46 protein-coding genes and 4 tRNA genes (2 of these 50 cut by a window edge) are annotated in these 57,671 nt (G+C 67.9%); 35 read left to right on the forward strand and 15 right to left on the reverse strand.

Going from position 1 to position 57,671, the window contains the following annotated elements; translation table 11 throughout:
- Together ABH936_RS06915 and pepN are read left to right on the forward strand one after the other, a co-directional pair.
- Window positions 1-856, forward strand: partial view of an NADH-quinone oxidoreductase subunit N gene (locus ABH936_RS06915; protein WP_083607224.1) — the 3' portion only. It extends 662 nt beyond the left edge of the window; the window shows 856 of its 1,518 coding nt (coding positions 663-1,518); its start codon lies off the left edge, out of view; it ends in the stop codon at window positions 854-856.
- A gap of 62 nt (window positions 857-918) precedes the next feature.
- Window positions 919-3,702, forward strand: coding sequence for an aminopeptidase N (pepN, locus tag ABH936_RS06920; RefSeq protein WP_404602922.1), 2,784 nt, complete (start codon window positions 919-921; stop codon window positions 3,700-3,702).
- A gap of 24 nt (window positions 3,703-3,726) precedes the next feature.
- Here pepN and ABH936_RS06925 read toward each other — a convergent pair whose 3' ends face one another.
- From ABH936_RS06925 to ABH936_RS06945, 5 genes are all read right to left on the reverse strand, one after another.
- Window positions 3,727-5,034, reverse strand: a complete 1,308-nt coding sequence (locus tag ABH936_RS06925) for an ISL3 family transposase (protein WP_144708528.1) — start codon at window positions 5,032-5,034, stop codon at window positions 3,727-3,729.
- A gap of 759 nt (window positions 5,035-5,793) precedes the next feature.
- Window positions 5,794-6,246 carry a MaoC family dehydratase gene (locus tag ABH936_RS06930; RefSeq protein ID WP_144707931.1) on the reverse strand — a complete coding sequence of 151 codons (453 nt, stop codon included), beginning with the start codon at window positions 6,244-6,246 and terminating at the stop codon, window positions 5,794-5,796.
- Window positions 6,247-6,266: 20 nt separating this feature from the next.
- Complete coding sequence (gene fabG, locus ABH936_RS06935) at window positions 6,267-7,019, reverse strand: 3-oxoacyl-ACP reductase FabG (protein WP_006946283.1); 753 nt, start codon at window positions 7,017-7,019, stop codon at window positions 6,267-6,269.
- 122 nt (window positions 7,020-7,141) lie between these two features.
- Entirely contained in the window at window positions 7,142-7,903 is a 762-nt protein-coding gene (locus ABH936_RS06940; protein ID WP_006946150.1) for an SDR family oxidoreductase, read from the reverse strand.
- 54 nt (window positions 7,904-7,957) lie between these two features.
- Entirely contained in the window at window positions 7,958-9,487 is a 1,530-nt protein-coding gene (locus ABH936_RS06945; protein WP_404602923.1) for an AMP-binding protein, read from the reverse strand.
- Between the two features lie 258 nt (window positions 9,488-9,745).
- On the opposite strand from ABH936_RS06945, the gene ABH936_RS06950 reads away from it, so the two are divergent.
- Window positions 9,746-10,279, forward strand: a complete 534-nt coding sequence (locus ABH936_RS06950) for an isochorismatase family protein (RefSeq protein WP_404602924.1) — start codon at window positions 9,746-9,748, stop codon at window positions 10,277-10,279.
- A gap of 154 nt (window positions 10,280-10,433) precedes the next feature.
- Here the strand turns inward: ABH936_RS06950 and ABH936_RS06955 are convergent, their stop codons facing one another.
- A complete protein-coding gene (locus tag ABH936_RS06955; protein WP_144707935.1) occupies window positions 10,434-11,588 on the reverse strand; it encodes an acyl-CoA dehydrogenase family protein in 1,155 nt (384 codons plus the stop codon).
- Between the two features lie 239 nt (window positions 11,589-11,827).
- Here ABH936_RS06955 and ABH936_RS06960 point away from each other — a divergent pair, with 239 nt between their 5' ends.
- Together ABH936_RS06960 and ABH936_RS06965 are read left to right on the forward strand one after the other, a co-directional pair.
- Complete coding sequence (locus ABH936_RS06960) at window positions 11,828-12,877, forward strand: hypothetical protein (protein ID WP_062258582.1); 1,050 nt, start codon at window positions 11,828-11,830, stop codon at window positions 12,875-12,877.
- Between the two features lie 99 nt (window positions 12,878-12,976).
- A complete protein-coding gene (locus tag ABH936_RS06965) occupies window positions 12,977-14,665 on the forward strand; it encodes a TIGR03767 family metallophosphoesterase (RefSeq protein WP_144707936.1) in 1,689 nt (562 codons plus the stop codon).
- A gap of 81 nt (window positions 14,666-14,746) precedes the next feature.
- Here ABH936_RS06965 and ABH936_RS06970 read toward each other — a convergent pair whose 3' ends face one another.
- On the reverse strand, window positions 14,747-15,247 hold the full coding sequence (locus ABH936_RS06970; RefSeq protein ID WP_062258586.1) for a YajQ family cyclic di-GMP-binding protein: 501 nt from the start codon (window positions 15,245-15,247) through the stop codon (window positions 14,747-14,749).
- 222 nt (window positions 15,248-15,469) lie between these two features.
- On the opposite strand from ABH936_RS06970, the gene ABH936_RS06975 reads away from it, so the two are divergent.
- A tRNA-Tyr gene (locus tag ABH936_RS06975) sits at window positions 15,470-15,553 on the forward strand.
- Window positions 15,554-15,631: 78 nt separating this feature from the next.
- On the opposite strand, the gene ABH936_RS06980 is transcribed toward ABH936_RS06975, so the two are convergent.
- Window positions 15,632-15,985 (reverse strand): DUF952 domain-containing protein, encoded by a 354-nt coding sequence (locus ABH936_RS06980; RefSeq protein ID WP_131940612.1) that lies wholly within the window; start codon window positions 15,983-15,985, stop codon window positions 15,632-15,634.
- Window positions 15,986-16,016: 31 nt separating this feature from the next.
- On the opposite strand from ABH936_RS06980, the gene ABH936_RS06985 reads away from it, so the two are divergent.
- Window positions 16,017-16,901, forward strand: a complete 885-nt coding sequence (locus ABH936_RS06985) for an SDR family oxidoreductase (protein WP_404602925.1) — start codon at window positions 16,017-16,019, stop codon at window positions 16,899-16,901.
- Between the two features lie 160 nt (window positions 16,902-17,061).
- Here ABH936_RS06985 and ABH936_RS06990 read toward each other — a convergent pair whose 3' ends face one another.
- Together ABH936_RS06990 and ABH936_RS06995 are read right to left on the reverse strand one after the other, a co-directional pair.
- A complete protein-coding gene (locus tag ABH936_RS06990) occupies window positions 17,062-19,098 on the reverse strand; it encodes an acyl-CoA dehydrogenase (RefSeq protein WP_062258663.1) in 2,037 nt (678 codons plus the stop codon).
- Window positions 19,099-19,169: 71 nt separating this feature from the next.
- Window positions 19,170-20,018, reverse strand: coding sequence for a TetR/AcrR family transcriptional regulator (locus ABH936_RS06995; RefSeq protein ID WP_144707939.1), 849 nt, complete (start codon window positions 20,016-20,018; stop codon window positions 19,170-19,172).
- A gap of 130 nt (window positions 20,019-20,148) precedes the next feature.
- On the opposite strand from ABH936_RS06995, the gene ABH936_RS07000 reads away from it, so the two are divergent.
- The 9 genes from ABH936_RS07000 to ABH936_RS07040 all read left to right on the forward strand — a co-directional run bounded on the left by ABH936_RS07000 (window position 20,149) and on the right by ABH936_RS07040 (window position 26,588).
- On the forward strand, window positions 20,149-21,429 hold the full coding sequence (locus ABH936_RS07000; protein ID WP_062258594.1) for an acetyl-CoA C-acetyltransferase: 1,281 nt from the start codon (window positions 20,149-20,151) through the stop codon (window positions 21,427-21,429).
- Window positions 21,429-22,793 (forward strand): 3-oxoacyl-ACP reductase, encoded by a 1,365-nt coding sequence (locus ABH936_RS07005; RefSeq protein ID WP_186316779.1) that lies wholly within the window; start codon window positions 21,429-21,431, stop codon window positions 22,791-22,793. The genes ABH936_RS07000 and ABH936_RS07005 overlap by 1 nt, the downstream gene beginning before the upstream one ends.
- 1 nt (window position 22,794) lies before the next feature.
- Entirely contained in the window at window positions 22,795-23,655 is an 861-nt protein-coding gene (locus ABH936_RS07010) for a MaoC/PaaZ C-terminal domain-containing protein (RefSeq protein WP_404602926.1), read from the forward strand.
- A 262-nt stretch (window positions 23,656-23,917) separates the two neighbouring features.
- Window positions 23,918-23,990, forward strand: a tRNA-Thr gene (locus ABH936_RS07015).
- Between the two features lie 32 nt (window positions 23,991-24,022).
- Window positions 24,023-24,099: transfer RNA gene (locus tag ABH936_RS07020), tRNA-Met, on the forward strand.
- A gap of 61 nt (window positions 24,100-24,160) precedes the next feature.
- Window positions 24,161-24,331 (forward strand): 50S ribosomal protein L33, encoded by a 171-nt coding sequence (gene rpmG / locus ABH936_RS07025; protein ID WP_006946127.1) that lies wholly within the window; start codon window positions 24,161-24,163, stop codon window positions 24,329-24,331.
- Between the two features lie 246 nt (window positions 24,332-24,577).
- Window positions 24,578-25,033, forward strand: coding sequence for a MaoC family dehydratase N-terminal domain-containing protein (locus ABH936_RS07030; protein ID WP_074040615.1), 456 nt, complete (start codon window positions 24,578-24,580; stop codon window positions 25,031-25,033).
- On the forward strand, window positions 25,030-25,464 hold the full coding sequence (locus ABH936_RS07035) for a MaoC/PaaZ C-terminal domain-containing protein (protein WP_006946241.1): 435 nt from the start codon (window positions 25,030-25,032) through the stop codon (window positions 25,462-25,464). The genes ABH936_RS07030 and ABH936_RS07035 overlap by 4 nt, the downstream gene beginning before the upstream one ends.
- A gap of 11 nt (window positions 25,465-25,475) precedes the next feature.
- Window positions 25,476-26,588 (forward strand): UDP-N-acetylmuramate dehydrogenase, encoded by a 1,113-nt coding sequence (locus ABH936_RS07040; RefSeq protein WP_006946263.1) that lies wholly within the window; start codon window positions 25,476-25,478, stop codon window positions 26,586-26,588.
- A 77-nt stretch (window positions 26,589-26,665) separates the two neighbouring features.
- On the opposite strand, the gene ABH936_RS07045 is transcribed toward ABH936_RS07040, so the two are convergent.
- A complete protein-coding gene (locus tag ABH936_RS07045) occupies window positions 26,666-27,718 on the reverse strand; it encodes an adenosine deaminase (protein WP_006946103.1) in 1,053 nt (350 codons plus the stop codon).
- 145 nt (window positions 27,719-27,863) lie between these two features.
- On the opposite strand from ABH936_RS07045, the gene ABH936_RS07050 reads away from it, so the two are divergent.
- The 5 genes from ABH936_RS07050 to rplA all read left to right on the forward strand — a co-directional run bounded on the left by ABH936_RS07050 (window position 27,864) and on the right by rplA (window position 30,913).
- A tRNA-Trp gene (locus ABH936_RS07050) sits at window positions 27,864-27,936 on the forward strand.
- 30 nt (window positions 27,937-27,966) lie between these two features.
- Complete coding sequence (gene secE, locus ABH936_RS07055; RefSeq protein WP_006946054.1) at window positions 27,967-28,218, forward strand: preprotein translocase subunit SecE; 252 nt, start codon at window positions 27,967-27,969, stop codon at window positions 28,216-28,218.
- A gap of 112 nt (window positions 28,219-28,330) precedes the next feature.
- Window positions 28,331-29,164 (forward strand): transcription termination/antitermination protein NusG, encoded by an 834-nt coding sequence (gene nusG / locus ABH936_RS07060; protein WP_006946230.1) that lies wholly within the window; start codon window positions 28,331-28,333, stop codon window positions 29,162-29,164.
- Between the two features lie 126 nt (window positions 29,165-29,290).
- Window positions 29,291-29,719, forward strand: a complete 429-nt coding sequence (gene rplK, locus ABH936_RS07065; protein WP_006946271.1) for a 50S ribosomal protein L11 — start codon at window positions 29,291-29,293, stop codon at window positions 29,717-29,719.
- A 474-nt stretch (window positions 29,720-30,193) separates the two neighbouring features.
- Window positions 30,194-30,913: a 50S ribosomal protein L1 gene (gene rplA / locus ABH936_RS07070; RefSeq protein ID WP_006946194.1), complete on the forward strand. Its 720-nt coding sequence runs from the start codon at window positions 30,194-30,196 to the stop codon at window positions 30,911-30,913.
- Window positions 30,914-31,043: 130 nt separating this feature from the next.
- Here the strand turns inward: rplA and ABH936_RS07075 are convergent, their stop codons facing one another.
- The 3 genes from ABH936_RS07075 to ABH936_RS07085 form a co-directional block, all read right to left on the reverse strand.
- Window positions 31,044-33,446 carry a lamin tail domain-containing protein gene (locus ABH936_RS07075; protein ID WP_074045780.1) on the reverse strand — a complete coding sequence of 801 codons (2,403 nt, stop codon included), beginning with the start codon at window positions 33,444-33,446 and terminating at the stop codon, window positions 31,044-31,046.
- A 223-nt stretch (window positions 33,447-33,669) separates the two neighbouring features.
- Complete coding sequence (locus ABH936_RS07080; RefSeq protein ID WP_170957223.1) at window positions 33,670-34,446, reverse strand: hypothetical protein; 777 nt, start codon at window positions 34,444-34,446, stop codon at window positions 33,670-33,672.
- Window positions 34,447-34,615: 169 nt separating this feature from the next.
- Window positions 34,616-35,383: a DUF6318 family protein gene (locus ABH936_RS07085; RefSeq protein WP_404602927.1), complete on the reverse strand. Its 768-nt coding sequence runs from the start codon at window positions 35,381-35,383 to the stop codon at window positions 34,616-34,618.
- Between the two features lie 398 nt (window positions 35,384-35,781).
- On the opposite strand from ABH936_RS07085, the gene rplJ reads away from it, so the two are divergent.
- The 9 genes from rplJ (at window position 35,782) to tuf (ending at window position 53,234) form a co-directional block, all read left to right on the forward strand.
- The gene (rplJ, locus tag ABH936_RS07090; protein WP_131940625.1) at window positions 35,782-36,372 is read left to right on the forward strand and encodes a 50S ribosomal protein L10; all 591 of its coding nucleotides are present in this window, start codon (window positions 35,782-35,784) and stop codon (window positions 36,370-36,372) included.
- Window positions 36,373-36,477: 105 nt separating this feature from the next.
- Window positions 36,478-36,864, forward strand: a complete 387-nt coding sequence (rplL, locus tag ABH936_RS07095) for a 50S ribosomal protein L7/L12 (RefSeq protein WP_006946083.1) — start codon at window positions 36,478-36,480, stop codon at window positions 36,862-36,864.
- Window positions 36,865-37,062: 198 nt separating this feature from the next.
- The gene (locus ABH936_RS07100) at window positions 37,063-40,533 is read left to right on the forward strand and encodes an ATP-binding cassette domain-containing protein (protein WP_404602928.1); all 3,471 of its coding nucleotides are present in this window, start codon (window positions 37,063-37,065) and stop codon (window positions 40,531-40,533) included.
- A 394-nt stretch (window positions 40,534-40,927) separates the two neighbouring features.
- Window positions 40,928-44,413, forward strand: a complete 3,486-nt coding sequence (gene rpoB / locus ABH936_RS07105; RefSeq protein WP_006946069.1) for a DNA-directed RNA polymerase subunit beta — start codon at window positions 40,928-40,930, stop codon at window positions 44,411-44,413.
- 165 nt (window positions 44,414-44,578) lie between these two features.
- Window positions 44,579-48,475, forward strand: coding sequence for a DNA-directed RNA polymerase subunit beta' (locus tag ABH936_RS07110; protein ID WP_115296518.1), 3,897 nt, complete (start codon window positions 44,579-44,581; stop codon window positions 48,473-48,475).
- 382 nt (window positions 48,476-48,857) lie between these two features.
- The gene (gene rpsL, locus ABH936_RS07115) at window positions 48,858-49,232 is read left to right on the forward strand and encodes a 30S ribosomal protein S12 (protein ID WP_006946105.1); all 375 of its coding nucleotides are present in this window, start codon (window positions 48,858-48,860) and stop codon (window positions 49,230-49,232) included.
- Window positions 49,232-49,702 (forward strand): 30S ribosomal protein S7, encoded by a 471-nt coding sequence (rpsG, locus tag ABH936_RS07120; RefSeq protein WP_006946238.1) that lies wholly within the window; start codon window positions 49,232-49,234, stop codon window positions 49,700-49,702. Before rpsL ends, rpsG begins: the two co-directional genes overlap by 1 nt.
- A gap of 103 nt (window positions 49,703-49,805) precedes the next feature.
- Complete coding sequence (gene fusA, locus ABH936_RS07125; RefSeq protein ID WP_144693487.1) at window positions 49,806-51,920, forward strand: elongation factor G; 2,115 nt, start codon at window positions 49,806-49,808, stop codon at window positions 51,918-51,920.
- A 117-nt stretch (window positions 51,921-52,037) separates the two neighbouring features.
- Window positions 52,038-53,234 carry an elongation factor Tu gene (tuf, locus tag ABH936_RS07130; RefSeq protein ID WP_006946303.1) on the forward strand — a complete coding sequence of 399 codons (1,197 nt, stop codon included), beginning with the start codon at window positions 52,038-52,040 and terminating at the stop codon, window positions 53,232-53,234.
- Window positions 53,235-53,332: 98 nt separating this feature from the next.
- On the opposite strand, the gene ABH936_RS07135 is transcribed toward tuf, so the two are convergent.
- A complete protein-coding gene (locus tag ABH936_RS07135; protein ID WP_404602929.1) occupies window positions 53,333-54,187 on the reverse strand; it encodes a hypothetical protein in 855 nt (284 codons plus the stop codon).
- Between the two features lie 208 nt (window positions 54,188-54,395).
- Between ABH936_RS07135 and ABH936_RS07140 the strand changes: the two genes are divergently transcribed.
- From ABH936_RS07140 to rplW, 5 genes are all read left to right on the forward strand, one after another.
- Entirely contained in the window at window positions 54,396-55,664 is a 1,269-nt protein-coding gene (locus ABH936_RS07140) for an aminotransferase (protein ID WP_404602930.1), read from the forward strand.
- 337 nt (window positions 55,665-56,001) lie between these two features.
- Window positions 56,002-56,310 (forward strand): 30S ribosomal protein S10, encoded by a 309-nt coding sequence (gene rpsJ, locus ABH936_RS07145; protein ID WP_006946210.1) that lies wholly within the window; start codon window positions 56,002-56,004, stop codon window positions 56,308-56,310.
- A 15-nt stretch (window positions 56,311-56,325) separates the two neighbouring features.
- The gene (rplC, locus tag ABH936_RS07150) at window positions 56,326-56,982 is read left to right on the forward strand and encodes a 50S ribosomal protein L3 (RefSeq protein WP_038567101.1); all 657 of its coding nucleotides are present in this window, start codon (window positions 56,326-56,328) and stop codon (window positions 56,980-56,982) included.
- A gap of 2 nt (window positions 56,983-56,984) precedes the next feature.
- Window positions 56,985-57,629 (forward strand): 50S ribosomal protein L4, encoded by a 645-nt coding sequence (gene rplD / locus ABH936_RS07155; protein WP_006946139.1) that lies wholly within the window; start codon window positions 56,985-56,987, stop codon window positions 57,627-57,629.
- Window positions 57,626-57,671, forward strand: the beginning of a protein-coding gene (gene rplW / locus ABH936_RS07160; RefSeq protein WP_006946188.1) for a 50S ribosomal protein L23. Its footprint extends 254 nt past the window's final position; the window shows 46 of its 300 coding nt (coding positions 1-46); its start codon is at window positions 57,626-57,628; the stop codon falls past the right edge of the window. Before rplD ends, rplW begins: the two co-directional genes overlap by 4 nt.

Consider the following 57,671-nt stretch of genomic DNA (forward strand, 5'->3'; position numbering starts at 1 on the left):
GGGTTTCAAGCTGTCGCTCGCGCCGTTCCACGCTTGGACGCCGGAGGCGTTCGCGGGGTCCGGCACGTGGGTCGCGGCGTTCCTCGCGACGACGTCCAAGGTGGGCGCGCTCGGCGCGATGCTCGTCGTCGTGTCGGCGGCGTCCGCGCTCGGTTCGCCGGCGCAGACGGCCCTCGGCATCATCGCGGCGTTGTCGATGACGCTCGGCAACGTCATGGCGCTGCGTCAGGTCGATCTGCTGCGTCTCATGGCGTGGTCGACGGTTGCGCAGGCCGGTTGGGTGCTGCTGCCGCTCACGAGCGTCTCGGCCGGTTCGACGCATGCAGCCGCACAGTATCTTGCGCTCTACACGCTGGGCACGGCCGCGGTGTTCGTCGTCCTCGCCGCGTTCGAGCGGCCCGGCCGGGCAGTGCAGATCGACTCGCTGCGCGGCATGTTCCGCTCGCATCCGCTGAGTGCGGCGACGATGGCGCTCGGCCTGCTCGCGCTCGCCGGGTTGCCGCCGAGCATCGTCGGTGTCGTCGCGAAGGTCGTCGCGATGAAACCCGTCGCCGTCGACCACTCGTGGTGGCTGCTCGGGTTCGCGGTGCTCAACACGCTGCTCGGCGTGGCGGTGTACCTGCGCTGGATCGTCGCGATGTTCGTGCCGATCGGTGACGCGACGGGCGACGCATCCGATGCGCCGGCCGCTGACTCCGTCGAGGGGGCGGGCGCGACCGTCGTGGGTACGTCCGCAGGCGCGGCGGCCTCGCCGTTGGTCGTCACGACGCGCGGCCACCGCGTCGTCATCGCGCTGATGGCGCTCGTGCTCGTCGCGACGAGCATCCTGCCGTCGTTGCTGCTGCGCTTCTTCTGAGGCCCGCGCCGTCGGTAACCGCGTTCCACCTGCGGCACACCCTGGGCTGGCAGGATGGCAGCATGACTCTGACGCGTGACGAAGCGCAAGCACGAGCCGCGATCGTGCATCCGACGGCCTACCGCATCGACCTCGATCTCGACGCGGGGCCCCGCACGTTCGGTTCGACGACGACGCTGACGTTCGACGCGCAGGCCGGAGCGTCGACGTTCGTCGACCTCGACCCCGACGAGCTGCTGTCAGCGTCGCTCAACGGGCGTGACCTCGACGTCACCACGGCCCTCGACGGTCGTCGCCTGCGCCTCGACGATCTCGCCGAGCGCAACGAACTCGTCGTCACCGCGCGCATGACGTACGGGCGCGACGGGCAGGGCCTGCACCGGGCCACCGACCCCGCCGACAGCAACGACTACGTCTACGGCCACCTGTTCATGGACGCGGCATCGCGCGTCTACGCCTGCTTCGACCAGCCCGACCTCAAGGCGCCGTACGACGTCACCGTGCGCGCCCCGCAGGGGTGGACGGTCGTCGCCAACGGCGCCATGCGCGAGGTCGAGCCGCAGCTCTGGCGCGCTGCGACGACGAAACCGCTCGCGACGTATTTCGTCACCGTCTGCGCCGGCCCCTTCGCCACCGTCACGGCTGAGCACGACGGCATTCCCCTCGCGCTGCACGCGCGCGCCTCGTTGCGCGACCGGCTCGAGGCGCAGGCCGACGAGATGCTCACCGTGACGCGCGAGTCGTTCGACTACTACCACCAGCTGTTCGGCATCCGATACCCGTTCGGCGAGTACCACCAGGTGTTCGTTCCTGAGTTCAACGCGGGCGCGATGGAGAACCCGGGGTGCGTGACGTTCCGCGACCAGCTCGTCTTCACCGGCGCCGCGAGCCGCACCGAGCACCTGTCGCGCGCCAACACGATCAGCCACGAGATGGCGCACATGTGGTTCGGCGACCTCGTGACGATGCAGTGGTGGGACGACCTGTGGCTCAACGAGTCGTTCGCCGAGTACATGGCCAACCGCACGCTCGTCGCGGCCACCGAGTTCGACGACGCGTGGGTCGACGTCGCCGCCGGCCGCAAGGCATGGGGTTACGCGGCGGAGCGGTCGCCGTCGACGCACCCCGTCGCGGGCGCGCCCGCGCCCGACACCGACACGGCGCTGCAGAACTTCGACGGCATCTCCTACGCCAAGGGTTCGGCGGTGCTGCGTCAGCTCATCCACCACATCGGTGACGACGCGTTCATCGCAGGCGTTCGACTGCACCTGCAGCGGCACGCGTTCGCCAACGCGACGCTCGCCGACTTCCTCGCCTCCCTCGAAGAGGCCTCCGGCACCGACCTGACGCGATGGGCCGCCGCGTGGCTCGAGACGGCCGGCATGGACACCCTCCGCGTCGACGGGTTCGTCGGCGCGGCCCGCGGTGTGGTGACCGAGGGTGCCGATGACGCAGCACGTACCACCCGCACGCTCGACGACGCCCGCGACCCGGCTGCGTCCGCTCCCTCGGATCACGATGCCTCCGCCGCGGCTGACACGACGAGCGCGCCCCACCTCGTCATCGAGGCCAACACGCAGTGGCCTGCCGAGCGCACGCACACCCTCCGCGTGAGCGCCCATTCAGCCGACGGCGCCCTCGTCGCCGTCGACGACCTGACGGGCGCTGCGGGCCGCGTCGACCTTCCCGAGGTGAGCGGAGCGATGGCGCGCGGTGAGCAGGTCGCCGCCATCATCCCGAACGCCGGTGATCTGACGTGGGCGGGCGTCGAGTTCGACGCCGCGACCCTCGCTGCGCTGCCGACCGCACTGCCCGGCATCGCCGACGCAACCACGCGCGGCATGATCTGGACGGCACTCGCCCACGGCCTCGCGACGGCTGTCGTCTCCCCGCAGCAGGTGCTCGCCATCGCCGAGGGCGCGCTGCCGGCCGAGACGCAGATGCCCGTGCTCGACGTCGCCGTCGGCGTGGCCCTGGGGCAGGTCGTCGGACGCTTCATGCCGTGGTCCGAGCGTTCGGACGCTGCGGCACGTCTCGCCGCGGTGGGGGAGCAGCTCATGGCTGCGGCATCGGATTCTTCGACGAGCGCCATGTCAGCGGCGTCCTCGACGAGCACTGCCAGCCCGTCGTCGAGCGCTGCCGGCGCATCTTCGCTGAGCCCTGCCGGCGCACCGTCATCGACTTCGGCCGGTGCGTCCTCGGGCGCACGGGTCGATGCCGTCGACGATCCCCGCCTCCTCGCGGGGGCGCGTCTCGTCGCCTCGACGGGCGACGCCGAGCGTCTGCGTCCGTGGTTCGCGGGGGAGGGCCTGCCGGCGGGGCTCGACGGTGACGCACCGTTCCGGTGGCGCGTGGCGCGTCGCCTCGCACAGCTCGACGCGGTGACGATCGCCGAGCTCGGCGACGCCCTCGCGGCTGACGAGACGATGTCGGGTCAGCTCGGCTATCTCACGGCACGGGCGTCGTTCCCGACCGCGGAGGCGAAGGAATGGGCGTGGGAGGAGCTGACGGCCGCTCCCACCGATGACACGCCGGCGCACAGCAACTACGAGATGAACGCGCTCGCCACGGGTTTTTGGTCGGCCGACGACGAGGCCACCCTTGCGCCGTACATCGAGCGCTACGTCAGCGACGTTCCCGCGATGCGCGCGTGGGTGGGCGAGGACGCGCTCGCCCGCGTCGCGTCGCTTGCGTTCCCGACGGCCCTCGCGAGCGAGGAACTCGACGTCGAAGCCCGCCGCATGCTCGAGCGCGACCTGCCCGCATCGGTGCGCCGTGCCGTCGTCGATCAGCAGGCCCTCGTGCGTGAGGTCCTCGCCTCGCGCGCCGCGTTCGTCGAGGGCTGACCGGGCTGTCACCAAAGCGGCTCTTCACGAACGAGGGTGTAGCGCGGGTCTGAACCCTCCGGCTTCGAGCAGCGACCGAGCGATGTAGTGGGTGAGGTTGCGGAAGCCGAGGGCGGAGCCGCGGAGGTGTTCGAGTCGCCCGTTGATGGCCTCGGTCGGGCCGTTGCTGGTGCCGGGGCGGTCGAAGAACGCGAGGACGTCGCCCGCCCGCTGCTTCATGGTCCGGCCGAGTTTGCGGACCTCGACGAGCGCCGCGGGAACGCCGCTGCTGATCGCAGCGATCACCTCCTGCATCATCGCCTTCGCTTTCTTCTTGTCGGGCTCCCGGTAGGCCGCGACGATGCGCTGGTAGATGCCCCAGGTCGCCTCAACCTCGACGTGCTCCTCGCTCGCGAACACTGCGTCCAGGCGTGCCCGCTGCCGGTCGGTGAGCAGGCTCGCCCCGGTGTGCAGGGTGCGGCGGGCTTTGTAGAGCGGGTCGCCCTTGAGCCCGCGGTGACCGGTGGTGTCTTGCTGGACCCGACGCCGGCAAACATCCAGCGCGTCGCCGGCGAGGCGGACCACGTGGAAGGGGTCCATGACGGGGACGGCGTCGGGGAGTTCCTCGGCGGCAGCGGTCTTGAACCCGGCGAAGCCGTCCATCGCGACCACCTCGATCCGCTTCGCCCAGTCCGCAGGGCGGGCGGCGAGCCACTGCTTGAACACCGTCTTGGAGCGGCCCTCGACCATGTCCAGCAGCCTCGCCGGCCCGGTCTTGTTCCTCGCGGGCGTGAGGTCGATGATCACGGTGACGTACTTGTCGCCCAGCCTCATGTGTCGCCAGACGTGCTCGTCGACACCGATCGTGGTGACCCCGTCGAACCGGGCGGGGTCGTCGATCAGGCGCCGCTTGCCTTCCGCGAGGACGGCGGCGTTCGCGGCACTCCAGGACACCCCGAGACCTGCGGCGACGCGGGTGACGGTGAGGTGGTCGATGACGATGCCCCGCAGCGCCCACTCCAGGCCGCCGCGGGAGATCTTCGCACGCGGCGCCGCTGCCCGCGTCATGTCCTGCCGCCACGTGCGCCGGCAGTGTCCGCACCGGTACCGGCGCACCCGCACCAGCAGGGTCGTCGGCCGGTGCCCGAACGGCTCGTGCGCCAGTCGACGCGTGACCGTGTCCCGCGGCACGCCCTCGACACCGCACTTCCGACACCACGGGTCGTCCTCGACGACGCGGCATTCGATCGTGGCCCGATCCGGCTCGATCAGCTGGCCGACGGCGACGAGGCCGAGCTCGTCGAGGCGGCAGAACGTGGTCAGGTCAGGGGTCGCGAAAGTAGGGTGGAGCACGTCGAGGTCTTTCGGGATGGCGAGCGTGAAGAACTTCCATCATCCGGGAGACCTCGACCCCTACCCGGCCACTGACGCGCTCAACCGACTACGCCCTCGTTCGTGAAGAGCCGCGAAAGTAGGGTGGAGCACGTCGAGGTCTTTCGGGATGGCGAGCGTGAAGAACTTCCATCATCCGGGAGACCTCGACCCCTACCCGGCCACTGACGCGCTCAACCGACTACACCCTCGTTCGTGAAGAGCCACCAAAGCCCGATCTCGAGACGGGGTTCGTGCCCGATCCGTGTCTCGACCCGTTTCGCGATCGCGCGGCGCGTGCCACGTTGCCCGATGGTCGCTCAGGAGTTCTGTACGTCGAATCGGTTCGCCTCGCCACGCTCGAGAGTGGTCATCTGTGGTGGCGATGCTGGTCGGCACCCTACGAGAACGCGATTCTGTGGCTCGACCTGCCGGACGGAGTGTGCACAGACATCTGGCTGAGTGACGGCGCGGCAATCGAGGCCGAGACCGAACAGTGGGCTCGACGAGAGTGGACAGGGGTCAGGCAGGGCGGTCGCCCCGCCCCGATTCATGCGCTCGAGTGGTTGGGGGACGAGGAGTCCCGCAGAATAGGGGCCGCGTTCATCGACCCAGGGACCGACGAATCGCAGGCCTGACGCATGATGGCGGGTAACTCACTGGTTGGTTCGAAACTGCCCTCCACCTCGTGAGTCACCCGCCATCGTGCGCGCTCGAACACGAGCGCAGCGGCGCCGATCGTCAGGGCACGATGACGCTCAGCGTCTGCGCGACGCACGCGGGTCGCTCTTGACCCTCGATCTCGACGGTCAGCGTCATGGCGACCTGGGCGCCCTTGGGGCTCTCGTCGACGCTGTCGAGCACGATGCTGCCGCGCACCCGCGACCCCACGGGCACGGGCTGCGTGAAGCGCACCTTGTTCGAGCCGTAGTTGACGGCCATCGTGATGCCTTCGATCGTCCAGATCTCCGACGACAGCATCGGCGCGAGCGACAACGTCAGGTAGCCGTGCGCGATGGTCGTGCCGAACGGGCCGCTCTTGGCGCGTTCGGGGTCGACGTGGATCCACTGGTGGTCGCCGGTGCCGTCCGCGAACTGGTCGACCATCTTCTGCGTGATCTCGTGCCACTCGCTCGTGCCGAGATGCTCGCCGACAGCCGTCTTGAGTTCGTCGAGTCCGTTGAACGTTCGCATGGTGTTCTCCTCGTCCCGGTTCAGCAGAGCGGTCCGCCGGCGACGTACAGCACCTGCCCGGAGACGTACCCGGAGCGCTCGTCGCAGAAGAACGACGCCGCGTTGGCGATGTCGTCGGGCTGGCCGGCCTTCTTGACGGCCGTCATCTCGGCGGCGCCCTTGATGAAGTCCTCGAACGGCACGCCGACGCGCTCGGCCGTCGCCGCCGTCATGTCCGTCTCGATGAAGCCCGGGGCGATGGCATTCGCCGTCACGCCGAACTTACCGAGCTCGATGGCGAGCGTCTTCGTGAAGCCCTGCAGCCCCGCCTTCGCGGCCGAGTAGTTCGCCTGGCCGCGGTTGCCGAGCGCGGAGCTCGACGACAGGTTGACGATGCGGCCGAAACCCTCCTTCGTCATGTGCGCCTGGCACTCGCGCGACATGAGGAACGAGCCGCGCAGGTGCACGTTCATCACCATGTCCCAGTCGTCGGCCGACATCTTGAACAGCAGGTTGTCGCGCAGGATGCCGGCGTTGTTGACGAGGACGGTCGGCGCGCCGAGCTCGTCGGCAACGCGGGCGACGGCGCCCTTGACGCTCTCCTCATCGGCGACATCGCAGCCGACGGCCAGGGCGTCGCCGCCGGCGGTCTTGATGGCCTCGACCGTTGCCGCGCAAGCGGATTCGTCGAGGTCGAGGACGGCGACCTTCATGCCGTCCGCAGCGAGGCGCTTGGCGACGGCGGCGCCGATGCCGCGCGCGGCTCCGGTGACGATGGCGGTTCGCTGGGTCATGGGGAAGTCCTTTCGTGGAGCGGGGGGTCGTTCAGGTTTCGTGGCTCATCTACTCGCGTGCACGTGCACCCGGGTGCACGTGCACCCAAACAGTGATGGCCGGTAGTTGCCGGCAGCAGGTCTCAGACGAGCCCGCCGGTGACGGTGATGCCGCCGTCGACGACGAGCGTCTGGCCCGTCATCCACGCGGCGTCGTCGGAGGCGAGGAACGCGACGGGCCCCGCGATGTCCTCCGGCGCGCCGAGGCGCTTGAGCGGGTAGGGCTTGGCGACGGATTCCTCGCGTCCCTCGTACAGGGCCTTCGCGAAGTCGGTCTTGACGACGGCGGGGGCGACGGCGTTGACGCGCACCTTCGGGCCGAGTTCGGCGGCGAGCTCCTCCGTCATGTGGATGACGCCGGCCTTCGTCACGCCGTAGAACGCGATGCCGGGTGCGGCGCGCAGCCCGGCGATGCTCGCGAGGTTGACGACCGAGCCGCCGTTGTCCTTCATCCACGCGTTCCAGACGGCGCGCGTCCACGACAGCGTCGCGAGCAGGTTGACGTCGGCGATCTTGCGCGCCGCGTCGTCGTCGAGGTCCATGAGGCCGCCGTAGACGGGGTTGATGCCCGTGTTGTTGACGAGCACGTCGATGCGGCCCCAGCGCTCCATCGCGGTGCGCACGACCTCGTCCTGGTGCGCCTTGTCCTGCGCTTTGCCGGCGACGGCGACGGCCGCGTCGCCGAGCTGCGCGACGGCCGCATCGAGCGTCTCCTGGCCGCGCGCGGTGATGATGACGTTCGCGCCCTCGTCGACGAAGCGCTGGGCGATGGCGAGGCCGATCCCGCGGCTCGCGCCGGTGACGATCGCGACCTTGCCAGTGAAGCGGCTGGCCTGTGCAGTCATGAAGCATTCCTCTCGAAAGACGCACGCAACGCTATTGAGCGTTGCTCAACAACACTATGCCCCTTCGGCGTACCTCGTGCGAAGTTCGCGCTTGAGCACCTTCATGCTCGGCCCGAGCGGCAGCGCCTCGACGATGTCGACGCGGCGCGGGTACTTGTGCGATCCGAGCTGCTCTCGGCTCCAGGCGACGAGCGTCTCAGCGTCGAGCGCAGCGTCGTCGGACGGCACGACGACGGCCATGATCTCCTCGCCGTACTGCTCGTCGGGCACGCCGATCACGGCGACCTGCGCGACGCCGTCATAGCGCATCAGCGTCTCCTCGACCTCGCGCGGGTAGACGTTGTACCCGCCGCGGATGACGAGATCCTTCGTTCGGTCGACGATGCGCATCCGCCCCGTCTCGTCCTGGATGCCGATGTCGCCGGTGCGGAACCATCCGTCCTGCAGGGCTTCGGCGCTCGCGGCCGGGTTGTTCCAGTAGCCGGCGAAGATGGCGTGGCCGCGGCAGACGACCTCGCCGCGTTCGCCCGGCGGCAGCAGCTCGACGCGTTCGGGCACCGTCAGGTCGGCGATGCCCATGTCGATGCCCCACAGCGCGTGTCCGACGGTGCCCGGTTCGACGCCGAGCGCCTCCTGGTTCGACGTGATCGACGGCGAGGTCTCGCTGAGGCCGTAGCCCTCGTGGATCTTCGTCGAGAACACCCTCTCGAACTTCTCGAGCACGGCTACGGGCAGCGACGCGCCGCCGCTGATGGCATCGGCGAGCTGCGGGACGGGGATCTCGGGGTGCTCGCCGACTGCCTTGAGGAGCTGGATGTACATCGTCGGGACGGCGCAGATCATCGTCACGCCCTCGGCGTTCATGAGGCGCAGCGCCTCCGTCGCGTCGAAACGCGGCTGCAGGACGACGGTGACGCTGCGCCGGAACGCCGCGTTGAGCGAGACGGACTGACCGAAGATGTGGAACAACGGCAGGCACCCCAGGACGACGGCGCCCGCCGCGACGCCGTTGCCGTCGAACGCGCTGACCGTGCAGTTCATCACCAGGTTGAGATGGGTGAGGATCGCACCCTTGGGCTTGCCCGTCGTGCCGCTCGTGAAGAAGATGACGGCGGGGTCGAGCGGCTCGCGTGCCACGAAGTTGCTGATGGGTTCGGCGCTGGCCGCGTACGTCGTGATGTCGACCGCGGGGACGCCGGTGATCTCCGACGCCTTCGTCGCCGTCGCCGCGACAGCCGGGTGGTGGAGCAGGCGGCTCACCTCGGCCGTCTCCAGGAGGTAGGCGGCCTCGCGCCCTTGCAGCAGCGTCGGCACGGGGACGACGACGCCACCCGCCGCGAGGATGCCGTAGTAGCTCGTGACGAACTCGACGACGTTGGGCGCCAGCAGCGCGACGCGGTCGCCGGGCGTGACGCCGTCCGCGATGAGTTGCGCGGCGACCGTGCGCGCCTCGCGCCAGACCTCCGCGTACGTGAGTCGACGCTCGCCCTCGATCAGGGCAAGAGCGTCAGGGGTGCGGCGCGCCGGTTCGGCGAGCACGCTGGCGAGGGAGAGCGTGGTGGAGACGAGGGGCAGCTCGGACATGTGCACTCCAGACGTTGATTGTGCTGTGCATCACATCACACCACACCGACAACGCTCCTGGGGCATCTTGTTGAGCATTGCTCAACAACTGGATGGCGTTGTCCTGCGCACTGCCCGTCAGGCCTGATGACTTCCCCACATGGCGCCACCTGACATGAAGTGGGACGTCCGCGGGCCGCCGCGTCCCCACCTGGCGTCGTTCTGCATCGAGTGGGACGTCCGGGCAGCGTTGTCACCGGGGCCACCTACGCTGACTGCATGAGCGAAACAGCACTTCTCGTCGTCGATGTGCAGAACGATGTCATGGCCGAATCCGTCAACAGCGACGACGTCGTCGCGAAGATCTCATCGCTCGTCGATCGGGCGCGTGAGCAGGGTGTGCCCGTCATCTGGGTGCAGCACTCCGAGCCGGGGATGCCGCGTGACAGCGACGCATGGCAGGTCGTCCCGCAGCTTGTTCCGGCACCTGGCGAACTGGTCGTCCACAAGACGTGGGGTGATGCGTTCGTCGAGACCGACCTCGCCGAACGTCTGCAGGAGCGCGACGTCAAACGCATCGTCCTCTGCGGCGCCCAGACCGACGCCTGCATCCGCTCGACGTTCTACGGCGGCATCCACCGCGGCTACGACATGACGCTCGTCGAAGACGCGCACACGACCGCCGACATGCGCGAAAATGGCCTGCCCTACGGCCCGGACGAAGCCATCCGCGTCCTCAACGCCCAAGCGTCCTGGACGAAGCAGCCTGACGCGGTGGGCTCGCAGACGACAGCCGCCGACGCGTTCGCCTGACGGGTGGCAGCCGCTCCCACGAGGGTTGTAGAGGTTCGTGCTCTGGGTAGCACGAACCTCCACAACCCTTCGCCGGACGCTCACCTACGGCCGAGGGCCATGGCGATCGCGCTGCGCGCGATCGCCATGGCCCTCAACCTTCGGTATTCGCTCGTCACAAACCCAGGTCACGCCCGATGATCATCTTCATGATCTCGTTCGAACCGGCCCAGATCTTGTGCACGCGAGCGTCACGCCACGCACGTGCCACGCGGTACTCGTTCATGTAGCCGTAGCCACCGTGCAACTGCACGCACTCGTCGAGCACGTCGCACTGCACCTGGGCGGCCCACCACTTCGCCTTCGCGGCGTCGACGGCCGTCAGCTTGCCCTCGGCGTGCGCGGCGACACAGTCGTCGATGTACGCCTCGGAGACCTCGATCTTCGTCACCATCTCGGCGATCTTGAACGTGTTGTGCTGGAACGAGCCGATCGGCTGACCGAACGCCTTGCGGTCCTTGCAGTACTGGATCGTCTCGGCGAGGATCTGCTTCGCGTTCGCGATGTTCGCGATGGCGTTGCCGATGCGCTCCTGCGGCAAGTGCTTCATCATCGCGATGAAGCCGAGGTCCTGCGGGCCGAGCAGCGCGTCGGCGGGCAGGCGCACGTTGTCGAAGAACAGCTCGGAGGTGTCGGACTCGACCTGGCCGACCTTGTCGAGCTTGTTGCCCTTCGTGAAGCCCTCCGTGCCGGCCTCGACGAGGAACAGCGAGATGCCCTTGGCGCCCTTGCTCGGGTCCGTGCGTGCCGCGACGACGGCGACGTCGCACTGGTGGCCGTTCGTGATGAACGTCTTCGAGCCGTTGAGGATCCAGTCGCCCGAACCGTCGTCAGCCTTGACGGCCGTCGACTTGAGGTTGGCGAGGTCCGAACCGCCCGACGGCTCCGTCATGCCGATCGACAGGATCAGCTCACCCGTCGCGACGCGCGGCAGGTACTTCTGCTTCTGCTCCTCGGTGCCGAGGCTGACGATGTACGGCGCGGTGACATCCGAGTGGATGCCGAAGCACGACGCGACGGCGGCGGTGAACTTGCTGATCTCTTCGGCGAAGATCGCGTTGAAGCGGTAGTCGTCGATGCCGGCGCCGCCGTACTCCTCCGGGATGCACAGGCCGAAGAAGCCCTGCTTGCCGGCCTCGAGCCAGATGTCACGCGCGATGACGTGATCGCGGATCATCTCCTCGGCACGCGGGGCGAGGGTGCGCTCGACGAACTCGCGGGCGGAAGCGCGGAACGCCTCGTGGTCTTCGTCGTAGAGGTTGCGGGGCATGGGACGCCGCCTTTCTTAACTCATGGGTAGCTTGATCGCTCTTTGCATGGTACGCCCCGTCACAGGTACTTGTCGCCGGGCTGCGATCCTTACCTTTACGTAACCGCTGCGATGGTCTCGGCGCCGTCGCGATGCGCACCTCATCCACGGTTCGAGGAACACCGTAGGAGCTGGCCGTCAGGCGGGGGCACCAGAAAAAGTGTGGACGGGGTGAGCAGGCGCCCCATAGCGTCAATGCCATGACCCGGGACGAGATGCGAAGCGCTGACTACCTCATCGACTGGCGATCGTGGCGCGGCCCGAAGCAGTTCGGGTGGTACGAACTGTCAGCCCCGCGATGGTGGCCGCGCGGCGAGCGGGCCCGCTTCCCACTTCTCTTCGTGACGGCGCTCGCCGTCAAGACCCGGTTCGCGCTCTTCCCGCCCACGCCGGATGTCACGGAGGACGACGTCGACGAGGCAGAGCTCGAGGCCCTTCTCGACGAGATGCCCGGAACCCTGCCGATGGAACTGGCCCCGGCTGGGCAGCGTGCCGGCGCGGTGAGCGTCGGTTTCTCCGTCGATCCCGACGCCGATCTCACGCCGGCGCAGTGCCTCGTCGCAGAGCGAGGCGTCCGAGTTCGCGCGGATCACTGGAGCGACGGGTTCGCCCTTCACCCCGTCGATGTGCTGGCCTGGCAACCGTCCTTCGGCGGGTTCTCGACGGTCGACGGGCTCGTCGGGCGCGGATTCGACGCGTATGTCCGCATCCTGCACCCGATCGAGAAGCGCGACGACGACATCACGCGCCTGCGATGGAGTGCCCTGCCCGACGCCCGACTCGACGAGCCGGGCTGGCGCCCCGATCGTCGTCCTGATGGTTTGATCGACCTCGACTTCGAGAGCGAACGCGGCGTCGAGCTCGTCGAGGGGGTCATTCCGGAGCCCGAGCGCCGTGTCATCCATCAGCTGTTGCGCGACGATCTCAGGCGGCGTGCCGATGCGTCCCGCATCGTCCAGGGGATCTGGGCCGGCATCGGCGGGTTGGACGTCGAGGGCGCCACACAATGTCGCATCGACCAACCGGAGCGAGAGATCGTGCCGTTCACCGGCGCTTTCGACGAGATCGTCCTCGTCGACGACTGGCACACGGTCTCGATCGTCTACCCCGAATCCGGCGCGTGGTGCCTGGCGAACGACACCGATCTCGTGAGCACCTACCTCGCCGCCGAGGCGTCGTTGGCCCAGCGGTTCCTCGATGATCCGCGCCTCGAATGCCTCGTTGTCGGGCCCGAGAATCAGGTCGGTTGAGGAGCTACGAGTTCACGCCCCATTCAGGCGCCCGTCACGTGCGCGCCGCTGGCCGTGGGCACCCTGGCAGCTCCCCACCCCCGACGGAGAGTTGTCGTCATGCCTCGCCCCACACGTCGCGCGTTCCTCAAGGGCGCCTCAGGCTCCCTCGTCACCGCAGTGCTCGCCGCGACGAACGCCCAACTCGCGCAGGCCGCGGATCGTTCGGTCTACACCCGCGGCACGACGCTCGAGCAGGCTGCGGCCCCGCTCGCGACGAGCGGCTACACGCGTCTGACGGCCGGGCCGGGCTACCCCCTCGTCGTGCGGGCCGACCTCGCCGAGTCGCGTCCTTCTCGCGACGACACCCGCACCGGCCTCGCGAGCATCGTCCAGTTCACCGACCTGCACGTCGTCGACGCGCAGAGCCCGGTGCGCTTCGAGTTCCTCAACACCGTCAACTCGAGCGCGTGCCGCCCGCAGGAGGCTCTCGGCACCCAGGGGGCGGCGCAGCTGGTCGAGCGGGTCAACTACCTCGCCAAGGGCCCGTTCACCGGGCGCCGGTTCGACTGCGTCGTCTCGACGGGTGACAACACGGACAACCACGAGCACGTCGAGCTCGAGTGGTACCTCGCAGTCATGAACGGCGGCGTCATCACCCCGAACACGGGCGCGAGCGACCGGTGGGAGGGCGCGCAGACGAGCGGCAACCCGCAGTACTACAACGTCGAGAATGCCTCCGTCCGCGACCGGTACGTCAGCGCAGGCTTCCCGATTCTCGACGGCTTCTTCCGCCGCGCCACGGCAGCGCACCGCAGCCCGGGGCTGAACGTGCGATGGTTCTCGGTCTTCGGCAACCACGACGACTCCGTCAGCGGCGTCCTGCCGTCCGACTGGGGTGCACTGGCCGCGATGTACACCGGCGACGTGAAGTTCACCGGCTTCACCTCGGGCACGTCCGATGCGGCACTGCGACGCACCTTCGCGACCGGCAGCACGGCGATCAAGGGCGTCAGCAGCAGCACCAAGAACACCTGGCACGTCACACCCGATGAGCGCCGCAGGCCGTTCACCCCGACGGAGTACATGCGCGCGCACCTGCCGAGCGGCGGCCATGGCTTCACGGACGAGAACGTGGCGACCGGGCGCGGCTACTACACGTTCCGCATCGCCGACGGTGTCACGGGCATCTCGCTCGATTCGACGAACCGCGCCGGATTCACCGAGGGCAGCCTCGGGCACGAGCAGTTCCTGTGGTTGCAGCGTGTCCTCACCGCGGGCAGCAGCACGTACGTCGACTTCTGGGGTCGCACACAACGCCATGCCGTCGCCGACGAGATGTTCGTCATCTTCAGCCATCACACGAGCACGACGATGACGAACGTGCTGCTCGACCCGGCCACGCCCGAACTGCGGCACGCCGGGCGCGAGGTGCGCGACACGCTCATGCGCTTCCGCAACGTCGTGGCGTGGGTCAACGGGCACACGCACGAGAACCGCATCACCGCGCATCGTCACGCCGATCCGCGACGGTCGTTCTGGGAGATCAACACGGCGAGCCACGTCGACTTCCCGCAGCACGCGCGCATCATCGAGCTCTGTGACAACGCCGACGGCACGCTCAGCCTGTACACGACGCTGGTCGAGTCGGCCGCGCCGTACGCAGCGTCGACGACAGGGCAGGACCAGGCGGATCTGGCGTCGCTGTACCGCGAGCTGTCCTACAACGATCCGAACCGCTCCGCCGCCCTCATGGGCGCCGACGCCGACCGCAACACCGAACTGATCCTGCGCCACCCCTGGCGCTGACGTCGAGGATGCCGACGACGAGGCCCCGCGCCGAGCGAGTCGGTGCGGGGCCCTCGTCCATCGGGTGGTGAAGTACGCCGGTCAGCGGTAGTTCGTGAACTGCAGTGCGACGTCGAGGTCGGAACCCTTGAGCAGGGCCTGCACCTCCTGCAGGTCGTCGCGGCTCTTGCTCGTGACGCGCAGTTCGTCACCCTCGATGCGGGCCTTGACGCTCTTGGGGCCCTCGTCGCGGATGATCTTGCTGATCTTCTTCGCGTTCTCGCTCGAGATGCCCTCCTTGAGTTTCGCCTCGAGGCGGTATTCCTTGCCGGAGAGTTTCGGCGTCGGTTCGTCGTCGCCGTAGTCGAGCGTCTTGAGCGACACACCACGCTTGACGAGCTTCGTCTGCAGCACGTCGAGGACGGCGAGCGTGCGCTCCTCGGAGTTGGCCTTCATGACGATCGATTCCCCGGAGAGTTCGACCGACGCGCCGACGTTCTTGAAGTCATAGCGAGAACTGATCTCCTTCGCGGCCTGGTTGACCGCGTTGGCGACCTCCTGCTTGTCGATCTTGCTGACGATGTCGAACGAGCTGTCTGCCACGGTTTCTCCTTCGTTGAACGCGGGCGCTGCCTGCGCCTCATTATGCCGTGACGCCGATCCCGTGCCGTCGCGCCACCGTCCCGCCCGCGGTCGAGCCGACGTCCCAGCCAGCGTCATGCCTTGACGGCGATGCCGCCACGCCGCCGTCACCTCGCGCACCCGCGCGTGCCCCGCCGATTCGCTCAACCGCGCGCGCTCTTGCTATGGTTTCCGAGCACGCGCGCCAGGTTGCCCGAGCGGCCAATGGGAGCGGACTGTAAATCCGTCGCGAAAGCTACGAAGGTTCGAATCCTTCACCTGGCACCACAGGTGCACCGAGAGCCCTGCAGATTCGTCTGCGGGGCTCTCGTCTTGCCAGGCCCGTCTGCCGAGTGGGCGCCATGCTCACGCAGCCGGCGGCTGTCCGATCGCCTCGACGTTGCTCACGCATGACGTCGGCAGAGGGCCACCGTAGACATGCGGAAACTTCTCGCTGCCCACCGCGCCGGGGAGCGCGGGTTCGACGCGAACCTCGAGCCCCGCCGCGACGATGGCGTCCGCGTCCAACGTCAGCAGCACCAGCAGCACGTCGATGTCCGAGTAGAACCGCTCGAGCGTCGGCCGCACCTGCTCGGGGAAACTCGCGTGCAGGTAGCCGACCTGCTCGATCGTCATGCCGATCGTCGACCACACGTACTCGCCGCTCTCGAGCGCGTCCCGCCACTCCTCCGCCACCGCGATGTGCTGAATCGTTCTCATGCGCGACACGATAGACGGGCATGATGGGCACATGGCCTTTCGCGCAGATTCCACCACTCTTCCCCGCATCGGTGTCACCGGTGTGACGGGTGCCGTCGGCGGCGCCGTCGCGCGCCTCGTCTCGGCACCGGGACGCCCGGTTCGCTTTTTCCTGCGCGACGTCTCGCGCGTGCCACATCTCGGTGACGTCGACGGTGAGAGCGAGGTCGCCGTCGCCGAGTACGGAGCCCCCGACGCCGCCGCCGCGCTCGAGGGCGTCGGCACCCTGTTCATGGTGTCGGCGGCCGAGAGCCCGACGCGCGTCGAGGAGCACCGCAACTTCGTCGACCAGGCCGCGAAGGCGGGCGTGCAGCACATCGTCTACACCTCGTTCCTCAACGCGGCGCCCGATTCGACGTTCACGCTCGGGCGCGACCACTTCGCGACGGAGGAGCACATCAAGGCCTCCGGCATGGCGTGGACGTTCCTGCGCGACAGCTTCTACGCCGACGTCTTCGAGCACTTCGCCGACGAGGACGGCGTCCTCCGCGGCCCGGCGGGTGACGGACGCGTCGCGCCCGTCGCCCGAGCGGACGTCGCCCGTGCCGCGCACGCGGTGCTCCTCGCACCGGGCGAGCACTCGGGCCGCACGTACGATCTCACCGGCCCGCAGGCCCTGACGCTGGACGAGATCGCCGCCATCCTCAGCGCGGGTCGCGACTGCGACTTCCGCTACGAACCCGAGACGATCGAGCAGGCGCGCGCGTCACGGCAGAAGTACGACCCGCAGCCGTTCGAGATGGACGCATGGGTGAGCACCTACACGGCGATCGCCGCGGGGGAGCTCGACGTCGTCAGCAACGACGTGCGACTGCTCACCGGGCAGAAGGCGATGACGTTCGAACAGCTCGTCGCCTCCAGCGAACCGGTGCGCTGAGCCCCGGGACGCCCCCGCGTGCGGCCAGGCACATCACCAGACGCGCGGACAGAACGCCTGACGGGCGCCTCACCAGCCAGGTGAGGCGCCCGTCAGCATTCGCGCCGCGATGCGTCGGCCGCCGAAGCGCCCTGTAACCCGCGAGGCGTCGAACCCGTCGTCAGGCCGTCACACCCGCGCGGTCCTGACCGAGGTCGATGAGGTCGTTCTCGAGCCACGACTCGGGGATGCCGAACGCCTTCGTCAGGTCGACGGCGTGGGGACGCAGCTCGGCGCACAGTTCGTTGATGCGCGTCGTGACGGCCTTCGAACGTGACGCCGTGATGCGGCCGTGCTCGATGAACCAGCCCTTGTCCTCCTCTATCGACGCCAGTGCGTAGAGGTCGAACACCTTCGCCATGAGCTCGCGCGCCTCGCCCTCGGGCATGGCCTCGAGGCCTTCCTTGAACGCTTCGAAGATCCGCAGGTCGATGTCGGCCTTCGCCGCGGCGAGGATGTGATCCTGGGCCGCGTTGAACACGGCGAACCCGTCGCTCTTGCCCGCCTTGCGCAGCCGCATCGCGGCCGTCTCGAGCAGGTGCGACGCGCGCTCGGAGAACATCGACTCCTGCCAGCCGCGTGAGTCGAGCGCCGTCTCGTCGTTGCGCGGCGTCGCGCCGTCGATGAGGCGCTGCAGGCCGGCACGCTTCAGCGTGTTCTCGACGAGTCCCTCGACGGTCTGCGCGGTGACCTTCGCGATCGTTCCCGCGATGTCGAGATCGCCCCACTGGTCCTTGTACTCCGTCAGCAGCCCCTTCGCGACAAGCTGCATGAGGACGGTGTTGTCGCCCTCGAACGTCGCGAACACGTCGACGTCGGCGCGCATCTGCGTCAGCCCGTTGGCCGCCATGTACCCGGCGCCGCCGCACGCCTCGCGGCACGCCTGGATCGTGTCGAGCGCATGCCATGTCGTCTGCGCCTTCATGCCGGCGACCCACGCCTCGAGTTCCCGCTGAGCGTCCTCGTGGTCGGCGCCGGGCGTCTCCTTCTCCGACGACGTCGCTGCGTCCTCCAGTTCCTGCAGGCGCGCCGTCATGGCATTCTGCGTGAAGCGCAGCGCGAACGACTTCGCGAGGCGCGGCAGTAGCTTGCGCTGATGCGCGAGGTAGTCGAGGACGACGAGTTCGTCGGGCGAGCCGGGAGCGGAGAACTGACGCCGCTGGTCGCCGTAGCGGACGGCGATGGCGAGCGCCTTCTGCGCCGCCGCACCCGCGCCGCCGCCGACGCACACGCGGCCGCGCACGAGCGTGCCGAGCATCGTGAAGAAGCGCCGGTTGATGTTGTCGATCTCCGAGACGTAGGTGCCGGTCTCGTCGATGCCACCGAACTTGTCGAGCAGGTTCTCGCGGGGCACACGGACGTGGTCGAACGCGATCGTGCCGTTGTCGACGCCGGGCAGCCCGCCCTTGACGCCGTTGTCGCCGATCGTGACGCCCGGCATCGGGTTGCCGTCCTCGTCGCGGATCGGCACGACGACGACGTGGACGCCCTTGCTCGGGGTCTCCTCCTCGCCGTCGGCGACGTCACCGACGCTCGGGACGACGAGCTGCGCGAACACGGCGGCCGCGCGTCCGTCCTTGGCGGCGTTCCCGATGTACGTCTTCGTCGCGGAGACAGTGGGGGAGTGCACGACGATCTCGTCGGTCTCCACGTCGTACGTCGCGGTCGTCTCGACGGCGGCGACGTTCGAGCCGTGGCCGACCTCCGTCATCGCGAAGCAGCCCATGAGCTTGCCGCTCATGATGTCGGGCACGTACGCGGCGAGGTGCTTGTCGGTGCCGAGGCGCGAGACGGCGCCGCCGAACAGACCGAACTGGACGCCGTTCTTGATGAGCAGCGACAGGTCGCCGTAGGCCTCCATCTCGAACGCGACGCAGGACGCGCCGTAGTCGAGCGTGCCGCCGTACTGCGTCGGGAAACCGATCGAGCCGTACCCCTTGTCGGCGAGCGCGAGCACCTGACGCGTCACTCGCTCGCGCTGAGCCTCGATCGACTCGCCGGGCGTGCCACTGATGGCCTCCCACGGCAGCTCGCCGCGGATCCGCTCGCGCAGGTCGCGCCACGGCCCGTCGAGCGCGATGCGCATCTGCTCGACGACGTCGTTCGTCGCGGGCGCGGGCGAAGTGTTCTCGGTCGTGGTCTCGGGAGTCGTGCTCATGTCGTCCTCCTTGTCGGCCGCGGGCGCCGCGGTGCGGCCTGCGGGTGAGAGCTGCCTCGGAACGGATCGTGTCATCCGGCCGGGTCGAACGTCGGTGTTTCGTCGGATCGGGCAGTGTCGTCGTGGATGCTTCGCTCGTCGCGTCCGGTGTCGGCGGGGCGGTCGGGTTGGTCGACGCCGCCGGGGCCAGCAGTAGCGATGTGCGCATCGGCCGGCCCTGGCGCGTCTCGCGCCAGCGCCCCGGCGAGGCCGCCGTGGGCGAGCGCGGCGAGGTGGGCGGCGAGTTGCGCGCGACTCAATCCGCCGGGGCTCTCCAGCCACCGGTCGGCCGATTCCTTGACGAGGCCGACGACGCCCCACGCGAACGCTCGCGCTCTCCCGCGAGCTTCCTCGGTGTCGGGGCCGAAGGCCAGCAGGAGGTCGAAGAGGTTGTCGGCGATCCGTCCCGAAAGGCCGGTGACGGGATCGCCAGGACCCTCCGGCAGCGTCACGTCCGGGCGCCTCACGACGAACCGGTACACCTCGGGATCGCGTTCGACGAGGCGCAGGTAGGAGTCGATGACGGCGCCGAGCATCGCGGGCCCGGGCGTGCGTCGCGCGGACGAACCGGTGGCGCGGGCGTCGCCGTCACCATCCGACGTGGCGCTCGCGGCCACGTCGATCTCGGCGAGGATGAGCGCGTCGACCGATTCGCACACGGCGAGGTAGAGCCCCAGCCGGTCGCCGAGGTGACGGTAGATGACGGTCTTGCTCGTGCCGGCCTCGGCCGCGATCTCGTCCATCCCCACCCCGGCGCCGTGACGGCGGATGGCGCGCAGGGCGGCGTCGACGAGCTCGCGACGGCGGGCGACGCGATGGGCGGCCCAGCGCGCGTCGCGTCCGTCGGGTTGGGCGCTCGATGCTCGGGTGGTGGTGGACATGCCTGACACGGTATCGCGTACGCGCCGTACCTGCTACTGTCCGTATCGGTAAGTTTTGACGAGTGCTCACGTCCGCGCGGCCTCGTCATCGACTCGCGCACGACCCACCACGACTCAACCGGAGCGATTCATGACCACGATCCGTGACGCCTACGTCATCGGCGGCAACCGCATCCCGTTCGCCCGCTCGGGCGGCGCCTACCTCAAGGCCTCCAACCAGGACATGCTGACGGCGGCCCTCGACGGCCTCGTCTCGCGCTTCTCCCTCTCGGGTGAGCGCCTCGGTGAGGTCGTCGCCGGTGCCGTCATCAAGCACTCGCGCGACTTCAACCTCACGCGCGAATCCGTCCTCGGCAGCCACCTCGCGCCGACGACGCCGGCCTACGACATCCAGCAGGCCTGCGCGACGGGTCTCGAGGCTGCGATCCTCGTGACGAACAAGATCAAGCTCGGCCAGATCGACTCGGCGATCGCCGGTGGCACGGACACGACGTCCGACGCGCCGCTCGCACTGAACGAGGGTCTGCGCAAGACGCTCATGAAGGCGAACTACGCGAAGACGACGCCGGATCGCCTCAAGGCGTTCGCCTCGATCCGTCCGAACCAGCTCGCGCCCGAGCAGCCCCGCAACTCGGAGCCGCGCACCGGCCTCGCGATGGGCGACCACATGGCCATCACGGCCAAGGAGTGGGGCATCACGCGTGAGGCCCAGGACGAGCTCGCCGCGGCGTCGCACCAGAAGATGGCCGCCGCCTACGAACGTGGCTTCTTCGACGACCTCATCACGCCGTTCCTCGGCCTCGCCAAGGACAACAACCTGCGTCCCGACAGCACGGCCGAGAAGCTCGCGAAGCTCAAGCCGGTCTTCGGCAAGGGCGAGGGCCTGACGATGACCGCCGGCAACTCGACGCCGCTGACGGATGGCGCCTCGGCCGTGCTGTTCGGCAGCGAGGCGTGGGCGAAGGAGCGCAATCTGCCGCTGCTCGCCCGTTTCGTCGACGGCGAGGCCGCCGCGGTCGACTACGTCGACGGCAAGGAGGGCCTGCTCATGGCCCCCGCGTACGCGGTGCCGCGCCTGCTCGCGCGCAACGGTCTGAGCCTGCAGGACTTCGACTTCTACGAGATCCACGAGGCGTTCGCCTCGACGGTGCTCGCCACGCTCAAGGCCTGGGAGAGCCCCGAGTTCTGCAAGGACAAGCTCGGTCTCGACGCGCCGCTCGGCTCGATCGACCGCAGCAAGCTCAACGTCAACGGAAGCTCGCTCGCCGCGGGCCACCCGTTCGCGGCCACCGGTGGCCGCATCATCGCGCAGCTCGCCAAGCAGCTGCACGAGAAGGGCTCCGGCCGCGGCCTCATCTCCGTGTGCGCCGCTGGTGGCCAGGGCGTCGTCGCGATTCTGGAGGCAGTGTGATGGCTGACGGTTACTCGAACTTCGTCAACAACGGTTTCGGCAAGAAGCTCGCCAAGCAGATCGGGCTGCCGCAGCCGCCCGTCCTGCGCCGTTACGAGGTCGGTCAGGACCTGCTCGACGGCCCCGCCGCCGTCGGCACGGTCGGTTCCGGCGTCGTCGGTTCGACGGCCGCGGCGATCCTGCGCGGCTCCGGCGCCGACGTGGTCGACGCCACCGCAGAGGCGACGTACTCCGACAAGCTCGGCGCGTTCGTCATCGACGTCACCGCGGCGACGAAGCTGACCGACCTCGAGACGTTCCGCGAGATCGCCATCCCGGCGGTCAAGGCGCTCGGCAGGTCGGCGCGCGTCATCGTCATGGCGACGACGCCGTCCGCGCTCGACGACGTCGAAGCCGCCGCGACGGCGCAGGCGTTCGAGGGCATCACGCGCTCGATCGGCAAGGAACTGCGCGCCGGCGGCTCGGCGAACCTGTTCTGGATCGACCCCGACGCCCAGGGCGACGCGGCCGTGCTCGAGGCGCCGCTGCGCTTCTTCGGCTCGAGCCGCTCGGCGTATGTGTCGGGTCAGCCGATCCGCATCCGCAAGCACGCCGTCACCGAGGTCGCCGACTGGCACCAGCCGTTCGCAGGCCAGGTCGCCGTCATCACGGGTGCGGCGCGCGGCATCGGCGCGCAGATCGCGCGCGTGTTCGCCCGCGCCGGTGCGCACGTCATCGCCGTCGACATCCCGGCCGCCGGGGACGCGCTGAGCAAGGTCGCCAACGAGATCGGCGGCACCTCGCTCGGGCTCGACATCACCTCACCCGACGCGGGCGCGAAGATCGCCGAAGCCGTCGCCCGTCACGCCGACAAGCTCGACGTCATCGTCCACAACGCGGGCATCACGCGCGACAAGCTGTTCGTCAACACCGACGAGGCGCGCTGGAACTCGGTCGTCGACGTCAACCTCGGCGCGCAGTTCCGCATCAACGAGGTGCTGCTCGACCCGGCGACGAAGGGTGGTCTCAAGGACGGCGGACGCATCGTGTCGGTCGCCTCGACCTCCGGTATCGGCGGCAACCGCGGTCAGGCGAACTACGCGGCGTCGAAGGCCGGCGTCATCGGCATGGTGCGTGAGCTCTCGGAGAAGCTGGCCAAGCGCGACATCACCGTCAACGCCGTCGCGCCCGGCTTCATCGAGACCGACATGACGTCCAAGATTCCGATGGCGACGCGCGAGGTGGGCCGCCGCCTCAACTCGATGATGCAGGGCGGCAACCCGATCGACGTCGGCGAGGCCATCGCGTTCTTCGCCGAGCCGGGCTCGGCGGGCGTCACCGGCCAGGTGCTGCGCGTGTGCGGGCAGAGCCAGATCGGAGCCTGACGTGACGCGCACGATCGAGCTGAAGGGCGAGCCGAAGCTCGGCCCCATGTTCGCGAAAGCCGTCGTCACCGGGTCGAAGCGCAAGGGGCGGACGCTGCCCGACCTCGAGGTCGTGCGACGCGACGTGACGCCGAGCGTCGCGGACGTCGCCGACTACGACGCGGTCTGCGGGTTCGCGCTGAGCAACCGGGTGCCGAGCACGTACCTGCACGTGCTCGTCTTCCCGCTGCAGGTCGCGCTCATGTCGGATCCGGGCTTCCCGTTCGCCCTCATGGGTTCGGTGCACCTCGAGAACACGATCCGTCAGCACCGTCCGGTGCTGTTGGGCGAGACGCTGGAGCTGCGCGCGCGGGTCGAGAACCTACGCCCGCACTTCCGTGGTGCGCAGGCCGACCTCGTCGGTGAGGCGTACGTCGACGGCGAACTCGTGTGGGAGGACCGCTCGTCGTACCTCTTTCGCGGCGCGAAGGTCGACGGAGAGGTGCCGCCGAAGGTCGACGAGCCGGACGCCATCGACGGTTTCGGTGCAACGTGGCGCCTCGCCGGCGACCTCGGACGCCGATACGCGAAGGTGTCGGGCGACGTCAACCCGATCCACATGAACCCGCTCGCCGCGAAGGCGCTCGGCTTCCCGACGACGATCGTGCACGGCATGTGGAGCAAGGCCCGCATGCTCGGCGCGCTCGAGAACCGGTTGCCCGACGCCTACGAGGTGAACGTTGCGTTCAAGAAGCCGGTGCTCCTCCCGTCGACGGCGCGTTTCATCGCGCAGTCCGCGGGCAGGCCGGGGTCGTTCGACCTCGCGCTGCGCAACGCCAAGAAGGGCACGGAGCACGCTCGGGGCACGATCCGTCCGCTGTGAGGCACACCCCCTGAGACGCGGGATCCCGACGGTATGACGTGCCGTCGGGATCCCGCGTCTCGTGCGTGGCACGTCTCGGCGCCGGGACGGTGGCGACGATCCGACCCCGACTTCGTGGGGCGATCCGCGGCGGCACCGCGGCGGCACCGCGTCCGGCGCCGTGGTCTCGTCGATTTCGTGTTCGTTCGGGCGCCGTGTAAGGTGTTCCTCGCGCCTGAAACGCGCTGAGCAGCTGAAACAGCCTCGGCGGCAGTGGCGTGAGGCCCCTATAGCTCAGTCGGCAGAGCGTCTCCATGGTAAGGAGAAGGTCAACGGTTCGATTCCGTTTGGGGGCTCGCGTGAGCGCCGGAGACGGCGATCATGGCATGGCGGGGTAGCTCAGCTGGTTAGAGCGCACGACTCATAATCGTGAGGTCGCGGGATCGAGTCCCGCTCCCGCTACCAAGTTTTTCCGGACAGTCTGTCTCGCGACAGTTTTCGACTTTTTTGAGAGTAGGTGTAGGACATGGCCTCGAAGAGCGCTGACGTTCGCCCGAAGATCACGATGGCTTGCACCGAGTGCAAGGAGCGCAACTACGTCACCAAGAAGAACCGTCGGAACAACCCCGACCGTCTCGAGCTGGCGAAGTACTGCAAGCGCTGCACGAAGCACACGGCTCACCGCGAGACCCGCTGATCTCGTCTGAACCACACGTCACGGCCGTCACCCCTCGAGGGTGACGGCCGTTTCGCAACCCCGCCCCATCTGCGATTCCCGCCCCATCGGCGAATCCTGTCCACCTTCGCGATTTTCGTCCCCATCTGCGATTTTCGGTCACATGCGTCTGACGTCCGTCGTGCTGCCGTCTTCGAACCTATGCGCGCCTCGACCTCGCGCCTCTCCGACTTCCGAGTAACGCCGAGGCACCTCTAGCGTCGAGACATGCCAGTGAACCCGGCGGTCGAGGGCCGCACCTACCGCATGCCGCAGGCGCACGTCGTCACGCGCGATGAGATCGTGACGTTCGCCCGCGCCGTCCGCACGAGCGACGACCGTTGCCTCGACGTCGACGCCGCCCGCGCCGCGGGCCACACGGACATCGTCGCGCCGACGACGTTCGCCGTCACGCTCGCCCAGCAGGCGGAGGCGCTCTTCATGCGCGATGAGGAGGCTGGCGTCGACTTCTCGCGCCTCGTCCATGGTGAGGAGACGTTCACGCATCACGCGCCGATCGTCGCGGGAGAGGCGCTCATCGCCGAGACGACCGTCGCGCGCGTTCGCTCGGCCGGCGGACACGACATGGTCACGCTCGCCACCGCCGTCACGACCGCTGATGGGTCGCATCGAGCTGACACGACGAGCGTCGTCGTCATCAGGGCAGAGGAGGCACACGCATGAGCGAGCACGAACACCGCAGCGTCGACCTCACGTCCGCGAGCGCGGGCGACACGTTGCTCGAGACGAGCGAAACGCTTCGACGCGCCGATCTCGTCGCCTACGCCGACGCCAGCGGCGATCAGAACCCGATCCACCAGGACGAGGCGTTCGCCAAGAGCGTCGGCCTGCCCGACGTCATCGCCCACGGCATGCTGACGATGGGGCTGGTCGCCTCACGCATCGAGGAGCTGGCGCAGGGGCACTTGATCGTCTCCTTCGGCACCCGCTTCGCCGCGCCCGTCGTCGTGCCTGCCGGCGGCGATGCACGCGTCGACATCGTCGTCTCGCTGTTCTCGCGCGACGACGACGCGGGCAGGGTGACGCTGGACGCGGCGGTGTCGGTGGCAGGCACTAAGGTCTTGAGTCGAACGAGAGCAGTCATCCAACTCTGATCGAGGTCTTCATGCAGGAGCAGTTCGACGTCCCGCTCGCGAGCCTGACGACGATGCATGTCGGTGGCCCTGCTCGACGTCTCGTGGTCGCGGAGACGATCGACGAGATCGTCGACGTCGTGCGCGAGGTCGATGACGCCGAGGAGCCGCTGCTCGTGCTCTCGGGCGGTTCGAACCTGCTCATCGCGGACGAGGGTTTTCCCGGCACGGTCGTCAAGATCGCGAACGACACCCTCGAGGTCGAGCACGACTCCGACTGCGGGGGCGTGACGGTTCGTGTCAGTGCCGGCATGGTGTGGGACGAGTTCGTCGCGTACGCGTGCAGCCACGACTGGTCCGGCATCGAGGCGTTGTCGGGTATCCCGGGGCTCGTCGGCGCGACGCCCGTGCAGAACGTCGGCGCGTACGGCCAGGAGGTCGCGCAGACCGTCGCGAGCGTACGGACGTACGACCGCGTCACCCAGCAGATCAAGACGTTCGCCAACGCCGACTGCGACTTCACCTACCGTCACAGCATCTTCAAGAACACCCCCTTCCGTGACGGCGACGCGAGCGGTCGCTACGTCGTGCTCGACGTGTCGTTCCAGCTGCGCAAGGCCGATCGCAGCCAGCCCATCGCGTACGCGGATCTCGCCGCGGGGCTCGGCGTCGAGCAGGGCGATCGCGTTCCGCTCGCCGACGCCCGCGAGGCCGTCCTCGCCCAGCGTTCCAAGCGCGGGATGGTCGTCGTCGAGGCCGATCATGACACCTGGTCGTGCGGTTCGTTCTTCACCAACCCGATCGTCTCCGAACGCGTCATGGCGCGCATCCGCGAGCGAGCGGCCGAGCGCCTCGGCGCCGACGGACCCACACCGCCCGAGTTCCCCGCCGGCGCGGCGCACCCGGGGTTGCTCAAGACGTCGGCGGCCTGGCTCATCGACAAGGCCGGCTTCGGCAAGGGGTACAACATGCCCGGCCCGGCGGCGTTGTCGACCAAGCACACGCTCGCTCTGACGAACCGTGGCGATGCCAGCGCATCGGACGTCGTGGCCCTCGCCACCGAGATCGTCGACGGCGTCGAGGCCGCGTTCGGCGTGCGTCTCGTGCCCGAGCCCGTGTGGGTCGGGCTCGAACCGATCGCCTGACCCGCTCCGCCCACCTCCGGCGTCCGCGCACTCGATGCTCGAGCGCGACGCAGCAATCTGGGAGGCCGGCTGAGCGCTCAAGCAGGCGGTGCGGCGAGCCAGGCGTCGATGTCGGCGTCCGCGGCCGCGACGACGTCCGCCGGCGCGTTCGAGATCGTGAAACTGTCGCGCGCGAGCTGGGCGAGTTCGGCGTCGCTGAATCCGTGGACGTCGCGCGCGGTGCGGTACTGATCCGTGAGGCGTGAGCCGAACAGCAGCGGGTCGTCGGCGCCGAGCGCCATCCGCGCGCCTGCGTCGAACAAGGGACGCAGGGGCACCTCCGGGGCGCTCTCGTACACGCCGAGTGCCACATTGCTGCCGGGGCACACCTCGAGCCCGACGCCGGCATCGACGACGCGCGCCAACACCTCAGGCGATTCCGCGGAACGCACCCCGTGCCCGAGCCGCGTGGGGTGCAGCGCGTCGAGCGTCTCGCTCACGGCGTCGGCGCCGAGCAGTTCGCCCCCGTGGGGCAGTGAGGCGAGGCCCGCGTTGCGCGCGATGCGGAACGCCGGCGCGAACGCGGAGGTGTCGCCGCGGCGTTCGTCGTTGCTCAATCCGAAGCCGACGACACCGCCGGCGTTCTTCGCCGCGAGCCGGGCCAACGTCCGCGCGTCGAGGGGATGCCGTAGCCGTGACGCCGCGACTACGACGCCCACCCCGATGCCGTGACGCTCACCGGCCCGCGCAGCTTCGTCGAGCACGATCTCCAAGGCGGGTGTGATGCCGCCGACGAACGGTGCGTAGGACGTGGGGTCGACCTGGATCTCCAACCATCGTGAGCCCTCACGCGCATCGCTCGCGGCGGCCTCGTCGACGATGCGGCGCATGTCATCCTCGCTACGCACGCAGGCGCGGGCGGCGTCGTAGAGGCGTTGGAAGCGGAACCAACCCCGCTCGTCGCGGGCCGATGCGAGCTGAGGAGGCCAGCTGCGCCTCAGGCTGTCCGGCAGCCGGACGCCGTGCGTCACGCTCATGTCGAGCAGGGTGTCGAACGCCATCGAGCCGGTGAAGTGCAGGTGCAGGTGCGCCTTCGGCAGGGCGTCGAGGTCTCGCCGGGAGCGGCTGGGGGAGGTGTCGCGACTCGTCACCCGCTCATCCTGTCACCGCCCTCGCGCGACGGCTGCCGCGCATCACGCACGGGGGAGGGTCAGATTTCCGTTCGAGCGTCGTCGTCCCGTACAGTTGGGGGTCGACACGGCACTCAACCGCCGCGTCGCGCGGGTTCGCTCGCGAAGGGCACTAGCTCAATTGGCAGAGCACCGGTCTCCAAAACCGGGGGTTGGGGGTTCAAGTCCCTCGTGCCCTGCACAGCGTATTGATCCGAGAGGGCGGGGCCGTGGCAGATTCCGATGTCGTGACGGGGGCTTCCGTCGCGGGTGAATCTGAGCGCCGCGGTTTCTTCGGCCGCATCCTGTTGTTCATCCGGCAGGTCATCGGCGAGATGCGCAAGGTCGTCTATCCGACGCGTGACGAGTTGACGACGTACACGATCGCGGTCCTGGTCTTCCTCGCCGTCATCATGGCGTACGTCAACGGTCTAGACTGGCTGTTCACGCGTGCGGTCTCCTGGGTCTTCGGTTCGAACTGAGTCCCGGGCCCATCTCGAAGATTCGCCGCCTGAGCGCCCCCGCGGGGGCCGCGCGGGCGGCGTTCGTGTGAGAGCACGCGACGTACTCCCCACATGTGAAGGAAGCAGGTCGATGACCGAGCAGAACCCCGAGCAGCTTTCGCCGGCTGCGGCGGAAGAGGCCGAATTCGCGGCGGGCGCTGTGCGCACGCCTGACGCTGACCTGGCGCCCGAGCAGGGCGAGGTCGGCGAACTGCCGAGCGCCGCCGAGGCCCACGCCGACGACGCCGAGCGCGAGGTGGAGCAGGAGGCCGTCGTCGACGCCGAGGTCGCCCCGGCCGAGCAGGCTGACGCGGTCGACCCTCGCGAGGCGTTCATCGCGGAGCTCAAGTCGCAGTTCGGTGACTGGTACGTCATCCACTCCTACGCGGGCTACGAGAAGCGTGTGAAGACGAACCTTGAGCAGCGCATCACGAGCCTCAACATGGAGGATTACATCTTCCAGATCGAGGTTCCGATGGAGGACTACACCGAGATCAAGAACGGGCAGAAGAAGTCGGGTACGCGCGTGCGCATCCCGGGTTACGTGCTCGTGCGCATGGATCTGACGGACGAGTCGTGGGGCGCAGTGCGTCACACCCCGGGTGTCACGGGCTTCGTCGGCAACGCGCACCAGCCGTACCCGTTGTCGATCGACGAGGTCGTCACGATGCTGAACCCGACGTTCGAGGAGCCGGAGGCTTCGGCTGAGGGTGCGGCCGCGTCGAGTGGCTCCGCGTCGTCGGCGTCCGCGGATGTCGACTTCACCGTCGGCGAGTCCGTCACCGTCATGGAAGGCCCGTTCGAGACGTTGCCCGCGACGATCTCCGAGATCAACGCGGACACGCAGAAGATCAAGGTGCTCGTGTCGATCTTCGGTCGCGAGACGCCGGTCGAACTGGGCTTCAACCAGGTCGCGAAGATCTGATCCTTCGACCTGCCGCGCGTTTCGTCGCGGCGGTCGTCATCAACCTCTCATCGCCTGTCCGGGTGGTGAGGATGCAACCGGGTCATCGCCCACGGCGTCGGCCCATGACAGGAAAGAGGTGGCTTCATGCCTCCGAAGAAGAAGGTTTCCGGTTTCATCAAGCTGCAGATCCAGGCCGGTGCGGCGACGCCGGCTCCGCCGGTCGGTCCGGCGCTGGGTCAGCACGGTGTGAACATCATGGAGTTCGTCAAGGCGTACAACGCTGCGACGGAGTCCCAGCGCGGCAACGTCATCCCGGTCGAGATCACGGTCTACGAGGACCGTTCGTTCACGTTCATCACGAAGACGCCGCCGGCTGCTGAGCTCATCAAGAAGGCTGCGGGCGTCCAGAAGGGTTCCGGCGAGCCGCACAAGACGAAGGTCGCGCACCTGTCGGCGGATCAGGTTCGTGAGATCGCGCAGCAGAAGATGCAGGACCTCAACGCGAACGATCTCGACATGGCGTCGCGGATCATTGCGGGTACGGCGCGTTCGATGGGGATTACCACCGACTGAAAGTGCACCGCCGGTACGGGCAGTGATGTTCGTACTGCCGTGACGTTCCGGCGGGGTGCGTTCAGTCGAGGAAAAGTGTCTGAGAGTGCATCCTCGGTACGGGCAGTGATGTTCGTACTGCCGTGACGTTCCGGCCGGGGTGCGTTCAGTCGAGAAGAAGTGTCTGAGAGTGCACCTTCGGTACGGTCGGTGATGTTCATGCCGCCGTGACGTTTCGGCGGGGTCGATCAGTCGAGAAGAAATTGTCTGACGGTTCTGCCGGTTCGACGCAAGCCCCTGGCCCTCACCTGGGTCAGGGGCTTCGTGCGTCCGTCGCCGATTTCACCCCACCCCCGCACGTCACGTACAATCATCCGGTTGCCCGTGTGGCATCGCGGCGTCAGGATCGACCTGGTGTCGGGGGCGCGGAGCCCGAAAGTGGTTGGGCCGGCGCTGGCTCGTAGAACCACGATCTCCCTGTTGAAGGAGTTTGAGATGAAGCGCAGCAAGACGTACCGCGCGGCGGAAGAGAAGATCGAAGAAGGCAAGCTGTACTCGCCGCTCGAGGCTGTTCGCCTCGCGAAGGAGACGGCCGGCACGAAGTTCGATTCGACGGTCGAGGTTGCGATGCGCCTCGGTGTCGACCCGCGCAAGGCGGACCAGATGGTTCGTGGCACGGTGAACCTGCCGAACGGCACGGGTAAGACGGCTCGCGTCCTCGTGTTCGCCAACGGTGACAAGGCTGCGGCGGCCGAGGCTGCCGGCGCCGACTTCGTTGGTTCGGATGACCTGATCGCCAAGGTTCAGGGTGGCTGGACGGACTTCGACGCCGTCGTCGCGACGCCCGACCTCATGGGCAAGGTCGGTCGCCTGGGTAAGGTGCTCGGTCCGCGTGGTCTCATGCCGAACCCGAAGACGGGAACGGTGACGATGGACGTCGCGAAGGCCGTCGGAGACATCAAGGGCGGAAAGATCGAGTTCCGGGTCGACAAGCACGCGAACCTCCACTTCATCATCGGCAAGTCCTCGTTCGACGAGAAGGCTCTCGTCGAGAACTATGCGGCTGCGCTCGATGAGATCCTGCGGCTGAAGCCGTCGGCGTCGAAGGGTCGTTACATCACGAAGGCCACGATGGCCACGACGATGGGCCCTGGCATCCTGATCGACCAGTCGCGCACGCGCAACCTCATGGAGGACGGCGCCGAGCAGGCCTGATCGGCTTCTCGCTCGATCGCTCTACGTGAGCGGTCGACGCTTCTCGACGGGGGAGGCCCGCATCCCGATTCGTTCGGGGTGCGGGCCTCGCCTGTTGTGCCGTCCAGATCACGTGGCCGGCCGCATGACGTCAGAACGGGGTGACGGTCATGCGGACGATCTGCGGGTCGTGGTCGGAGTCCTGGTCGGGGAACTCGCTGTTGGTGTGGACGATGTCGTAGTTGAACGGCGGCTTCCCGAGGCCGAGCCAGGGCTGGGCGAGCTTGGGGCTGAGCAGGATGTGGTCGAGGATCTGGCTGTTGCCCTCGTACACGTACGAGTACCGCTCGTTGGCGGGCAGGGTGCGCGGCAGGTCCGTCATCGCTGTCTTGCCGTTTCCGGCGAGGATGTCGGTGGTCCGGCTGAACTCGAAGTCGTTGAGGTCACCGAGCGTCACGATGCGAGCGTTGGGGTCGGCGGCGAGCAGCTTGTCGATGAATCCGCGCACGACGGTGGCCTGCGCGTGGCGCTGCGTCTCGGACGAGCGCACGGGCTGCTGCCAGCGGCCGAAGAGCGGGTCGTCGCCGCCCTTGCTGTTGAAGTGGTTGGCGATGACGTACACCTTCGTCCCGCGGAACTTGAACTCGCCGACGAGCGGCTTGCGCGAGTCGGTGAAGGCGGTGTTCGTCGGGTCGATGCGGCCGGGCGAGACGGTGAGGTCGGTGAACAGGCCACGCCCGGTGACGCCGGTGGCCGTCGTCGCGCCGGGGGTTCCCTTGTCGACGAACGACGTGCCGCGGTCGGTGCGGTAGAGGAACACCTGGCGGATGTTGCCTCCGGGCTGGCCTCCGTCCTTGCCGTTCTCGGGGTCGACCCAGCGCGCCTGGTACGTCGGGCCGCCGGCGGCCTTGATGGTGTCGACGAGCTTCTTGACGGTCGTGGACGAGTCGACGGTGCCGTCGTTCTGGGCGCCGTTGTTGTCCTGGATCTCTTCGAGCGCGAGGACATCGGGGGAGTGCAGGTTGCCCGTGATCTGGCCGGCGAGGCGGTCGTACTTCGTCTGGGGGTCGCTGGGTGCGAGGTTCTCGACGTTGAATGTCGCGACGGCCATCTCGAACAGGCCCTGGGCCTTCGTCGTCTCGCGCTTCAGGCCGGCGCTGCGGTGCCCCGCGACGTCGGTGACGTGCACGTGCGGCATGGCGAAGGAGTAGTCCATGATGCCGGTGGTGCGGCCGGTGTAGACGTCACCTACGGTGCTGACGGGCAGCGGGTTGGCGGGCTTGGCCTGGTCGTCGAGGATGACGCGCATCGCGTTCGGGTGGTCGTAGCCGGAGTAGAGCACGCCACCGCGCGGCGTGGTCAGCGCGTCGACGTTCTGGCCGGGCACGACCGGGGTCTCGCGGTACTTGGGGTTGGTCGGGCCGACGGCGCGCGCATCGTCGAGGGCGACGCGCATGCCTTCGAGCGACTCGTCGAAGTCGATCGCGTTCTTCGTCGGGTCGAAGGTGGCCGCTGCCGATTCGACGTTCTTCGGGTCGCCCGACTCGACGTTCTGCTGTGGGGCGATGCGGTCCTTGCCGAGGACGGCAGGCGCCGGCAGCGCTTGCCCGGACGCGGTGACGGTGACGACGGGGCTCGTCAGCTGCGTCGTCGTCAGGTTGTCGTTGCCCGAGGCGCCGCCCGGTCGGAATTCGGAGACGGTGGCGTCGACGCTGACGGCGTCACCGACGACGGCGGTGGGCGCGGTCTTGGTGTAGACGAAGACGGCGTCGCTCGTCGCGTCGTCGTCGTCGCTCGGGGCCTGCATCCAGAACCCGGTGGCATTGATGGCGGTGACGACACCGCTGACCTTGCTGACGCGCTCGTCCCTGAGCGGCGAGAGGTGCGAGGAACCCTGGATCTGCTGGATCGTCACCGTCGACGGCTCGTGCGGCGCCTGCGGGGTGCAGGCCGTCGCGCCGGCCGCCGACGACGTCGGCGTCGGGGTGCCGACGGTGAAGTCGACAGCGTTGTCGTCGGTGTCGGTGCACTCGCTCTTGCGGAAGACGGATGTCGAGTTCGTCGTCGCGGGGGCAGGGGAACCCTCCGCGACGCTCGCCCCGCCCCAGCCGACGAGGTCGACGGTGGCGCCGTTCGGGTCGACGATGGCGACGCGGCCCGCGGTGCCCGACATCGCGATCGTGCCCGTCACGTCAGGATTCTCCAGGGCGGGCGCGGACGCGTTCGCGCCGTCGGCTTCCTTGACGAGGAAGTGGTGTCCCGGTGCGACCTGGCCGCTGAGCGGAGTCTTCTGGGCGCTCGTGCCCGACGCGGACCAGTACTGGACGCTCCAGCCGGTGAGGTCGACGGGCGCGCTCGAGGTGTTGTAGAGCTCGACGAAGTCGCTGCGCAGCGGTGCGCCGCTGTTGCCGCCTCCGCCGAACACCTCGCTGATCGTGACGGTGGTCGACGCAGCCTGCGCCGAACCTGCGGTGGACAGCGAGAACGACGTCAGCCCCGCGACGGCTGCGGCGACGGTGACGATGGCGGTGGGGCGCTGGGGAAGCAGTGGCATGAGGGGCTTTCGTTAGTTCAGCAACAGGACGAGCTGACAGTAGGCGGCGGGCCGCGGCGCGCAGGGTGCGTCATCGTGGCCAGTGGGTGAACAGTTGGTGCAGCGACTCTGCTGGGGACTTGTGCACCCACACGGGGAACGTGCGCGCAGTCGCGCATTCGTGGTGCAGCTGGCGGGTGGGTGCGAGCGGTCGGGCGGCGGGTGTGTTCTCTGGGTGCGGTGGTCAGTGGTGGAGGCGTGATTGGAGGGTGGCGATGGTGAGCCGTTGAGGCTGTCCCGTGATCGTCGTGGCGCCGGGGATGGTGCGCCAGGGGCCGTTGTTCTCCTGGTACTGGCCGCTGAGGGTGGTGTCGATGCGGGTGGTGACGGTGCCCTTGGTGGGGTAGGTGTGAGTGACATTGCCGGTGGGGTAGGGACCGCCCGCGTCGGTGGTGGGGCCGTAGGTGGCGGTGTCGCCGTAGTGGTAGGTGTAGGTGACGTCGGTGGGGCGCAGGGTGATGGTGTGTCCGAGCAGGGTGACGGTGGTCGTCTCACCGGGGGCGAGCCCGTCGGGGCCGTAGGTGGCGTGGAAGTAGGTGGGCAAGCCGGTGAGGGTGGTGTTGCCGGTGGGCTGGATGGCGACGGTGGCCTTCGTGAAGGTCTGAGTCGTCCAGGCCTGGGTGGCTGCTTGCTCGGCGGTGTAGGTGGGCGCGGCCGGAGCTGCTGGCGCTGTGGCGGTTCCTGATGCGGGGGTGGTCATCGTGGGTGCAGGTGGCGCGGGGGTGTAGTTGACGCACGACAGCTTCGGGGTCTGCCCCTCGCCCGTCGCGCACGGCGTGTCAGCGGGGCGTGCGTGGACTGACGCGCTGTCCGCGTCGTAGTACGCGGCGATGTCGCCGGTGTTGGGTCCGTTCTCTGTGTGGGGCCGGCCAGGCTGGGTGCCGGGGTAGTTCGTGGTGTCGCGCGGAGGAGGCGGGGTCCACCCGACGCCGGGGCGGCCGGGGGTCGGTTTCGTCGGCACGCCGGGATTCGTCACGTGGATGATGACGCCGTCATCAATCACGCACGCTGTGGGATCCGGGCAGCGCGGATCAGCAGAGGCTGTGGTCGCGGAACCCAAGATGGCCGTGGCGGCGAGGCACGCGGCTAATAATGCTGAGCTTGTTGTTCGCTGGTGCTGCGCGCGGTCATCAGGACTTGTCAGCACCAGCAGCTCCGATCCTCCAGCCTCCGGCGGTCCAGTCGGCCCGGGCTGCGACGCCGAGGTTGTTCGGTGCGAACTGCTTTCGGGAGCCGTCGGCGCCCACCTTGAAGTTGCCACGGTCGGATTGCCGGAACGTCACCACGACGGAGTCTTCCACCGAGTCGGCACGCACGGCCCAATGGTCAAGGCGACGCTGATTGGTTTCGATGTGGGCACCTTCCCGCAGCAAGTCCGAGAGGCCAGTGATCTGGAGCTGGCACGTGGCACAGCTCGGCTGCGAAAGGTAACGCAACGCATCCGGCTGAGGCTTGGCGGCTAGCACATCGAGGGTTTCCCAGTAGAACTTCACGAAGGCCTTGGCGCCGTCTTTGGTGTGGGCCTTGGCGGCGTCGGGGATGACGACTGCGGCGGCGCCGGCCTTGGATGTCGTCACGGGTGCGCTCGACGCGACCGAAGCACTCCGCGAGGTCGCGGGCGCAGACGAGGCGGCGCTGCGCAACGACGTAGAAGGGTCAGTCGAACTGGAACGCGGCGTGTTGCCGGCCGCGATGCGGCTCATGTCGGAGGGGGCGATGGTGCTCGTCGAGGCATCGGCCGTCGAGTCGTCGCCGCACCCACTCACCGCCGTCGTCACGGCCGCGGCCAGGGCGATCACGGCGACCCCACGTGGCGCGAGATGGCGCCCGGCAAGTCCACGACGTGCGGTCGCGCCATCGTCGGGTAGAGCAGCTGCGGGGGTGGGTGCGTCGGGCATGCTTGGTCCTTCGGTCGGCGGTGAGGCAGCGCCCGGTGCGTCACCGGCCACTTCTCGAGTCTCACCAGCGCGGCGCGTGTCGCACCCGATCGCGACGGTAAGTTTTTCGTCAGGTTTCCGCGGCCTGTGCACCAGTGCCCACCGGCGTCGATCGCACCGATTTGGCCGCTCGCCGCCCGCCCGGTAGATTGGGAGAACCAATGACCGCCGGTTGTTGCACTCTGCCTCTGGGTGGATGTGACCGAAGGCCTCACGTCTGTGAGCGTCCGGCGCAGGTGAGCTTCAGTCGATGATCGTGCTGTTCGTCAGCATGTTTTCAGAGCCTCAGCGCGCCTGCGCCGAGGCTCTTTTTTTCGTGTCGCCCGAGCGACTGGCACTCACCACCGAAGGAGGCGCGCATGGCTACCGCCGCTAAGGATGCAGCCATTGCCGAGCTTGCGGACAACTTCCGCAACTCGGATGCTGCCGTGCTGACGGAGTACCGCGGTCTCACCGTGGCGCAGATCACCGATCTGCGTAACTCCATTCGTGAGCACGCCACCTACGCCGTGGTGAAGAACACGCTGACCGCCCGTGCGGCTGCCGAAGCCGGCGTGACGGCTTTCGACGGCCAGCTCCAGGGCCCGTCCGCTATCGCCTTCGTCACCGGTGACCCGGTGGAGACGGCGAAGAAGCTGCGTGACTTCGCCAAGGCCAACCCTCTCCTCGTCATCAAGGGCGGCGTCCTTGATGGCAAGGCCATGTCGGCCGAGGAGATCAACAAGCTCGCGGACCTCGAGTCCCGCGAGACCCTGCTCGCCAAGCTGGCCGGGGGCCTCCAGGCCTCGCTCAGCCAGGCTGTCTACCTCTTCGCGGCCCCGCTGTCGCAGGCTGCTCGCACCGTCGACGCCCTGCGTGCGAAGGTCGAGACCGAGGGACCGGCCACCGACGCAGCCCCGGCTGTCGAAGCGGCCACCGCAGACGTCGCCGAGGGTGGCGACGAGGCCTGATCCGGTCCTGACCGGCATCAGCGCAAACCCACCACAACGCCACTCACGGCACGGATCCCACGACCACATCGGTCCGGGTCCGACAGAACAGAAAGGACGCCCATCATGGCGAAGCTCTCCAACGACGAGCTCCTCGAGGCTTTCAAGGAAATGACGCTCATCGAGCTCTCCGAGTTCGTGACGCTCTTCGAAGACACCTTCAACGTCACCGCTGCTGCCCCGGTTGCTGCCGCGGCTGCTCCGGCTGCAGGCGGCGGCGACGCCGGCGCTGCCGAGGAGAAGTCCGAGTTCGACGTCATCCTGGCCTCGGCCGGTGACAAGAAGATCCAGGTCATCAAGGAGGTGCGCGCCCTCACGTCCCTCGGTCTCAAGGAGGCCAAGGACCTCGTCGACGGCGCCCCGAAGCCGGTTCTCGAAGGTGTCGCCAAGGACGCTGCCGACAAGGCCAAGGAAGCCCTCGAAGGCGCCGGCGCCACCGTCGAGGTCAAGTGATCTCTGCCCGGGCACTGCCTGGGCACTGATCGCGAGACATCGCGTCGAAGCGGGTCGCACCATCACGGTGCGGCCCGCTTTCGCATGCCCGCAGACCTGGCGTCGCGCCAGAGGAACCCTGCCGAGGCCGGTGCCGCCGATGACGCGCGCGATATTCGGGTGCGGTTGTCGGTGTTCACCCGTAGCCTGTGACGTGCCATGACGACACCACCCGCGCCGCACGCCTCGCCATCCCGCCAGATCGGATGGCGACGCATCGCCGTCCCCAGTACGTGGGCCGCCGTCATCCTCGCGGCCGTCACAGCGTTGGCGACGACGGCGGCGTCCGTCATCGCGGGCCGGCTGGCCGAGCACACGAGCGCTCGCCTCGTGACGCTGCTGGCCGTCACCGTCCTCGGTGGGGCGCTCGTCGACACCGCGGGGCGCTTCCTGTGGGCGGGTATGGTCGATCGTGCCGCCGGGCAGCTGCGTCGCGACCTCGTCGACGCGGTGCTCGCGCAACCGCTCGAGGCCCTGTCGGAGCAGGCGGGCGGTGAGATCCTCGACCGTGTCGACGACGACACCCACGAGATCTCGAACCTGCTGCGTCAGCAGATCTGGATGGTGCTGCGGATGACGCTCGCCATGGTGCCGATGTGGATCGTCGCGGGTATCACGTGGTGGCCGGCCTGGGTGCTCTTCCCGCTCTTCGCGGCGCTGACGTGGGTGCTCATGCGTTCCTTGCTCGCCCCGATCGCGGCGGGCAAGGTTCTCGAGGAGGCCGCCTGGACCGAGCACGCCGCCATCTTCGAGGAGGGCGTCGCGGGCCGCGACGACATCCGCACGAGCCTCGGCCAGCCGTTCGTGGTCGCGCGCCTCGCCAAGCTGTCGGCGCGCGTGCACGAGCGGTTCCTGGCCGTCGTGCGCCTCGAGGTCAAGCTGCTGCTGCGCACCGGCCTGTCGCTGCACCTGCTGCTCGTCCTCGTCGTGCTCGCCGGTGTCGCGCTCGCCTCGCGCACGTCGATGTCGGTCGGTGATCTCGTCACGATGTTCCTCGTCACGAGCACGTTCGTCGGCATGCTGGCCCGGGTCGCCGAGCAGTTCCCGGACATGCAGGCGGGCCTCGGCGCCATCGTGCGCCTGCGCGCCCTCCTGGCCGTTCCGGCCGAACCCGAGGGCGGACGAGCGCTGCCGGAGGGCCCGCTGGATCTCGACGTACGTCACCTCGACTTCAGCTACGGCACCGGCACGTTCGCGCTGCAGGACGTCGACCTGCGCGTGCCGGCCGGGTCGACTCTCGCCCTGGTGGGACGCACCGGATCCGGCAAGTCGACGTTGGCCTCCCTCGTCTCGCGCGCCGTCGAGCCGCCGCCCGGTTCGCTCTTCCTCGGCGGCGTCGACGTGCGCGACCTCGACCTGGAGGCGCTGCGCGGGGGCGTCGGTGTCGTCACGCAGCGCACCGAGATCCTCGCCGGCACGCTGGCGGAGAACATCACCGTCTTCGAGCCGCTGCCGCGCGCTCAGATCGAGGACGTCGTCGAGACGCTCGGTCTCGGCCCGTGGGTCTCGACCCTGCCCGACGGCCTCGACACGGTGCTCGGCCCGGGTGGCGTGAGCCTGTCGGCCGGCGAGGAGCAGCTGCTGGCGTTCGCCCGTCTGCTCGCACGCGACGTGCGCGTCATCGTACTCGACGAGGCGACCGCCCGCATGGATCCGGTGACGGAGGCCCGCGTCGTCGCGGCCTCTGCACGGTTGCTCGAGGGGCGCACCGGCATCCTCATCGCGCATCGTCTCGGCACCATCGAGCGGGCCGACTTCATCGGCGTCATGGAGCGCGGGCGCCTCGTGCAGTTCGGTCGCCGTGACGAACTGCTCGAGACACCCGGTTACTTCCGCGACCTCACCGAAGCCGCCGGCGCGTCCGCCGTCCCCGCCCCGGACCACGAGGCCCCGCACGTCGCGCACGCGCGACGCACGGGCGCGGCGCCCGTCACGCGCGACATCCCCGAGGGTTCGTCCCTCGCACGCGCGATCATCAACGCGCTGAAGGTGCGGCCCGAGTGGGGCGTCGTGGCCATCTTCGCGTTCCTCGCGTTCTCCATCTTCGGTGCCATCGGCAGCGTCACGGGCTGGGCTTGGGGTCACACCGTGCAGGCCCTGACGGACGGCACCCCCGCATGGGGTTGGGCCGCAGCGGTCGCGGTGTGCGTGATGCTCGGCCCGGTCTCGCTCGCGGTGGCCGTCATCCGTTACCCGCGGTGGTGGATCGAGATCTCCCTGCGGGTGCGCATGCGCGTGCTCATCGGACAGACGGGGCAGCACCGGCTGCCGCGCACGCCTCCCGGCGAGGTCGTCGCGCGCGCGATGGATTCGGATCGCTTCGTCCGCTATGCCGACCGGTGGATCGACTTCACCAACGGTTTCGTCATCGTCGTTCTCACCGCTGTGCTCGGTGGCACCTGGCTCGCGGGTCTCGTCCTGCTCGTCATCATGGTCGGCTCGGCGCTGGCCTCCGCCCTCGGACGGCGCGTGGCGGGCCGCTCCGCCGCGCGGGCGTCGGCGTCCCGTGCCCAGTTCGGTCGCGCCCTCGTCTCCTCGCTCGAAGCAGCGCGCACCATCAAGCTCGCGGGTCGCACCGGGCGCATCCGCGAACACCTCGCCGCCGTCGACCGCACGCGCGTCGAGGCCGCGGTGCGCGAGCACCGAGTCGCCGCCGTGCTCGACGGCGTCCCGACGCTCATGGTGCAGGCAGGCATCGTGGCAGCCTGGGCGGGGGCGCTGTACGGCACCTGGGGCCTTGCGACGGCGCTGCTCGTCGTCAACGCGGCGTCCAACTTCGACTGGTTCGGCCGGGTCGCCGGGTCGGTCGTCACCGAGGCGCCCGGAACGCGGGCCTGGCTCAGGGCGACGAGCGAACTCGCCGGCGGGGCCGATCTCGTCGACCTCCTGGCCGGCCTCGACCTGCCCTCCGGTGCGGCACCTCAGGTACCTGAGACGCCGAGGGAGCCCTTGCGCGAACTGGCGTTGCGCGACCTCGCCGCCCTGCACGATGACGGGACGGTCGGCGTCGAAGGCGTGGATCTCACCGTCGGGCAGGGCGAGCTCGTGCTGCTCCTGGGCGCCGTGGGCTCCGGCAAGTCGAGCCTGCTGGCGGCACTCGCGGGGCTCGTGCACCACACCGGCTCGCTCACGTGGAACGGACGAGAGGTGAGCGAGCCAGAGCTCTTCCTCCGCCCCGGCCAGGTCGCCTACGTCGCCCAGACGCCCCGAGTGCTCTCCGGCTCCTTCGCCGAGAACGTGCTCCTCGGTCACGAGCGCGAGTTCGACACTTCCGTCGACGCTGCGCGTCTCACCCCCGACATCGACAACGCGGGCGGCCGGGACAGTCTCGTCGGCCACCGCGGGGTGCGCCTGTCCGGTGGGCAGGTTCAGCGGCTGGCGCTCGCGCGAGCCCTGTCGACGGAGGCCGAACTGCTCCTGGCCGACGACGTCTCGAGCGCGCTCGACGCGCGCACCGAGCTCGAGCTGTGGGACGCGTTGCGTGCGCGTGGCAGCGCCGTCGTCGGGGCGACGTCGAAGCGTTCGGCTCTCGCCCGGGCCGACCGCGTCGTCGTCCTGGAGGCGGGCAGGGTTGCGGACGCCGGCCCGTGGCGTGAGCTCGAGACGCGCTGGTCGCACCTGGCGGGGTGACGGGCGACCGGCGCGTCGCTGCTTGACTGTGCGCCCGCCCTGCGTCATTCTCGTGGGGTCAAGACGGCGCCGGGGGAGGCGCCGGATCATAGCGGTCGATGCGGTCAACCCGGGCTCGTCAGGATGGGCGCGCGGTGCGACAGACTCGGGTTCCGAGTTCGTCGGCTTGCATCCTTCTTCTCTGGGTACTATTCTGCTATTTTGCGCTGCCCTGTCTGCGCCTGCCCCCGACACCCGATCCGGATTCCGCGTCAAGACGCCACCACGAAGAGCTGCCCGCTCTGCTTGGTCGCGACATCATGACGCCGGCCGTCCGAGGAGCGTCGAGGGGGGAGGACCCGTACGGCAGGTGGCGCGCACTGCCGATCTGTAAGGCCTCTGGAAGGGACCCTCCTTGGCTGCCTCGCGCACCGCGACCCAGACTCTGTCCTCGGCGAAGACTGCCTCCGGCCGTCTCACCTTCGCCAAAATTCGTGAGCCCCTCGAAATCCCGGATCTGCTCGCGCTGCAGACCGAGAGCTTCGACTGGCTTCTCGGCAACGAGAAGTGGCAGGCCCGCGTGGCCGCCGCCAAGTCGGAGGGCCGTGTCGACGTGCCCGAGCGCTCCGGTCTGGAGGAGATCTTCGAGGAGATCTCGCCGATCGAAGACTTCTCCGGCTCGATGTCGCTGAGCTTCCGCGACCACCGATTCGAGGACGTCAAGTACTCAATCGAGGAGTGCAAGGAGCGCGACATGACGTACGCGGCTCCGCTGTTCGTCACGGCTGAGTTCATGAACGCCGAGACGGGCGAGATCAAGAGCCAGACGGTCTTCATGGGCGACTTCCCGCTCATGACGGACCGCGGCACGTTCGTCATCAACGGCACCGAGCGCGTCGTCGTCTCGCAGCTCGTCCGTTCGCCGGGCGTCTACTTCGAGCGCTCCATCGACAAGACCTCCGACAAGGAGATCTACACGGCGAAGGTCATCCCCAGCCGTGGTGCGTGGCTCGAGTTCGAGATCGACAAGCGCGACATGGTCGGTGTCCGCGTCGACCGCAAGCGCAAGCAGTCCGTGACGGTGCTGCTCAAGGCGCTGGGCTGGACCGAGGCTCAGATCCTCGAGGAGTTCGGCCAGTACGAGTCGATGCGCGCCACCCTGGAGAAGGACCACACGGCCGACCAGGACGCCGCGCTGCTCGAGATCTACCGCAAGCTGCGCCCGGGCGAACCGCCGACGCGTGAGGCTGCCCAGCAGCTGCTCGACAACCTGTACTTCAACGGCAAGCGCTACGATCTCGCGAAGGTCGGCCGCTACAAGGTCAACAAGAAGCTGGGCGTCGACGGCGGGCTCGAGGACTCGACGCTCGGCATCGACGACATCGTCGCCACCATCAAGTACATCGTCGCGCTGCACGCCGGCGAGGAGACGATGAAGGGCACGCGTCACGGCGAAGAGATCGACGTCCGCGTCGAGATCGACGACATCGACCACTTCGGCAACCGCCGCCTGCGCAACGTCGGTGAGCTCATCCAGAACCAGGTTCGCACGGGCCTGTCCCGCATGGAGCGCGTGGTTCGTGAGCGCATGACGACGCAGGACGTCGAGGCCATCACGCCGCAGACCCTGATCAACATCCGCCCCGTGGTGGCGTCGATCAAGGAATTCTTCGGAACGTCGCAGCTGTCGCAGTTCATGGACCAGAACAACCCGCTCGCCGGTCTGACGCACAAGCGTCGTCTGTCCGCGCTGGGCCCCGGTGGTCTCTCGCGTGACCGCGCAGGCATGGAGGTCCGTGACGTCCACCCGTCGCACTACGGCCGCATGTGCCCGATCGAGACGCCGGAAGGCCCGAACATCGGTCTCATCGGTTCGCTCGCGTCGTTCGGTCGCATCAACCCGTTCGGTTTCGTCGAGACGCCGTACCGCAAGGTCGTCGACGGCCAGGTCACCGACGACGTCGACTACTTGTCGGCGGACGAGGAGGACACGTTCGTCATCGCGCAGGCCAACGCGCCGCTGACGCCGGACAACCACTTCGCCGAGGACCGCGTCATGGCGCGCACCAAGGGCGGAGAGGCGAGCGACGTCGCGATCGAGGACGTCGACTACATGGACGTCTCGGCGCGTCAGATGGTGTCGGCCGCGACCGCACTCATCCCGTTCCTCGAGCACGACGACGCCAACCGCGCCCTCATGGGTGCCAACATGCAGCGTCAGGCGGTGCCGCTCGTTCGTTCGGAGGCTCCGCTCGTCGGTACCGGCATCGAGTACCGTGCGGCACTCGACTCGGGTGACGTCGTGCGAGCCACCAAGGCGGGTGTCGTGCAGGAGGTCTCCGCCGACCTCGTCACGGTCGCCAACGACGACGCGACGTACTCGACGTACCGCATCGCGAAGTTCACGCGCTCGAACCAGGGCACCTGCTACAACCAGCGTGTCGTGGTCAACGAGGGTGAGCGCCTCGAGGAGGGCGCCGTCATCGCTGACGGCCCCGCCACCGACGGCGGCGAGATGTCGCTCGGCAAGAACCTGCTCGTGGCGTTCATGCCGTGGGAGGGCTACAACTACGAGGACGCGATCATCCTGTCGCAGCGCCTCGTGCAGGACGACACGCTCTCCTCGATCCACATCGAGGAGCACGAGATCGACGCCCGCGACACGAAGCTGGGCCCGGAGGAGATCACGCGGGACATCCCGAACGTCTCCGACGAGGTGCTGGCCGACCTCGACGAGCGCGGTATCATCCGCGTCGGCGCCGAGGTTCGTGACGGCGACCTGCTCGTCGGCAAGGTCACGCCCAAGGGTGAGACCGAGCTGACGCCGGAGGAGCGCCTGCTGCGCGCCATCTTCGGTGAGAAGGCCCGCGAGGTCCGCGACACGTCGATGAAGGTTCCGCACGGTGAGACCGGCACGGTCATCGGCGTCAAGGTCTTCGACCGTGACGAGGGCGACGAGTTGCCCCCGGGCGTCAACCAGCTCGTGCGTGTCTACGTGGCGAACAAGCGCAAGATCACCGACGGTGACAAGCTCGCCGGCCGTCACGGCAACAAGGGCGTCATCTCGAAGATCCTGCCGGTCGAGGACATGCCGTTCCTCGAGGACGGCACGCCGGTCGACGTCGTGCTCAACCCGCTCGGTGTTCCCTCGCGAATGAACCCCGGTCAGGTGCTCGAGCTGCACATGGGCTGGGCCGCCTCGCGTGGTTGGAAGATCGAGGGTGACCCGGAGTGGGCGGCCAAGATCCCGGCCGATGCACGTGAGACGGGCCCGAACACCCGTATTGCGACGCCCGTGTTCGACGGTGCGCGCGAGACGGAGATCCGTGGCCTGCTCGAGTCGACGAACACGACGCGCGACGGCGTGCGCCTCATCGGCGACTCCGGCAAGGCGCAGCTGTTCGACGGCCGCTCGGGTGAGCCGTTCCCGGAGCCGGTCTCCGTCGGGTACATGTACATCCTGAAGCTGCACCACCTCGTCGACGAGAAGATCCACGCGCGTTCGACGGGTCCGTACTCGATGATCACGCAGCAGCCGCTCGGTGGTAAGGCGCAGTTCGGTGGTCAGCGCTTTGGTGAGATGGAGGTGTGGGCCCTCGAGGCCTACGGCGCCGCATACGCCCTGCAGGAGTTGCTGACGATCAAGTCGGACGACGTGACGGGCCGCGTCAAGGTGTACGAGGCCATCGTCAAGGGCGAGAACATCCCCGAGCCGGGCATCCCGGAGTCGTTCAAGGTCCTCATCAAGGAGATGCAGTCGCTCTGCCTCAACGTCGAGGTCCTGAGCAGTGACGGCACCGCCATCGACCTGCGCGACTCGGAGCAGGAAGTGTTCCGGGCCGCGGAGGAGCTGGGCATCGACCTGTCGCGCCGCGAGCCGAGCAGCGTCGAGGAAGTCTGATCACGGCGCCCGACACGCGGTGGGTCGATCGAGATGATCGCCCGGCCCACCGCGTGTCGGATCAGCCGGCGCAGACGTAGGTCCGCGGCTCGAACGAACCGACCGGACAACCACAACAGCAACGATCAGACTTTTCAGATTTAGGCGAGAGAAGGAATCAGCAACGTGCTGGACGTCAACTTCTTCGACGAGCTTCGCATCGGCCTCGCGACCGCGGACGACATCCGCGAGTGGTCGCACGGTGAGGTCAAGAAGCCCGAAACCATCAACTACCGCACCCTCAAGCCCGAGAAGGACGGACTCTTCTGCGAGAAGATCTTCGGCCCGACGCGCGACTGGGAGTGCTACTGCGGCAAGTACAAGCGCGTCCGTTTCAAGGGCATCATCTGTGAGCGCTGCGGCGTCGAGGTCACGCGCTCCGCGGTTCGTCGCGAGCGCATGGGCCACATCGAGCTCGCCGCGCCGGTCACGCACATCTGGTACTTCAAGGGTGTCCCGAGCCGTCTGGGCTACCTGCTGGACCTCGCGCCGAAGGACCTCGAGAAGGTCATCTACTTCGCGGCCTACATGATCACCTCGGTCGACGAGGAGCAGCGTCACGCCGACCTGCCGTCGCTCGAGAACCAGATCGAGGTCGAGAAGAAGGAACTCGAGAACCGTCGCGACGCGGACATCAACACGCGTTCGACGAAGCTCGAGGCCGACCTCGCCGAGCTCGAGAAGGAGGGCGCCAAGGCTGACGCCCGCCGCAAGGTCCGCGAGTCGGCCGAGCGCGAGATGACGCAGATCCGCAAGCGCGCGGATCAGCAGATCGAGCGCCTCGAGCAGGTCTGGGATCGTTTCAAGAACCTCAAGGTCCAGGACCTCGAGGGCGACGAGATCCTCTACCGCGAGATGCGTGACCGTTTCGGTCTGTACTTCGAGGGCGGCATGGGCGCTGCGGCGCTGCAGAAGCGTCTCGAGAACTTCGACCTCGACGCCGAGGCGGAGCTGCTGCGCGAGATCATCGCGACGGGCAAGGGCCAGAAGAAGACGCGTGCGCTCAAGCGTCTGCGCGTCGTCACGGCCTTCCAGCAGACCGAGAACAAGCCGGCCGGCATGGTTCTCGACTGCGTCCCGGTCATCCCGCCGGACCTGCGCCCGATGGTGCAGCTCGACGGTGGCCGTTTCGCGACGTCCGACCTCAACGACCTGTACCGCCGTGTGATCAACCGCAACAACCGACTCAAGCGTCTGCTCGACCTCGGTGCGCCGGAGATCATCGTCAACAACGAGAAGCGCATGCTTCAGGAGGCCGTCGACGCGCTGTTCGACAACGGCCGTCGTGGTCGACCGGTGACGGGTCCGGGCAACCGCCCGCTCAAGTCGCTGTCCGACATGCTCAAGGGCAAGCAGGGTCGTTTCCGTCAGAACCTGCTCGGCAAGCGAGTCGACTACTCGGGTCGTTCGGTCATCGTCGTCGGTCCGACGCTCAAGCTGCACCAGTGCGGTCTGCCCAAGCAGATGGCGCTCGAGCTGTTCAAGCCGTTCGTCATGAAGCGCCTCGTCGACCTCGAGCACGCGCAGAACATCAAGTCGGCGAAGCGCATGGTCGAGCGTGCCCGCCCGGTCGTGTGGGACGTCCTCGAAGAGGTCATCCGTGAGCACCCCGTGCTGCTCAACCGCGCGCCGACGCTGCACCGTCTGGGCATCCAGGCGTTCGAGCCGCAGCTCGTCGAGGGCAAGGCCGTCCAGATCCACCCGCTCGTCTGCTCGGCGTTCAACGCCGACTTCGACGGTGACCAGATGGCCGTCCACGTGCCGCTCAGCTCCGAGGCGCAGGCCGAGGCCCGCATCCTCATGCTCTCGAGCAACAACATCCTCAAGCCCGCCGACGGTCGTCCCGTGACGATGCCGACGCAGGACATGATCATCGGTCTGTTCCACCTCACCTCCGAGGTGCTCGACGCCGACGAGATGAAGGACGAGGACATCCGCGCGTTCTCGACCGTCGCCGAGGCCCGCATGGCCTTCGACGCGGGCGAGATCAAGATCGGCACGCCGATCTCGGTGCGTCTTCGCGACTTCGTCCCGACGGCCGGCACGGTGCTGCCCGACGGCGTCGAGGCGGACCAGAACGGCTTCGTCTCCGAGCTGCGGATCCGTACGACCCTGGGTCGCGCGATCTTCAACGGCACGCTGCCGGAGGACTACGAGTACATCAACAAGCCCGTCGACAAGAAGGTCCTCTCGGCCATCGTCAACGACCTTGCGGAGCGTTACTCGAAGGTCCAGGTCGCGGCGTCGCTCGATGCGCTGAAGGAGACCGGTTTCCACTGGGCCACGCGCTCGGGCACGACCGTCGCCATCTCGGACGTCGTCATGCCCTCGAACAAGGACGAGATCCTCGAGAGCTACGACGCCAAGGCCGCGAAGGTGCAGCTGCAGTTCGACCGTGGTCTCATCACGGACGACGAGCGCCGTCAGGAGCTCATCGAGATCTGGACGCAGGCGGCGAACGAGGTCTCCAAGCAGATGGAGAACAACTTCCCGAAGGACAACCCGATCTACCGCATGGTCAACTCGGGTGCCCGTGGTAACTGGTTCCAGCTGCGCCAGCTCGCGGGTATGCGAGGCCTCATGGCCAACCCGAAGGGCGAGATCATCCCGCGTCCGATCAAGGCCAACTTCCGTGAGGGCCTGTCGGTGCTGGAGTTCTTCATCTCGACCCACGGTGCACGAAAGGGTCTGGCCGACACCGCTCTGCGTACGGCCGACTCGGGTTACCTGACGCGTCGTCTCGTCGACGTCTCGCAGGACGTCATCATCCGCGAGGAGGACTGCGGCACGAAGCGCGGTCTCGTCCTGCCGATCGCGCAGCGCAACTCTGACGGCCAGCTGGTCGAGCACGAGGACGTCGAGAGCTCGGTCTACGCCCGCAACGTGGCGCAGACGGTCGAGATCGACGGCGAGACGTTCCTGCAGGCCGGTGACGACCTCGGTGACGTCGCGCTCAGCAAGCTGATCGACGCCGGCATCGAAGAGGTCAAGGTCCGCTCGGTCCTCACCTGTGAGTCGCGCGTCGGGACGTGTGCGAAGTGCTACGGCCGTTCGCTCGCGACCGGCAAGCTCGTCGACATCGGCGAGGCTGTCGGCATCATCGCGGCGCAGTCGATCGGTGAGCCGGGCACGCAGCTGACGATGCGTACCTTCCACACCGGCGGTGCCGCGGGTGACGACATCACGCAGGGTCTGCCCCGAGTCGTCGAGCTCTTCGAGGCTCGCACGCCGAAGGGTGTCGCCCCGATCGCGGAGGCATCCGGAAAGATCGAGATCGAGGAGACCGACAAGGCTCGTCGCATCAACCTCATCCCGGACGACGGCTCGGAGCCGCACGCCTACCCGGTGAGCAAGCGTGCGCGCCTGCTCGTCGAGGACGGCCAGCGCGTCGAGGTCGGCACGCTGCTCGTGCAGGGTGCGATCGACCCGAAGCAGGTGCTGCGCATCCTCGGTCCGCGTGAGGTGCAGAAGCACCTCGTCGACGAGGTCCAGGGCGTGTACCGCCAGCAGGGTGTGTCGATCCACGACAAGCACATCGAGGTCATCGTGCGTCAGATGCTGCGCCGCGTGACGATCATCGAGGCGGGTGACACCGACCTGCTCCCGGGTGAGCTGGCCGACCGCGCGCGCTTCGAGGACGCCTCGCGCAAGGCGATTGCCGAGGGCGGACGTCCGGCGTCGGGTCGTAGCGAGCTCATGGGTATCACGAAGGCTTCGCTGGCCACCGAGTCGTGGCTGTCGGCGGCATCGTTCCAGGAGACGACGCGCGTCCTCACCGAGGCCGCGATGAACGTCAAGAGCGACCCGCTGCTCGGCCTCAAGGAGAACGTCATCCTCGGAAAGCTCATCCCGGCGGGTACCGGCCTCAGCCGTTACCGCAACGTCAAGGTGGAGCCGACGGAGGAGGCGAAGGCCGCGATGTACGCGCTGCCGGACTACCAGCCGTACGACTACCCGGTCTTTGGCCCGGGCTCGGGCGAGGCCGTCCGACTGGACGACGCGACGCTCGGCTTCGACAGCTGATCGACGCAGATCCACGCCGCGAGGGGCATCTCCTGCACAGGCAGGGGGTGCCCCTCGCGGGTCTCCTCAGGTTCGTCGGCGTGTCGCGTTGCGGTCGGAACGTGCATGCTCCCGCGATTTGGCCGGGGCCCGGGAGAGTCGGTAAACTACTCGGGTGCATGGCAGGAGTCTGTCCGGACTCCACTCATGATCACACCCTCGCCGGGCAGTCGCCGCGATGGGCCGGGCACGGCGTCTCGAACGTCGTGCATGCGCCCCGCGACGAAAGTGCAGGGGAGGGGTCGCGCCTGTTGCGCCCTTCGGCGCACGATCCGCGACGAGACCAAGGAGCCTGCGATTCATCCTGCAGGCAGAACAGATACGACACGTTCGGAGAACTAGGTTGCCTACGATCAACCAGCTCGTCCGCAAGGGTCGCCAGGACAAGGCCACGAAGGCCTCGACTCCGGCTCTCAAGGGCAGCCCCCAGCGACGCGGTGTGTGCACCCGCGTCTACACCACGACCCCGAAGAAGCCGAACTCGGCTCTGCGAAAGGTCGCCCGTGTGAAGCTCACCTCTGGCATCGAGGTCACGGCTTACATCCCGGGCGTCGGCCACAACCTGCAGGAGCACTCGATCGTGCTCGTGCGTGGTGGCCGTGTGAAGGACCTTCCCGGTGTGCGCTACAAGATCATCCGCGGCGCGCTCGACACCCAGGGTGTCAAGGGCCGCAACCAGGCTCGTAGCCGCTACGGCGCCAAGAAGGAGAAGAAGTAATGCCTCGTAAGGGTCCTGCTCCTAAGCGCCCCCTCGTCGTCGACCCGGTCTACGGTTCGCCGCTCGTCACGCAGCTCGTCAACAAGATCCTGCTCGACGGCAAGAAGTCCATCGCCGAGCGCATCGTGTACGACGCCCTCGAAGGTTGCCGTGAGAAGACGGGTACCGACCCGGTCGTGACGCTGAAGCGCGCTCTCGACAACATCAAGCCGGCCCTCGAGGTCAAGTCCCGCCGCGTCGGTGGTGCGACCTACCAGGTGCCGATCGAGGTCAAGCCGGGCCGCGCGACGACGCTGTCGCTGCGCTGGCTCGTCGGCTACTCGCGTCAGCGTCGCGAGAAGACGATGACCGAGCGTCTGATGAACGAGATCCTGGACGCCAGCAACGGTCTGGGTGCCGCGGTCAAGCGCCGCGAGGACACGCACAAGATGGCCGAGTCGAACAAGGCCTTCGCGCACTACCGCTGGTGATCGCGGTTGGGTCGGCGGCCCGTCCTCTCCGTAGGATGGGTTCGGGCCGCCGTCCCGGCTCGCTCCAGCTACTCACACTGAACTTCGAACGAGAAGAGACACCGTGGCACAGGACGTGCTGACTGACCTCAAGAAGGTCCGCAACATCGGCATCATGGCGCACATCGACGCCGGCAAGACGACGGTGACCGAGCGGATCCTGTTCTACACCGGCGTCAACCACAAGATCGGTGAGACGCACGACGGTGCGTCGACGACCGACTGGATGGAGCAGGAGAAGGAGCGTGGCATCACGATCACGTCTGCTGCTGTGACGTCGTTCTGGAACGGCACCCAGATCAACATCATCGACACGCCGGGCCACGTCGACTTCACCGTCGAGGTCGAGCGTTCCCTGCGCGTGCTCGACGGCGCCGTCGCCGTCTTCGACGGCAAGGAGGGCGTCGAGCCCCAGTCCGAGACGGTCTGGCGTCAGGCGGACAAGTACGACGTTCCGCGCATGTGCTTCGTCAACAAGATGGACAAGATGGGCGCGGACTTCTACTTCACCGTGCAGACCATCAAGGACCGTCTGGGCGCCGAGCCCCTCGTCCTCCAGCTCCCCATCGGTGCGGAGAACGACTTCATCGGTGTCGTCGACCTCGTCGAGATGCGGGCGCTCGTGTGGCCCGGCGACGCCAAGGGTGACGTCACCATGGGCGCCAAGTACGAGATCCAGGAGATCCCGACCGACCTGCAGGCCAAGGCCGATGAGTACCGCAACGCGCTCGTCGAGCGCGTCGCCGAGTCGGACGACGACCTCATGGAGAAGTACCTCGGTGGCGAGGAGCTCACGACGGCTGAGCTCAAGGCCGGCATCCGCAAGCTCACGGTCAACTCCGAGCTGTACCCGGTCATGTGTGGTTCGGCCTTCAAGAACCGCGGTGTCCAGCCGATGCTCGACGCCGTCGTCGACTACCTGCCGAGCCCGCTCGACGTCCCCCCGATGATCGGCCACAAGCCGGGCGACGAGGAGACCGAGATCACGCGCAAGCCGGCTCTCGACGAGCCGTTCTCGGCCCTGGCGTTCAAGGTCGCCGCGCACCCGTTCTTCGGTTCGCTGACCTTCATCCGCGTCTACTCGGGCAAGATCTCCGCCGGCTCGGCCGTCGTCAACTCGACGAAGGGCAAGAAGGAGCGCGTCGGCAAGCTCTTCCAGATGCACGCCAACAAGGAGAACCCGGTCGAGGAAGCACAGGCCGGTCACATCTACGCGGCGATCGGTCTCAAGGAGACCACCACCGGTGACACGCTGTCCGACGTGAACGAGCAGATCGTTCTCGAGTCGATGACGTTCCCGGAGCCCGTCATCTCCGTGGCCATCGAGCCCAAGACGAAGGGTGACCAGGAGAAGCTCTCCACGGCCATCCAGAAGCTGGCTCAGGAAGACCCGACCTTCCAGGTCGAGCTCGACGAGGAGACCGGTCAGACCATCATCCGAGGCATGGGCGAGCTCCACCTCGACATCCTGGTCGACCGCATGAAGCGCGAGTTCAAGGTCGAGGCAAACGTCGGTGCGCCGCAGGTCGCCTACCGCGAGACGATCCGCAAGGCCGTCCCGAAGTACGACTACACGCACAAGAAGCAGACCGGTGGTTCGGGCCAGTTCGCGAAGGTCCAGATCACCTTCGAGCCCCTGGACACGGCCGAGGGCGAGCTCTACGAGTTCGAGAACGCCGTCGTCGGTGGTCGCGTGCCGCGCGAGTACATCCCGTCGGTCGACAACGGCATCCAGGATGCGATGCAGCAGGGTGTCCTCGCGGGCTACCCGCTGGTCGGCATCAAGGCGATCCTCGTCGACGGTGCCTACCACGACGTCGACTCCTCGGAGATGGCGTTCAAGATTGCCGGTTCCATGGCGCTCAAGGAGGCCGTCCGCAAGGCCGACCCCGTGCTCCTCGAGCCGATGATGGCTGTCGAGGTCCGTACGCCCGAGGAGTACATGGGTGACGTGATCGGTGACATCAACTCCCGCCGTGGCCAGATCCAGGCCATGGAGGACGTCAGTGGCGCCAAGGTCGTTCGCGGCCTGGTTCCGTTGTCGGAGATGTTCGGGTACGTTGGCGACCTCCGTTCCAAGACGCAGGGTCGTGCCAACTACACGATGCAGTTCGACTCGTACAGCGAGGTTCCCCGGAGCGTCGCGGACGAGATCATCAAGAAGATCCGGGGCGAGTGAACGGGTTCATCCCCGTCGATTGACCCGTACACCACCTGTAACCAACAGACGCGTCCCGGCGCCTTCACCCGAAGGCGACACAGCGTTTGACCAACACAAGTCCTGAGGAGGACCCAAGTGGCGAAGGCAAAGTTCGAGCGGAACAAGCCGCACGTCAACATCGGCACCATTGGTCACATCGACCACGGCAAGACGACGCTGACGGCAGCAATCTCCAAGGTTCTGCACGACAAGTACCCCGAGCTCAACCCCTTCACGCCGTTCGACGAGATCGACAAGGCGCCCGAGGAGAAGCAGCGCGGCATCACCATCTCGATCGCGCACATCGAGTACCAGACGGAGCAGCGTCACTACGCTCACGTCGACTGCCCCGGTCACGCTGACTACGTGAAGAACATGATCACGGGTGCGGCGCAGATGGACGGCGCCATCCTCGTCGTCGCCGCGACCGACGGTCCGATGCCGCAGACGAAGGAGCACGTCCTCCTGGCTCGCCAGGTCGGCGTTCCCTACATCGTCGTCGCGCTGAACAAGGCTGACATGGTCGACGACGAAGAGATCATGGAGCTCGTCGAGATGGAGGTCCGCGAACTGCTGTCCTCCTACGACTTCCCGGGTGACGACCTGCCCGTCGTCCAGGTCTCGGCGCTCAAGGCGCTCGAGGGCGACGCCGAGTGGGGCGACAAGCTCATGAACCTCATGAACGCTGTCGACGAGTCGATCCCGGAGCCGGAGCGCGACATCGACAAGCCTTTCCTCATGCCCGTCGAGGACGTCTTCACGATCACCGGTCGTGGCACCGTCGTCACCGGTCGCATCGAGCGCGGTGTCCTGAACGTCAACGAGGACGTCGAGATCGTCGGTATCCACGAGGGTCCGGCTGCCAAGACGACCGTCACGGGCATCGAGATGTTCCGCAAGCTGCTCGACGAGGGTCGCGCGGGTGAGAACGTCGGTCTGCTCCTTCGCGGCATCAAGCGCGAGGACGTCGAGCGTGGCCAGGTCGTCGTGAAGCCGGGTTCGATCACCCCGCACACGGACTTCGAGGCTCAGGTCTACATCCTGTCGAAGGACGAGGGTGGCCGTCACACGCCGTTCTACGACAACTACCGTCCGCAGTTCTACTTCCGTACGACGGACGTCACGGGTGTCGTGCACCTGCCCGAGGGCACCGAGATGGTCATGCCCGGCGACAACACCGACATGACGGTGGAGCTCATCCAGCCCATCGCCATGGAGGAAGGCCTCAAGTTCGCCATCCGTGAGGGTGGTCGTACGGTCGGCGCCGGTCGCGTCACCAAGATCATCAAGTGATCTCGCTCCCGTGAGGGAGTGACATCATCGAAGAAGGGCCCGAGCACCGTGAGGTGCTCGGGCCCTCCTGCGTTCCCGATGGTGCGCTGCGACGGGTGTCAAGCACCACTGCCGCTCTGGCCGACGAAGCACTGCGTGGGGTGCCAGTGGCTTGGGGCGGCGCCGAGATCGAGGGTGAAGGTACCGCTCTTCGCGCCACCGTCGTCGGCCATGCCGTTGCCGACGACGACACGTCCGCTCGCGCGCTCGTAGCACACCGCGTTGAAGCCATAGACCTGCGACTCGGGGCCGGCCGCATATTTGCCGGTGATGCGGGGTCGAAAACCTTCGTACCCGTCCGGAATGACCTTGACATCGGAAACCGCGATGTCGTCTGCGTGCGGGTTGGGCTCCACCTTGGTGATGCGCATGCGCACCTTGACGCTGCCGGCGGGCGCCTTGCTCAGGCCGTTGTCGACCTTGGTCATCTGGCGGCCCTTGCCCACGTTGATGGAGCTCTCAGCCGTCGCGAGCACCTTGTTGTCGCCGTCCAGCATCTCGTACTGGATCGTGGCGACGCCGGGGCCGGTGCCATCGATCTTCCAGACGCTGTACAGCTTCGCGTACTGGGAACTCGGTTCGGATTTGTATCCGCCCGCCATGACGACGCTCGCGTTCGTCATCACGGAGCCCGCGGGCGGCGTCACCTTCTCGGGTGCCTCGGGACGGGCGCCGGTGGGGCCGGCGGCCGCAGCGTCACTGCCGGCGGAGGCGGACGGCGGTGCCGAAGAGGGTGAAGTCTCGGCGGCACTCGACGACGACGATGTGGGGGAGGGCTCCGTTGCCGTGGACGCAGACGACGTCGGGGACGAGGCCGAGCCCTTGGTGGTCGCGGCCTGCTCGTCCTGACATGCCGTGAGGGACAGCGCGGCGGCGAACGTCAAGGCCGCTGCTGCCATGCGGGGGGTCTTCATCGTGCTCTCCTCTGCCTCGGGTCCGTTCGTGGTCTCGAACGCGTTCATGTCTGTGACGGCACCGGCGACCGAGCGGTTCCGTGGCCCTCATGAGCGGGCCGTTCGACGAAGCCCGCGATGTGGACCACCAGAGCGCGCCGGCCCTGTGGGGGACGCGCCCGCCGTGAAAGGATGGTGACAAGACCGACCGCAGCACCTAGGAGACATCGTGTCACTCGCCGACCTCACCCGCGCCGAGCGTGATGAGCTGTTGAAGCGCGTCCAGGCCGACTACGAACAGTTACGTGCGCGCGGGCTGAATCTCGATCTCACGCGCGGCAAGCCGTCGTCAGCGCAGCTCGACCTGTCGAACGCGCTACTGTCGTTGCCCGAGGGGACGAAGGATGCGTCAGGGGTCGACGTCCGCAACTACGGGGGGTTGCCCGGTCTCGTGGAGATCCGAAGCATCTTCGCCGAGCTGCTCGGGGTCGACGTCGATCAGATCGTTGCGGGCAACAACTCGAGCCTGACGATGATGCACGACGTTCTCGTCTATCACCTGCTGCGAGGCGGCCTCGGCTCGCCGCGCCCGTGGTCGCAGGAGGGGAGCGTCAAGTTCCTCGCACCCGTGCCCGGGTACGACCGCCACTTCGGGCTGCTCGAGAGCCTCGGCATCGAGATGATCAACGTGCCGATGCGTGAGGACGGGCCCGACGCGGACGAGTGCGCCCGCCTCGTCGCGCACGACCCGAGCATCAAGGGCATGTGGATCGTGCCGACATACGCCAACCCCACCGGCGCGATCTGCTCGCAGGAGGTCGCGGCGAAGCTGGCGGCGATGCCGGCTGCCGCGCCTGATTTCCGCATCTTCTGGGACAACGCGTACGCCGTGCACCATCTGAGCACGAACGAGGCGAAATCGGCCGACATCGTGAGCCTGGCCCAGGCGTCGGGCCATCCCGATCGCCCGATCATGTTCGCCTCCACGTCGAAGATCACCTTCGCCGGTGCCGGCGTCGCGTTTCTGGCCGGCTCGCGCGAGACGGTCGGCTGGTACCTGGCGAACCTCGGGTACGGCTCCATCGGCCCGGACAAGGTGAACCAGCTGGCCCACGCGCAGTTCTTCGGCGACGCAGAGGGGGTGCGCGAGCACATGCGCAAGCACGCCGCCATCATGGCGCCCAAGTTCGCTGCCGTCGACGCAGCCCTCAGCGAGCGGCTGGGTGAGTACGGGGTCGCACGCTGGAACAAGCCGGAGGGCGGCTACTTCGTCAACCTCGACGTCGTGCCCGGCACCGCGAGCCGCGTCGTCGAACTCGCCAAGGAGGCGGGCATCGCCCTGACACCGGCAGGCGCCTCGTTCCCGTACGGCAAGGACCCGTTGGACGAGAACATCCGGCTCGCGCCCAGCCTGCCGCCCCTGGCCGAGGTCGAGGAGGCCATGGCGGGCGTGGCCCTGTGCGTCCTCGTCGCGGCGCTCGAGCACGCGCGGGATTGAGACGCCGCGACCGCCGCACTATGCCCTCGCCATCAGCGCCCCCGACGCCCCGATTTGGAGGCGGCGGGGGCGATCTGGCACTATGGACAAGTTGCTTGACGCGTGGTGGAGGTCCGTACCTGCACTGCCGCCTCTGAAACGCACTTGTTCGCACTTCCCTCACGAAGTGCACACGTTCTCATGGAACGGCGTGCGTCCAGGGAAGCGCAAGCACCGGCTGAAAAGCCTCCAGATCTTCCTGCCGGAAGATCGCGCCCGGAGGGCGCGCGACACGCCCGAGCGCGTGGGTGGGGGAGCCGGACACGAACATGATCGGCGAGAAGAGAGACTCACGCGAATGGCGGGACAGAAGATCCGCATCCGACTGAAGTCGTATGACCACGAGGTCATCGACAGCTCGGCGCGCAAGATTGTCGACACGGTGACCCGTGCAGGCGCAACGGTCGTTGGACCGGTGCCGCTGCCGACGGAGAAGAACGTCTTCTGCGTCATCCGGTCGCCGCACAAGTACAAGGACAGCCGCGAGCACTTCGAGATGCGTACGCACAAGCGCCTCATCGACATCGTTGACCCGACGCCGAAGGCGGTGGACTCGCTCATGCGACTCGACCTCCCGGCCGACGTCAACATCGAGATCAAGCTGTAAGCGAGGGTTTGACTCATGACTGCAACCACTGAGCGCCCCGTGAAGGGCCTCCTCGGCGAGAAGCTCGGCATGACCCAGGTCTGGGACGCCGACAACCGCCTCATCCCCGTCACCGTCGTCGCCGTCGGCCCGTGCGTCGTCACGCAGCTGCGCAGCGAAGGCGTCGACGGCTACAACGCGGTTCAGATCGGCTACGGCCAGATCGACCCGCGCAAGGTCACGAAGCCGCTGACCGGCCACTTCGAGAAGGCCGGCGTCACGCCGCGCCGCCACCTGGCCGAACTGCGCACCTCCGACGCCGGCGAGTACTCGCTCGGCCAGGAGCTGACGGCAGAGGCTTTCGAGGCCGGCCAGAAGGTCGACGTCGTCGGCCGCACCAAGGGCAAGGGTTTCGCCGGTGTCATGAAGCGTCACGGCTTCGCCGGTGTCTCGGCCTCGCACGGTGCGCACCGCAACCACCGCAAGCCGGGTTCGATCGGTGGCTGCGCCACCCCGGGTCGAGTCTTCAAGGGCATGCGCATGGCCGGTCGCATGGGTGGCGTTCGCCAGACGACCCAGAACCTCCAGATCCACGCCGTGGACGCTGAGAAGGGCCTGCTGCTCATCAAGGGTGCCGTTCCCGGCCCCGCGGGCGCTGTCGTTCTCGTGCGCACGGCCATCAAGGGAGCCTGAGCATGACTACCGTTGACATCCTGAGCCCCGAGGGCAAGACGTCCGGTTCTGTCGAACTGCCGGCCGACATCTTCGATGTCGCCACCAACGTCCCGCTGATCCACCAGGTCGTGGTGGCGCAGCTGGCCGCAGCTCGTCAGGGCACGCACAAGACCAAGACCCGCGGCGAGGTCCGTGGTGGTGGGCGCAAGCCGTACCGCCAGAAGGGCACCGGTCGCGCCCGTCAGGGTTCGACCCGCGCGCCGCAGTTCGCCGGCGGTGGCACCGTCCACGGCCCGCAGCCGCGCGACTACAGCCAGCGCACGCCCAAGAAGATGAAGGCCGCCGCCCTGCGCGGAGCCCTCTCGGACCGCGCCCGTTTCGAGCGCATCCACGTTCTCGAGTCCGTCGTCGCCGGTGAGGCGCCGTCGACGAAGGCTGCCGCGAAGTTCCTGGGCACGCTCTCGGACCGCAAGAACCTCCTCGTCGTCATCGACCGCATGGACTCGGTCTCCGAGCTCAGCGTTCGCAACCTGCCGAACGTCCACGTGCTCTGGAGCGATCAGCTCAACACGTACGACGTGCTGTGCGCCGACGACATCGCGTTCACGAAGGCTGCGTTCGACGCATTCGTCGCCGGCGGCCAGAAGTCGGAGGACACCAAGTGAGCACCCTGAACAAGGACCCCCGCGACGTCATCATCCAGCCCG

Origin of the sequence: Dermacoccus sp. GAS27A (genome assembly GCF_044909235.1) — a bacterium.
Classification (GTDB): Bacteria; Actinomycetota; Actinomycetes; order Actinomycetales; family Dermatophilaceae; genus Dermacoccus; species Dermacoccus nishinomiyaensis.

Bases quoted from the DNA above. Each gene is read 5' to 3' on its own strand.
- pepN (WP_404602922.1), top strand. From the start codon at position 919: ATGACTCTGACGCGTGACGAAGCGCAAGCACGAGCCGCGATCGTGCAT.
- ABH936_RS06930 (WP_144707931.1), bottom strand. From the start codon at position 6,246: ATGCGAACGTTCAACGGACTCGACGAACTCAAGACGGCTGTCGGCGAG.
- fabG (WP_006946283.1), bottom strand. From the start codon at position 7,019: ATGACCCAGCGAACCGCCATCGTCACCGGAGCCGCGCGCGGCATCGGC.
- ABH936_RS06940 (WP_006946150.1), bottom strand. From the start codon at position 7,903: ATGACTGCACAGGCCAGCCGCTTCACTGGCAAGGTCGCGATCGTCACC.
- ABH936_RS06945 (WP_404602923.1), bottom strand. From the start codon at position 9,487: ATGTCCGAGCTGCCCCTCGTCTCCACCACGCTCTCCCTCGCCAGCGTG.
- ABH936_RS06950 (WP_404602924.1), top strand. From the start codon at position 9,746: ATGAGCGAAACAGCACTTCTCGTCGTCGATGTGCAGAACGATGTCATG.
- ABH936_RS06955 (WP_144707935.1), bottom strand. From the start codon at position 11,588: ATGCCCCGCAACCTCTACGACGAAGACCACGAGGCGTTCCGCGCTTCC.
- ABH936_RS06960 (WP_062258582.1), top strand. From the start codon at position 11,828: ATGACCCGGGACGAGATGCGAAGCGCTGACTACCTCATCGACTGGCGA.
- ABH936_RS06965 (WP_144707936.1), top strand. From the start codon at position 12,977: ATGCCTCGCCCCACACGTCGCGCGTTCCTCAAGGGCGCCTCAGGCTCC.
- ABH936_RS06980 (WP_131940612.1), bottom strand. From the start codon at position 15,985: ATGAGAACGATTCAGCACATCGCGGTGGCGGAGGAGTGGCGGGACGCG.
- ABH936_RS06985 (WP_404602925.1), top strand. From the start codon at position 16,017: ATGGCCTTTCGCGCAGATTCCACCACTCTTCCCCGCATCGGTGTCACC.
- ABH936_RS06990 (WP_062258663.1), bottom strand. From the start codon at position 19,098: ATGAGCACGACTCCCGAGACCACGACCGAGAACACTTCGCCCGCGCCC.
- ABH936_RS06995 (WP_144707939.1), bottom strand. From the start codon at position 20,018: ATGTCCACCACCACCCGAGCATCGAGCGCCCAACCCGACGGACGCGAC.
- ABH936_RS07000 (WP_062258594.1), top strand. From the start codon at position 20,149: ATGACCACGATCCGTGACGCCTACGTCATCGGCGGCAACCGCATCCCG.
- ABH936_RS07005 (WP_186316779.1), top strand. From the start codon at position 21,429: ATGGCTGACGGTTACTCGAACTTCGTCAACAACGGTTTCGGCAAGAAG.
- rpmG (WP_006946127.1), top strand. From the start codon at position 24,161: ATGGCCTCGAAGAGCGCTGACGTTCGCCCGAAGATCACGATGGCTTGC.
- ABH936_RS07030 (WP_074040615.1), top strand. From the start codon at position 24,578: ATGCCAGTGAACCCGGCGGTCGAGGGCCGCACCTACCGCATGCCGCAG.
- ABH936_RS07035 (WP_006946241.1), top strand. From the start codon at position 25,030: ATGAGCGAGCACGAACACCGCAGCGTCGACCTCACGTCCGCGAGCGCG.
- ABH936_RS07040 (WP_006946263.1), top strand. From the start codon at position 25,476: ATGCAGGAGCAGTTCGACGTCCCGCTCGCGAGCCTGACGACGATGCAT.
- nusG (WP_006946230.1), top strand. From the start codon at position 28,331: ATGACCGAGCAGAACCCCGAGCAGCTTTCGCCGGCTGCGGCGGAAGAG.
- rplK (WP_006946271.1), top strand. From the start codon at position 29,291: ATGCCTCCGAAGAAGAAGGTTTCCGGTTTCATCAAGCTGCAGATCCAG.
- rplA (WP_006946194.1), top strand. From the start codon at position 30,194: ATGAAGCGCAGCAAGACGTACCGCGCGGCGGAAGAGAAGATCGAAGAA.
- ABH936_RS07075 (WP_074045780.1), bottom strand. From the start codon at position 33,446: ATGCCACTGCTTCCCCAGCGCCCCACCGCCATCGTCACCGTCGCCGCA.
- ABH936_RS07085 (WP_404602927.1), bottom strand. From the start codon at position 35,383: ATGCCCGACGCACCCACCCCCGCAGCTGCTCTACCCGACGATGGCGCG.
- rplJ (WP_131940625.1), top strand. From the start codon at position 35,782: ATGGCTACCGCCGCTAAGGATGCAGCCATTGCCGAGCTTGCGGACAAC.
- rplL (WP_006946083.1), top strand. From the start codon at position 36,478: ATGGCGAAGCTCTCCAACGACGAGCTCCTCGAGGCTTTCAAGGAAATG.
- ABH936_RS07100 (WP_404602928.1), top strand. From the start codon at position 37,063: ATGACGACACCACCCGCGCCGCACGCCTCGCCATCCCGCCAGATCGGA.
- rpsG (WP_006946238.1), top strand. From the start codon at position 49,232: ATGCCTCGTAAGGGTCCTGCTCCTAAGCGCCCCCTCGTCGTCGACCCG.
- ABH936_RS07135 (WP_404602929.1), bottom strand. From the start codon at position 54,187: ATGAAGACCCCCCGCATGGCAGCAGCGGCCTTGACGTTCGCCGCCGCG.
- rpsJ (WP_006946210.1), top strand. From the start codon at position 56,002: ATGGCGGGACAGAAGATCCGCATCCGACTGAAGTCGTATGACCACGAG.
- rplC (WP_038567101.1), top strand. From the start codon at position 56,326: ATGACTGCAACCACTGAGCGCCCCGTGAAGGGCCTCCTCGGCGAGAAG.
- rplD (WP_006946139.1), top strand. From the start codon at position 56,985: ATGACTACCGTTGACATCCTGAGCCCCGAGGGCAAGACGTCCGGTTCT.